At 55.4% G+C, this 57,058-nt stretch carries 52 protein-coding genes, 3 tRNA genes and 3 rRNA genes (1 of these 58 only partly in view); 6 read left to right on the forward strand and 52 right to left on the reverse strand.

Annotated features, from left to right (window positions below; genetic code table 11):
• The 9 genes from ATHL_RS13445 to ATHL_RS13485 all read right to left on the reverse strand — a co-directional run.
• On the reverse strand, positions 1–760 hold a 760-nt coding region (locus tag ATHL_RS13445; protein WP_201797981.1), incomplete at its 3' end, for an MATE family efflux transporter.
• Between the two features lie 6 nt (positions 761–766).
• Positions 767–1,744, reverse strand: coding sequence for a phosphotransferase family protein (locus ATHL_RS13450; RefSeq protein WP_062194822.1), 978 nt, complete (start codon positions 1,742–1,744; stop codon positions 767–769).
• A 192-nt stretch (positions 1,745–1,936) separates the two neighbouring features.
• Positions 1,937–2,950: a LacI family DNA-binding transcriptional regulator gene (locus ATHL_RS13455; RefSeq protein ID WP_062194824.1), complete on the reverse strand. Its 1,014-nt coding sequence runs from the start codon at positions 2,948–2,950 to the stop codon at positions 1,937–1,939.
• 366 nt (positions 2,951–3,316) lie between these two features.
• Positions 3,317–5,863, reverse strand: coding sequence for a GIY-YIG nuclease family protein (locus ATHL_RS13460; protein WP_062194827.1), 2,547 nt, complete (start codon positions 5,861–5,863; stop codon positions 3,317–3,319).
• Positions 5,856–7,367 carry an Eco57I restriction-modification methylase domain-containing protein gene (locus ATHL_RS13465; RefSeq protein WP_062194830.1) on the reverse strand — a complete coding sequence of 504 codons (1,512 nt, stop codon included), beginning with the start codon at positions 7,365–7,367 and terminating at the stop codon, positions 5,856–5,858. Before ATHL_RS13465 ends, ATHL_RS13460 begins: the two co-directional genes overlap by 8 nt.
• Positions 7,351–8,025, reverse strand: a complete 675-nt coding sequence (locus ATHL_RS13470; protein WP_062194833.1) for a DNA methyltransferase — start codon at positions 8,023–8,025, stop codon at positions 7,351–7,353. Before ATHL_RS13470 ends, ATHL_RS13465 begins: the two co-directional genes overlap by 17 nt.
• A 452-nt stretch (positions 8,026–8,477) precedes the next feature.
• Positions 8,478–8,565: transfer RNA gene (locus ATHL_RS13475), tRNA-Ser, on the reverse strand.
• Positions 8,566–8,594: 29 nt separating this feature from the next.
• Positions 8,595–9,989: an MBL fold metallo-hydrolase RNA specificity domain-containing protein gene (locus ATHL_RS13480; protein ID WP_062194836.1), complete on the reverse strand. Its 1,395-nt coding sequence runs from the start codon at positions 9,987–9,989 to the stop codon at positions 8,595–8,597.
• Entirely contained in the window at positions 9,986–11,128 is a 1,143-nt protein-coding gene (locus tag ATHL_RS13485; RefSeq protein ID WP_062194848.1) for a ribonuclease D, read from the reverse strand. Before ATHL_RS13485 ends, ATHL_RS13480 begins: the two co-directional genes overlap by 4 nt.
• 88 nt (positions 11,129–11,216) lie before the next feature.
• On the opposite strand from ATHL_RS13485, the gene ATHL_RS13490 reads away from it, so the two are divergent.
• Together ATHL_RS13490 and ATHL_RS13495 are read left to right on the forward strand one after the other, a co-directional pair.
• On the forward strand, positions 11,217–11,894 hold the full coding sequence (locus tag ATHL_RS13490; protein WP_062194860.1) for a response regulator transcription factor: 678 nt from the start codon (positions 11,217–11,219) through the stop codon (positions 11,892–11,894).
• Positions 11,894–13,285: a sensor histidine kinase gene (locus ATHL_RS13495; protein ID WP_062194863.1), complete on the forward strand. Its 1,392-nt coding sequence runs from the start codon at positions 11,894–11,896 to the stop codon at positions 13,283–13,285. Before ATHL_RS13490 ends, ATHL_RS13495 begins: the two co-directional genes overlap by 1 nt.
• A 56-nt stretch (positions 13,286–13,341) precedes the next feature.
• On the opposite strand, the gene ATHL_RS13500 is transcribed toward ATHL_RS13495, so the two are convergent.
• Positions 13,342–14,154, reverse strand: a complete 813-nt coding sequence (locus ATHL_RS13500; protein ID WP_062194865.1) for a hypothetical protein — start codon at positions 14,152–14,154, stop codon at positions 13,342–13,344.
• Between the two features lie 164 nt (positions 14,155–14,318).
• On the opposite strand from ATHL_RS13500, the gene ATHL_RS13505 reads away from it, so the two are divergent.
• A complete protein-coding gene (locus ATHL_RS13505) occupies positions 14,319–15,707 on the forward strand; it encodes a helix-turn-helix domain-containing protein (protein WP_062194867.1) in 1,389 nt (462 codons plus the stop codon).
• 54 nt (positions 15,708–15,761) lie between these two features.
• On the opposite strand, the gene rrf is transcribed toward ATHL_RS13505, so the two are convergent.
• The 6 genes from rrf to ATHL_RS13535 all read right to left on the reverse strand — a co-directional run bounded on the left by rrf (position 15,762) and on the right by ATHL_RS13535 (position 21,896).
• Positions 15,762–15,878: ribosomal RNA gene (rrf, locus tag ATHL_RS13510) — 5S ribosomal RNA — on the reverse strand.
• A 77-nt stretch (positions 15,879–15,955) separates the two neighbouring features.
• Positions 15,956–18,922 (reverse strand): 23S ribosomal RNA (locus ATHL_RS13515).
• A gap of 301 nt (positions 18,923–19,223) precedes the next feature.
• A tRNA-Ala gene (locus ATHL_RS13520) sits at positions 19,224–19,296 on the reverse strand.
• 37 nt (positions 19,297–19,333) lie between these two features.
• A tRNA-Ile gene (locus ATHL_RS13525) sits at positions 19,334–19,407 on the reverse strand.
• 142 nt (positions 19,408–19,549) lie between these two features.
• Positions 19,550–21,052: ribosomal RNA gene (locus tag ATHL_RS13530) — 16S ribosomal RNA — on the reverse strand.
• Together the 16S, 23S and 5S rRNA genes with 2 tRNA genes alongside form the textbook arrangement of a ribosomal RNA operon.
• Before the next feature lie 412 nt (positions 21,053–21,464).
• Positions 21,465–21,896 (reverse strand): CBS domain-containing protein, encoded by a 432-nt coding sequence (locus ATHL_RS13535; protein ID WP_062194870.1) that lies wholly within the window; start codon positions 21,894–21,896, stop codon positions 21,465–21,467.
• A 200-nt stretch (positions 21,897–22,096) separates the two neighbouring features.
• Here ATHL_RS13535 and ATHL_RS13540 point away from each other — a divergent pair, with 200 nt between their 5' ends.
• Positions 22,097–23,386 carry an MFS transporter gene (locus tag ATHL_RS13540; RefSeq protein WP_062194873.1) on the forward strand — a complete coding sequence of 430 codons (1,290 nt, stop codon included), beginning with the start codon at positions 22,097–22,099 and terminating at the stop codon, positions 23,384–23,386.
• Positions 23,387–23,516: 130 nt separating this feature from the next.
• Positions 23,517–24,086 carry a hypoxanthine phosphoribosyltransferase gene (gene hpt, locus ATHL_RS13545; RefSeq protein ID WP_062194876.1) on the forward strand — a complete coding sequence of 190 codons (570 nt, stop codon included), beginning with the start codon at positions 23,517–23,519 and terminating at the stop codon, positions 24,084–24,086.
• 74 nt (positions 24,087–24,160) lie between these two features.
• On the opposite strand, the gene ATHL_RS13550 is transcribed toward hpt, so the two are convergent.
• The 24 genes from ATHL_RS13550 to ATHL_RS13665 form a co-directional block, all read right to left on the reverse strand.
• Positions 24,161–24,427: an EscU/YscU/HrcU family type III secretion system export apparatus switch protein gene (locus ATHL_RS13550; protein WP_201797984.1), complete on the reverse strand. Its 267-nt coding sequence runs from the start codon at positions 24,425–24,427 to the stop codon at positions 24,161–24,163.
• A gap of 70 nt (positions 24,428–24,497) precedes the next feature.
• Positions 24,498–25,826: a hypothetical protein gene (locus ATHL_RS13555; protein ID WP_062194878.1), complete on the reverse strand. Its 1,329-nt coding sequence runs from the start codon at positions 25,824–25,826 to the stop codon at positions 24,498–24,500.
• An 82-nt stretch (positions 25,827–25,908) separates the two neighbouring features.
• Positions 25,909–27,123, reverse strand: a complete 1,215-nt coding sequence (locus ATHL_RS13560) for a flagellar hook protein FlgE (protein WP_062194883.1) — start codon at positions 27,121–27,123, stop codon at positions 25,909–25,911.
• An 87-nt stretch (positions 27,124–27,210) separates the two neighbouring features.
• Entirely contained in the window at positions 27,211–27,627 is a 417-nt protein-coding gene (locus tag ATHL_RS13565; protein WP_062194885.1) for a TIGR02530 family flagellar biosynthesis protein, read from the reverse strand.
• Positions 27,628–27,629: 2 nt separating this feature from the next.
• The gene (locus tag ATHL_RS13570; RefSeq protein WP_062194887.1) at positions 27,630–28,040 is read right to left on the reverse strand and encodes a flagellar hook assembly protein FlgD; all 411 of its coding nucleotides are present in this window, start codon (positions 28,038–28,040) and stop codon (positions 27,630–27,632) included.
• Positions 28,041–28,057: 17 nt separating this feature from the next.
• Positions 28,058–29,257: a flagellar hook-length control protein FliK gene (locus ATHL_RS13575; protein WP_062194889.1), complete on the reverse strand. Its 1,200-nt coding sequence runs from the start codon at positions 29,255–29,257 to the stop codon at positions 28,058–28,060.
• Between the two features lie 5 nt (positions 29,258–29,262).
• Positions 29,263–29,667 (reverse strand): flagellar basal body rod protein FlgB, encoded by a 405-nt coding sequence (flgB, locus tag ATHL_RS13580; protein WP_062194891.1) that lies wholly within the window; start codon positions 29,665–29,667, stop codon positions 29,263–29,265.
• Between the two features lie 4 nt (positions 29,668–29,671).
• A complete protein-coding gene (locus ATHL_RS13585; protein ID WP_084001445.1) occupies positions 29,672–30,244 on the reverse strand; it encodes a lytic transglycosylase domain-containing protein in 573 nt (190 codons plus the stop codon).
• Positions 30,245–30,697 carry a flagellar FliJ family protein gene (locus tag ATHL_RS13590; RefSeq protein WP_062194893.1) on the reverse strand — a complete coding sequence of 151 codons (453 nt, stop codon included), beginning with the start codon at positions 30,695–30,697 and terminating at the stop codon, positions 30,245–30,247.
• A gap of 23 nt (positions 30,698–30,720) precedes the next feature.
• The gene (locus ATHL_RS13595) at positions 30,721–32,055 is read right to left on the reverse strand and encodes a FliI/YscN family ATPase (protein WP_062194897.1); all 1,335 of its coding nucleotides are present in this window, start codon (positions 32,053–32,055) and stop codon (positions 30,721–30,723) included.
• Positions 32,055–32,990: a FliH/SctL family protein gene (locus ATHL_RS13600; protein WP_084001449.1), complete on the reverse strand. Its 936-nt coding sequence runs from the start codon at positions 32,988–32,990 to the stop codon at positions 32,055–32,057. The genes ATHL_RS13595 and ATHL_RS13600 overlap by 1 nt, the downstream gene beginning before the upstream one ends.
• On the reverse strand, positions 32,974–33,993 hold the full coding sequence (gene fliG, locus ATHL_RS13605; protein ID WP_062194903.1) for a flagellar motor switch protein FliG: 1,020 nt from the start codon (positions 33,991–33,993) through the stop codon (positions 32,974–32,976). The genes ATHL_RS13600 and fliG overlap by 17 nt, the downstream gene beginning before the upstream one ends.
• Positions 33,986–35,698 (reverse strand): flagellar basal-body MS-ring/collar protein FliF, encoded by a 1,713-nt coding sequence (gene fliF, locus ATHL_RS13610; RefSeq protein WP_062194906.1) that lies wholly within the window; start codon positions 35,696–35,698, stop codon positions 33,986–33,988. The genes fliG and fliF overlap by 8 nt, the downstream gene beginning before the upstream one ends.
• 15 nt (positions 35,699–35,713) lie before the next feature.
• Positions 35,714–36,019: a flagellar hook-basal body complex protein FliE gene (gene fliE, locus ATHL_RS13615; RefSeq protein ID WP_062194908.1), complete on the reverse strand. Its 306-nt coding sequence runs from the start codon at positions 36,017–36,019 to the stop codon at positions 35,714–35,716.
• A 6-nt stretch (positions 36,020–36,025) separates the two neighbouring features.
• Positions 36,026–36,472 (reverse strand): flagellar basal body rod protein FlgC, encoded by a 447-nt coding sequence (gene flgC / locus ATHL_RS13620; RefSeq protein ID WP_062194911.1) that lies wholly within the window; start codon positions 36,470–36,472, stop codon positions 36,026–36,028.
• 172 nt (positions 36,473–36,644) lie between these two features.
• Positions 36,645–37,016 (reverse strand): flagellar export chaperone FliS, encoded by a 372-nt coding sequence (locus ATHL_RS13625; protein WP_062194913.1) that lies wholly within the window; start codon positions 37,014–37,016, stop codon positions 36,645–36,647.
• A 110-nt stretch (positions 37,017–37,126) separates the two neighbouring features.
• Positions 37,127–37,456: a flagellar protein FlaG gene (locus tag ATHL_RS13630; protein ID WP_062194922.1), complete on the reverse strand. Its 330-nt coding sequence runs from the start codon at positions 37,454–37,456 to the stop codon at positions 37,127–37,129.
• Between the two features lie 63 nt (positions 37,457–37,519).
• Positions 37,520–38,395 carry a flagellar filament capping protein FliD gene (gene fliD / locus ATHL_RS13635; RefSeq protein WP_084001451.1) on the reverse strand — a complete coding sequence of 292 codons (876 nt, stop codon included), beginning with the start codon at positions 38,393–38,395 and terminating at the stop codon, positions 37,520–37,522.
• The gene (gene fliD / locus ATHL_RS13640; RefSeq protein WP_062194928.1) at positions 38,349–39,764 is read right to left on the reverse strand and encodes a flagellar filament capping protein FliD; all 1,416 of its coding nucleotides are present in this window, start codon (positions 39,762–39,764) and stop codon (positions 38,349–38,351) included. Before fliD (ATHL_RS13640) ends, fliD (ATHL_RS13635) begins: the two co-directional genes overlap by 47 nt.
• Before the next feature lie 104 nt (positions 39,765–39,868).
• On the reverse strand, positions 39,869–40,705 hold the full coding sequence (locus ATHL_RS13645) for a flagellin (protein ID WP_062194931.1): 837 nt from the start codon (positions 40,703–40,705) through the stop codon (positions 39,869–39,871).
• 325 nt (positions 40,706–41,030) lie between these two features.
• Positions 41,031–42,242 carry a glycosyltransferase family 4 protein gene (locus tag ATHL_RS13650; protein WP_062194934.1) on the reverse strand — a complete coding sequence of 404 codons (1,212 nt, stop codon included), beginning with the start codon at positions 42,240–42,242 and terminating at the stop codon, positions 41,031–41,033.
• Between the two features lie 11 nt (positions 42,243–42,253).
• Positions 42,254–43,087: a flagellin gene (locus ATHL_RS13655; protein WP_062194936.1), complete on the reverse strand. Its 834-nt coding sequence runs from the start codon at positions 43,085–43,087 to the stop codon at positions 42,254–42,256.
• Between the two features lie 283 nt (positions 43,088–43,370).
• The gene (locus tag ATHL_RS13660; RefSeq protein WP_062194938.1) at positions 43,371–45,374 is read right to left on the reverse strand and encodes a glycosyltransferase; all 2,004 of its coding nucleotides are present in this window, start codon (positions 45,372–45,374) and stop codon (positions 43,371–43,373) included.
• Positions 45,375–45,391: 17 nt separating this feature from the next.
• Positions 45,392–47,260: a tetratricopeptide repeat protein gene (locus tag ATHL_RS13665; protein ID WP_062194941.1), complete on the reverse strand. Its 1,869-nt coding sequence runs from the start codon at positions 47,258–47,260 to the stop codon at positions 45,392–45,394.
• 187 nt (positions 47,261–47,447) lie between these two features.
• Between ATHL_RS13665 and ATHL_RS13670 the strand changes: the two genes are divergently transcribed.
• On the forward strand, positions 47,448–47,831 hold the full coding sequence (locus ATHL_RS13670) for a hypothetical protein (RefSeq protein WP_062194944.1): 384 nt from the start codon (positions 47,448–47,450) through the stop codon (positions 47,829–47,831).
• 1 nt (position 47,832) lies between these two features.
• Here ATHL_RS13670 and ATHL_RS13675 read toward each other — a convergent pair whose 3' ends face one another.
• From ATHL_RS13675 to csrA, 12 genes are all read right to left on the reverse strand, one after another.
• The gene (locus ATHL_RS13675) at positions 47,833–48,846 is read right to left on the reverse strand and encodes an HD-GYP domain-containing protein (protein ID WP_162787717.1); all 1,014 of its coding nucleotides are present in this window, start codon (positions 48,844–48,846) and stop codon (positions 47,833–47,835) included.
• 23 nt (positions 48,847–48,869) lie between these two features.
• On the reverse strand, positions 48,870–49,316 hold the full coding sequence (locus ATHL_RS13680; RefSeq protein WP_062194947.1) for a chemotaxis protein CheW: 447 nt from the start codon (positions 49,314–49,316) through the stop codon (positions 48,870–48,872).
• Positions 49,317–49,348: 32 nt separating this feature from the next.
• Positions 49,349–49,867 carry a chemotaxis protein CheX gene (locus ATHL_RS13685; RefSeq protein WP_062194951.1) on the reverse strand — a complete coding sequence of 173 codons (519 nt, stop codon included), beginning with the start codon at positions 49,865–49,867 and terminating at the stop codon, positions 49,349–49,351.
• Positions 49,868–49,911: 44 nt separating this feature from the next.
• Positions 49,912–50,430 (reverse strand): chemotaxis protein CheX, encoded by a 519-nt coding sequence (locus ATHL_RS13690; RefSeq protein ID WP_062194954.1) that lies wholly within the window; start codon positions 50,428–50,430, stop codon positions 49,912–49,914.
• Between the two features lie 25 nt (positions 50,431–50,455).
• Positions 50,456–51,310, reverse strand: coding sequence for an HDOD domain-containing protein (locus ATHL_RS13695; protein WP_162787718.1), 855 nt, complete (start codon positions 51,308–51,310; stop codon positions 50,456–50,458).
• Positions 51,311–51,316: 6 nt separating this feature from the next.
• On the reverse strand, positions 51,317–52,123 hold the full coding sequence (locus tag ATHL_RS13700) for a CheR family methyltransferase (RefSeq protein WP_062194960.1): 807 nt from the start codon (positions 52,121–52,123) through the stop codon (positions 51,317–51,319).
• Positions 52,116–53,201 carry a protein-glutamate methylesterase/protein-glutamine glutaminase gene (locus tag ATHL_RS13705; protein ID WP_062194963.1) on the reverse strand — a complete coding sequence of 362 codons (1,086 nt, stop codon included), beginning with the start codon at positions 53,199–53,201 and terminating at the stop codon, positions 52,116–52,118. Before ATHL_RS13705 ends, ATHL_RS13700 begins: the two co-directional genes overlap by 8 nt.
• A 9-nt stretch (positions 53,202–53,210) precedes the next feature.
• Complete coding sequence (locus ATHL_RS13710; protein WP_062194966.1) at positions 53,211–53,567, reverse strand: response regulator; 357 nt, start codon at positions 53,565–53,567, stop codon at positions 53,211–53,213.
• A gap of 19 nt (positions 53,568–53,586) precedes the next feature.
• Positions 53,587–54,072 carry a chemotaxis protein CheD gene (locus ATHL_RS13715; RefSeq protein ID WP_062194970.1) on the reverse strand — a complete coding sequence of 162 codons (486 nt, stop codon included), beginning with the start codon at positions 54,070–54,072 and terminating at the stop codon, positions 53,587–53,589.
• A complete protein-coding gene (locus ATHL_RS13720) occupies positions 54,069–54,686 on the reverse strand; it encodes a chemotaxis protein CheC (protein WP_062194973.1) in 618 nt (205 codons plus the stop codon). The genes ATHL_RS13715 and ATHL_RS13720 overlap by 4 nt, the downstream gene beginning before the upstream one ends.
• A gap of 12 nt (positions 54,687–54,698) precedes the next feature.
• Positions 54,699–56,696: a chemotaxis protein CheA gene (locus ATHL_RS13725; RefSeq protein ID WP_062194976.1), complete on the reverse strand. Its 1,998-nt coding sequence runs from the start codon at positions 56,694–56,696 to the stop codon at positions 54,699–54,701.
• 193 nt (positions 56,697–56,889) lie between these two features.
• On the reverse strand, positions 56,890–57,058 hold the 3' portion of the coding sequence (gene csrA / locus ATHL_RS13730) for a carbon storage regulator CsrA (protein ID WP_084001457.1). 119 nt of this gene lie beyond the right edge of the window; only the last 169 of its 288 coding nucleotides appear in the window; its start codon lies off the right edge, out of view — the gene reads right to left on this strand; the stop codon is at positions 56,890–56,892.

The following is a 57,058-nucleotide window of genomic DNA, read 5'->3' on the forward strand; positions in this document are numbered from 1 at the left end:
TCCTCCGGATTGGGTGGCCGACATGCTTCGGAATCCCTGGCCATCTTGTTTCGGATTCCCTGGCTGCCTTGCCCCGGATTATGCAGATCTGGTAAGAGCGGTTTTTGCGAAAAAAGAAGAAATACATACTCATCGCGGCTGAAAGAGCCTGCCCCCCGATCACCGTTGCCAGGGCCGCACCGGCCACCCCAAGGCGCAGCACCATGATAAACAGCCAGCACAGGAAGGTATTCGTCAAGACCGGGATGATCCACATCGCCGTGGAATAGCGAATATTCCCGTCTGCCCTCACGATGGTCGAAAACCCTGTACTGAAGATCGCACCGAGGAAGATGATCCGGCCATAGGTGATGGCGTACGGCGCAACCGATTCAGTGGCCCCAAACCAGTAGACGATCCGCCTGATGAACAGCGAGCCAAAGAGAGAAATGATCAGCGCCGTTGTCCAGAAGATCAGAAACGTATTGGCCACGGCTTTGGCCGCCCGTTCGGGGTTCTTCTCACCAAGAGCCCGTGAGACCACCGAGGCGCCCCCGGCACCCACGGTAGTGGCTACTCCGCCCAGAGCAATTAACACCGGAGAAATGATCGAAGCCCCCGCTGCAGCCCGCGAGTTAATCCCCACAGAGAGGAAGTACGTATCAGTAACACTGTAAATGGCATAGACCAGCAGCGCCAGAGTCGTCTGAGAAGACATTTCCCAGAGCAGGCTCCCGATCTTTTCTGTGCCCAGCCGTTCGACAGTAGAAATTCTGGCCATCGGAGACTAGTTCTGCTGAAGCCACTGCATGGTCGGGACCAGCATGTTCATTGCCCAGTTAGCCATCTCATCGGTGTCATAGTGGCGGTAATAGCACTCGGTTTTCGCCACCAGCGCCAGATGCAGTGTATACAGGTGGTTTCGCCGCTCCTCTTCATGAGTGAAGGTGGTTTTACCGTATCCCCGCAAATAACCGTTTTCCGGGCCAAAGAGCGGCCGGAATTGCGCTTCCAGCAAAGGGTCTCCCCACAGCACCCGTTCAAAATCGAGCAGGCCGGTCACATGGCCGTCTTTCACAAAGAAGTTCAAATCCCAGGCGTCCCAGTGCACCATTTGCGGAGTGGCAACTTCGTCCAGGGCCGAGGCGTGCTTCATCATGGCCGCGTGGATCTCGTCGATAGAAAACGGACCATAACCGGCGTTCTTCCGCCGGCCATCTTCCAGAACCGCCTCGCAGATTTTTAAGAAGGCTTCCCGCCAGGTACTGGCCTGCAGATCGGGGTTTCCGGGATAACCATAATAGGTGCCGGTAAACCGGTTTATCTCGCGCACAATTGCCCCGATCTCCTCATCGATCTGTGCCTGAACCTCTGGAGCAAGAGAAGCGCGGATGATACCATAATTTTCTCCGCTCAATTTTTCCATAAAGAAATAATCCGACTCACATACCTCGTGCGAGTCATCATAATAATAGATTTCTGGCACAGGGATGGCCGGATTCTGTGAGGCCAGGCGCATGGAGGCCACCTCGGTGGCCATAATATTTTTTTCATAGGTCATGACTTCTGCCGTCGGCGGGGGGGCTATTTTGAGAATGACCTCGCGGCCATCTGAAAGCCAAACCCGGTAAGCGGCGTTGAAAAAGCCCTCTTTTAATTCCTCTATGGCGTCTTCCGTCGGCGCAAGCGTCAGATCAGGAAACGCCCGCTCAACCATCCGCGCAATCTGATTTTTTGTCTTTCTGTTCTTTGTCCTGCTTTCCATAAATTTCCTCGCTTGGTTTCTTATGATATTTATTCACCCGGCCCGGCACACCTGCCCGGCATCCGGTGAGGGTGTTTTCTTCCCTATCACCGGCAGGCATCTCCCTCTGCCAGGCAAATATTCCCCTTCAGGTTGCTTTCATACAATCGGTAGCAAAGACCTCTCGACGATAGCAGAGACCGCCCATCACCGCTAAGCCGTCTCTCGGAGTACCAGAGATACCGGGAGAACGACATTCGTCACCACCCCGGTCTGGATATACTGGATCAAATTCTGCGCAAGAAGCTTCCCCGCCAGGCGCAGGTCTTGCCGTACTGTAGTAAGCGGCAGGCTGTTATACCGCGCGATTGGCAAATCATCATACCCCACCACAGCCACATCCCCGGGAACGCTCCTCCCCCGCCCCTGGATGACCCGGATCGCGGCAATTGCCATCAGATCACTGTTCACAAAGACGGCATCCAGGCCAGGTGACCGGTCAAACAAGCGCTCCATGGCCGCCAGACCAGAGGCGTAAGAATAATCGGTATAGATCACCAGGTTCGGGTCGACTTTAATGCCGGCAGCATGCAGGGCATCTTCATACCCTCTGAGGCGCTGTTGGACGGTCACATTCCCCTCTGGCCCGCCCAGAAATGCAACCCGTTTTCGGCCAATCTGAATCAGACGATCGGTTGCCAGCCTGCCGCCCGCAAAATTATCGCCCGACACCGAACAATAGTGAAGCCCCGGAAACGGCGTTCCCCAGCCAATAAAAGGTACTTCCAGTTCGATCAACTTTTGAATCTGCGCGGGCTTGAGATGAGAAGTAACCAGGACAAACCCATCCACACGTCCGCTGTCCAGATATTCACTTGCCCAGGTGGTATCTCGTGGGGTTACATGAATGATCAATAGATCGTACCCCAGAGCCTGCAGTCCCTTGCCCACTCCGCTCAATAACTCCTGCCCGAAGAGATCCTCCACAGAGAGAAACTCGGGGGAATAGTCCGGCGCAACAAACCCGATGGTATGGCTCTGCCGCATCCGGAGGTTTCGTGCCGGTGCGTTGATGCGGTAGTGGTATTTCCGGGCAATGGCCTGGATGCGCTCTTTAGTCTCCTGGCTGAGAAGAGGGCTGTTATTCAATGCCCGCGAGACCGTTGACTTTGAAACATTTGCCAGCCGGGCAAGATCATCCAGGGTTTGAACGGCCTCTTTTCTCATTTCGCTTCTCTGGGTTTTGCAATCGATTGCATTATATCATTGAACCTCTGGGCGTCAACAAAAAAAGAGCCCGGTCCAGAGGCCTATCCGAACCGGCAGAGTGCTACTGCCCGCTGATCATAAAAATCATCGAGCCATCTGATAATCGACGGAAGTATTCGGTCTCAAGCGCAGGCTATCCCAATCCAGGAAGACCACGCTTAATGCCGTTCACATCAATCCTTTAAAAAGGCGGTACAACTCAGGGCAAGCTCTTCGGTACGGCTTAGCAAACACGTCCGTACCCCAAGCAACACCGAAGGGTGCGTTAAAGCACCAACCACCGCCAGGGCGGGAAGGACAGATACAATCTCTGGTATGCTGGTCTTAGTCTCTTTTCATCTCTTGCCGGACTTCGTAAATCTCCCCCGGCTCATTCACAAACGTTGCTTCGTAATCCTTCCGGCTCAAAACAGTATCAAAGAGACCGATATCTTCACCCTCGTGCTTGTTGATGCCCATATAGACCAGGCTGGGGTCTTCATAGCGCTTGAATTTGTATACTGCGTCGTTCATTAGGGCGCTGTTGAACACACCCAGGCTTACCAAGAGTTCAAAGTCTTTCACTGTCAAACCGGTAACCCGCTTGAATAATCCCGGCTCTAACTGGGTGATGACATCACGCAGGGTACGCTCGCGATAATCGGTAAGATACAGAAAGATTGGAATTCTTGTGGCAAACTTGATGAGTTTTTCTTGAATTTGCTTACGCAGGCTTTTGTACTCTCGTTCTTCTTCGCTGATCTGCTTCTTTTCGGCGGGGGAGAGTTCACGGTCATTGGCTTCGCGCTTGACTTTCTTAACGGCTTCGGATTTATTGATGATGGTCTCAATATCTTGATTCAGGTTGCGGAAACCTTCAATACTCATCAAGGCTTTCATGGCTTGCTCATTTGCCATCAACCGCCGCAGGGTGTCGTTATCCACATTGACCAGAAGCGCGCTCTCCCAGCGGCGAGCCAGCAGGGTGGCAGTGGTGCCGCTCATAGCCATTTCCAACACGCCAGCGGCGTCAATCTGCCGCATGGAACTGCCGTCAAAAGCCAGAACAGGCAGGAAGTGGATGAATTCCTCAACCTTCTTTTCTGGATCGTCTTCACTAACATTGAGACGGCAACTGTATTCGGCAATTTGGCGCAGGGCGCGGTCGGGAGCAAAATCAAAAACGTAGCATTCCGGTTTGAGTATCAATTCTTCGTTTGGCGAAAGCCCATCGGGGTTCTTGAGCGTCCAGGGGCTTTGCACGCGGAAAGCCGCCTGGAAGTAGGTTTCAGGGCTTGAGGAGTTGCGCAGCATGAAAATGCCAGACCAGGGGCGCACGGTAACGCCAGTGGTCAATTTGCCACAGGTCAGGGTAATGGTCTTGGTCTCCAGCGGGTTACCCATTGCCTCCAGTACAGGGGGCAAAGCCGCCGCACCGATACCTGCTGAAGCGCCTGCCGCCACAATCACCTTGTAATCTTGATAGAATTTATTTTGCCGTTTTGCAAGCAGATTGCGCATCGCGTAACAGGAAGCCACGCTGGGCAGAAACCACAGGGTGTGAGAAAGCACCGAGAGCAAACGCACATCCGAATAAGGCAGGGGCGGACGGCGGTCGCGGCCCAGTTTCAGTTCATCAATGCTGGCGGTAAGGTAAGCGCCGCGAATCAAATCCAGCCATTTTTGGACCTCATCCTCATATTTAAAATGTGCATTATCGCCCACTCCCTCAGCAGAGAAGAACTCATTCAAATCGAACTCATTGAACTCACCCTGCAAGGCAACTTGACGAATTTCCTCAGGCAGTTGATAGGTCATCAGTACCATGCGCGGCAGGGCGGCATAGGGGTTATTTGGTCCTTTCCACTCTTCCTTGGCGCGCTGTTCATCGGAATAGGTCCAGTTATAAATCTGCTCTTCGATAAACTCGCCCGTGGCAATGGCGCGGAACGGAGTGCCGGAGAGGTAGAGGTAGTGATTGGCGGTAATGGGCAAAATTTCTTCGTCAAAATAGTCTATGGCTTCCCCTTCCGCGGCTTTGCGTTCCTGTTCATCCTCTGCCTCAAACAGGTCTTTGGCTTTCTCGCGCCAGGCGCCGTAGTGGTATTCGTCGAAGATCACACAGTCCCAATGGGTGGCATGCACCCATTCGTTTTTGGTCTTGATGCCGCCGGTGCTGGGGTTGCGCCCCAGATAGTCCTGAAAGGAACCGAAGCAGACGATGGGTCTGTTTTTGTCCGCCGTCTCCCACGTGACGGCGCCGCCAGGTTTGATGAATTGCCAGCCTTCGAAATCCACATGCGTTCGCAGATCTTCCTCCCAGGCGCTCTGCACGGCGGGCTTGAAGGTAATCACGAGAATCTTCTTCCAGCCCATGCGCTTTGCCAGTTGATAGGCGGCAAAGGTCTTGCCAAAGCGCATTTTGCAGTTCCACAGAAAATGCGGCGGCTTGCCGTTTTCGCGGCGATAATTTTGAAAATAAGCCATTGTCTTTTGAATGGCCGCTTTCTGTTCGGGGCGCAAGCTAAAGTTTTCACTGCGCTGTTCTTCCAGCAGTTGTCCGGAGCGCACGGCATGGATTGCCGCTTTGACCTGCTCCACTGTACAGCGGAACCATTCTCCGCCTTCCTGACGAACGCCGTTGATGCGAAGCATGCGGTGCACATCATGGTCGGTAAAGGTCGTGCCGTCGTTACGGATGGCGGGCTCTTCCAGGACAAGGCGGTAGGGGAGCGAGCCGGGACGCCGGGTGGGGTACTGTTCGGCTACCCGTTCCTGAACACTTTTGGTGGTATAGCCGATCTTAAGCAAACTCTTATACTGTGGGTTCGTGTCCTCGTAGGCATAAATTTTGGGAGCAACTTTGGGGCGTGAGGGGAAGAAGTCACTCATCGGCAAGCTCCATGGGACGAATTCTCGACTCGATGAAGGCAATCTCTTCTTCTGTCAGCCCATAATGTTGATAGAGCTTTTCATCAGTCCACATCACATCCATAGGTAAATTGGGAACAAACACAAAAGAATCTCTCGAGATATTCTGAGTGAAAACAACCGTAGAAACCAAAAAACGACAAAATTTAGTTTTAAGATAAGTAATCATATTTTCTGCTTCATCGCGTGTCTCATACGACCCCACTATTAAGTAACTTTCACTACAGATCCAATTTGGGGGTAAAAGCTCTATTCTTGAAAAGATTCTACGTTTACCTTCTTTGTCTGGTTGTCCTGCATGATCATAAGTTGTTTTTGATATAAGAACTTTCCACTTTGGTATCATATGTTTACCTGTTGGTACACTTATTGATGGGAAAGGACCTTTCCCACCACTCCAGACAAGTGTAAGGTCACCTTTTTGTTGTGGACGTACTTTAGAGTCTAAACCGAATGGCTGTCTCACTGAAACTGTTTCAACCAAATAACTTCTCTCTTTGGCTAAAATCTTCTTGATTATTTTGACTGAAATACCATCTCTCACAAAGGTATCGAACTCGTTTAATTGTCGAATAGTAACATCGCTCCTGCCTCTATTGATATTTTCAATAATACAACTTCCTCTATAATCACGTTCCCAAAGAAAATAACAGACACCTCCAGCAATATCCACACCGGGGAATATTTCTGTTGAATCAATATAATCAACAAGCCGATGTATTCTGTTATCATTCAGCATTTCTTTTCGGAAGTCGTCAAGTCCTTTACCGCCAGAAAACCAGCGGGAAGGAATGATCATTACCAAGAATCTTGGTTGCAATTTTTTGGCTTGTATTACAAATCTGTTATAAATCGGTATCGCACTACTTCCTCTTCCTCCACGATCGCTTAACTGATAGGGTGGATTGCCGATAATGACATCGAATTTCATATTGAAAATCTCCTCGGGGTGGTCGGTATGGATAAACTCATAAGCATGCGTTTCCAATTCCGGGCCGCGACTGTAGTTTTCCTGGTTTGCGCCGCAGTAAACACAGCGTCCATCCTGCCAGGTATGTTCAATGCGCCGGTAGCAGATATTGCCCTCGGGCGTGTCAAAAGCAGTTACTACCGAATATTTGCCGTTCGCAGTTTTGGAGCAGTAGAGTGAGCGGCGGGACATCAGCCCAGTCAGTTCTGTGATGGCAATGCCGAAAACCTGGCGCGTCATGATATGGTTGATGCGCTCCTGGCGGTCGGGAATCCGGCTTTCCAAACCCTTGTCCAGCCGTCTGGCAATTTCGCGTAAAAACACCCCCGATTTACAGCAGGGGTCCAGAAAGCGGGCATTGGGGTCTTGCCACAATTCCTGGGGTAATAAATCGAGCATTTGATTTGCCAGCGCCGGCGGGGTAAAGACCTCGTCGCTGGAAAGGTTTGCCAGGCAGGAAAGCACATCCGGGTTGTAATTAGTCATCGTAGGCATGGGCTATCTCCAGAAAATGCTCAGGCGGGTAATCCTTCACCGGTTCGGGGATAAATACTTTCTCCCCTCTGTCCGAAACAAGCGTCTTGTTTACCTCAAGAAGTGAGTCTGTTTTCTCTTTAACTTGGAGCAATTCATGAAAGGCAAAATCCCGCCGTTTCATCAGGCTTCCATGAACCAAGGACCATTCGGAAAAAACAATCGGCTGGGGATGCTCGCCAACCGTTTTGAGCGAGAGCGCATCGCCATGGATAATGTTGCGTTTCAAGATATAGCGCACCGTCTCACGGCAGGCAGATCTGGTCTTTGCGCCAAAGCGGGCAGTGTAAAATGTATCAAAAGTTTGATAAAGGCGCTGGCGGCATTCGGCGGCGTTATCCTCCAAAATATCAATGCCATACAACGAAGACACCGCCAATACAGCATAACGTTCATAGTCCAGTTGACTTCTGGCGTAGCGTTTTTCAACTATCTTAAGTTTTCGGCGCAACACTTCCACAAGAAAATTCCCCGTGCCGCAGGCAGGTTCAAGGAAACGAGAGTCAATCCGCTCAGTCTCCTGCTTCACGAGGTCAAGCATCGCATCAACAATGTGCGGTGGAGTCAGCACTTCGCCGTAGTCGGCAACGCGCTGTTTGGATTTAATAAGTTCTTTCATCGTTCCTTGTCTATCAGATCAAGGGGTTTACTGGCTTTTATCCGGTTTCCTATTCCATGAATATTTAACATATAGTCTAATCTATGGAAAAGTGCGTTTAACCGCCCCTTCAAAAACTTTACCTGGAAAAACCATTTGCTTTATTATTATATTCACTTTCGCCTTCTTTCCCGTTCAAAATTCCCTCTCCCCCCTATAAACAAAACATCGCCCAGCCTTTGCTGGGCGATATCTTCAGCGGAGAGGGTGGGATTCGAATAACATCCCCCTGCGGGGACCCACGGTGGCACTTCACTTCTAAAAAAAAGGCGGAGAGGGTGGGATTCGAATAACATCCCCCTGCGGGGACCCACGGTGGCACTTCACTTCTAAAAAAAAAGGCGGAGAGGGTGGGATTCGAATAGCATCCCCCCTGTGGGGACCCACGGTGGCACTTCAATTCTAAAAAAAGGCGGAGAGGGTGGGATTCGAACCCACGGTGGCCCAAAGGACCACAACGGTTTTCGAGACCGCCCCGATCGGCCGCTCCGGCACCTCTCCAGTGCGCCCCTCATTATATCAAAGATTGGCTAAATTTCCACCACCTCACCCCGCTGAGGGTAAAAAACGGGCTTAATTTCGGCTTCAGCCAGCTTCTCCATAAAAGCCCCGGCCGCCGGCGGCTCGCCGTGTACCAGAAAGGTCTTTCTGAGCGTTTTCCGACTGCTCAAGGCATAACGAAGGAGCATATCCTGTCCGGCATGCGCCGAAAGCCCCCCAATCGTGGCCACCTCACAGCGCAGTGAATATTCCTCCCCGAAAATCCGCACCTTCTTTTGCCTCTCTGCCAGCCTCCGTCCCAGAGTGTCCGGAGCCTGCCAGGAAACAATCATCACCGTGTTTCGTGGGTCTTCAATATTATTTTTCAGATGGTGCAAAATCCGCCCTGTTTCGGCCATGCCCGACGCAGAAATAATCACCATAGGCCCGGGTCGGTCATTGATCGCCTTTGACTCTTCCACACTGCGGGTATAGACCAGCCCTTTAAATTCGAGCGCCGGGTGGCGCACCTCCCGGATAAATTGCCGGGTCTCTTCATCGAACAGGTCAGCGTGACGGATGAACACTTCAGTGGCATTCAACGCCAGGGGGCTGTCCACGTACACTGGCAGGGCAGGTAAATTCCCCTCCGAGATCATCCGATTGAGCGAGTACACAATTTCCTGCGTCCGCCCCACCGAAAAAGCCGGGATAATGACCTTTCCCCCCCGTTCAACCGTGCGTAGAACCACATCCCGGAACTCTGTATACGCCGCCTCAGGATCGCGATGGGGTTTATCGCCATACGTGCATTCCATGATCAACACCTCAGCCGCTTCCGGCAGGGTTGGATCCTTCAACAAAGGCAGATTATCCCGCCCAATATCACCCGAAAACCACAGCCGGGTAAGCCGTCCGTTTTCCCGCACATCCAGACACACCCCTGCCGAGCCGAGGATATGCCCGGCATCAAAGAACCGCGCCGTCACCCCGGCCACCGGTTCAAAGGCCTCCAGATATCGAACGGGACGGAAGAATTCGCCCACCGCCTCGGCATCCGCAATAGTATAGAGGGGTTCTACAGGGGGTTTCCCTTTCAGCGCATTCTTCCGGTTGATGTATTCCGCATCCGCTTCCTGAATATGCCCCGAGTCGCGCAGCATGACATCCGCAAGGTCTGCCGTAGCCGGGGTAGCGTAGATTGGCCCCCGAAAACCCTGTTTGACCAGATTCGGCAAATTTCCTGAATGGTCGATGTGCGCATGCGAAAGAATGACTGCATCGACCCCTGCCGGTGAAAAAGGGAAATTGCGGTTAATCGTATACGTATCTGCACGCCGCCCCTGAAACATACCGCATTCCAGAAGCAGTCGGCGGCCATTGACCTCCAGCAAATGCTGTGAACCTGTCACCGTCTGAGCGGCACCATCGAAGTGAATTTTCATGATCTGTTTTCCTGAATAATCCGGAGAATTTGTTCCCCAAAATGTTCGAGCCGCCAGGGATAGTCTGCCATCACCCTAGCAAGTTCCCCCGGAGTTCGCGGGTTGGCCTCAACCAGGCGGTTCATGAGATCCCGCGGCAGAATGATATCCGATTCTACCCCCAGTTGCCGGCCTGTGTCTTTACGCCATTTGCGTAGCGCTTCGTGCCGCCGGAGAAAAGCCGCCGTGGGCCTGGGCTGGCGGCGTGGGGGGTAAACCGGTGAGGCCTTCTGGCCGCGCTCGATGGCCTCCATGATTCCCAGACCATAGCGGTCGAAAGCTCGGGCGCTCAAGCCGGGCACTCGCGCCAGGTCTTCCAGCGTCTGTGGAACCGAACGCGCAATTTCAGCCAGCACCGCATTTGGGAGCACCCTGAAAGGCGGCACATTGGCAAAACGCGCCTGCTGGTCACGGAAGTCGCACAGGGCCTGAAGAATGGCTGCCTCAACCGGATGAAGACTCTGCCGGCCAGCCACTCGCCAGCAATTCGGAGGTTCAGCTTCTACAGGGGCGGGAGGAATTTGAGCCAGATGACGAAAATCCTCCACGGCCAGCCCCAGCAGGCCTTTTTCTGCAAGCTGGGTGTATAAATGGTTGCGCAGTGCAATCAGATAATGGCTATCCAGCCGGGCATACGAGCGCATCACCTCCGGAAGGGGCCGCCGGGCCCAGTTTGCGCGCTGGTATTTTTTATCCAGATGAATACCAAAGTCCTCTTCCAGCAGTGCCCCCAGTCCCAGTTGAGGCTTACCCAGAATGCGGGCGGCCAGCATGGTATCGAACAAGTTCTCGAACTGGAAACCAAAATCCCGCTTCAGACAGAGAATATCATACTCCGCCGCATGAAACACTTTCTCAATACCCGGGTCGGCAAAGATGGGAGCAAGTGCAGAAAGATCGTCGAGGGCCAAAGGATCGATCAGATAATCTGCCTCTTCGGTGGAAAACTGAATCAGACACACCTGTTCCTGATAGGCATGCAGCCCATTCGATTCGGTATCCACCGCCACCTGCCGATGATGCAGTAATTCCTGCGCAACCTGCCGCAGTCCGGCTTGAGTTGCCACCCAGATGGGCGGAGGTAAGGGTAAAGCAACCATGACCGAATTATAACGCCTCCAGAGCCTCGAAAGGCCGAAAGATTAAAAACTGCGACAATTCATGGTATATTAAAACGAAGGAGGGCGTATGAAAGAACGCATTCTGATCATAGAAGATGATGAAGGCATAGTCCGGGTATTGAAACGGGCGCTGACCTATGAAGGTTACCAGGTGGATACCGCGCTGGACGGCGAGAATGGCCTGCACCTCGCTCGCGACCACCGCCCCGACCTGGTCATCCTCGACCTGATGCTCCCCGGCATGGATGGCATCGAGGTCTGCCAGCGCCTGCGCAGTGGCGGCAACCTGCCCATTCTCATGCTCACCGCCAAGGATGCCGTTCAAGATCGGGTTCAAGGGCTGGATGCCGGCGCTGATGATTACATGACCAAACCCTTCGAACTGGACGAATTACTCGCGCGCATTCGGGCCCTCCTGCGCCGAACTCAACTCGAACGGGCGCCGGTGCTTTCCTTTGCCGACCTCACCCTGGATACCTCCACCCGTCAGGCCTCTCGCAAGGGGCGCCTCATCTCCCTCACCGCCAAAGAATATGATCTTCTCGAATTATTCCTGCGCCACCCGCGTCAGGTGCTCACCCGTGAAATGATCTTCGACCGCATCTGGGGATACGATTTCGGCGGCGAGAGCAACGTTCTCGACGTGTACATTCGCTACCTCAGACAGAAACTCGAAAGCGGCGGAGAACCCCGCCTCATCCATACCGTGCGCGGGGTGGGCTACGTGTTAAGAGAAAATCCCTGATGTCTTTGCGGCTTCGCCTGACCCTCCTGTACACATCGCTGATCGGAGGGACTCTTTTCCTGTTTGGATCGCTGGTTTACGCTCTCGTCAGTCTGATCCTGATTGACCAGATTGACTCCATTCTTTCCCAACAGGCCGAAGCCCTTGTGCAGGTCCTGCGGGTCAATGCTGAAGGCGACTTCGACACCCGGTTGCTGGATAGCTTTCAGCCTGCAGACAGCACGCTGTTATTCCAGGTATGGGGCATAGACCGTGAGTTAAAATACGCCCGGCCCAGGTTCTGGCGCGACCCTCTCGATCCTCTTGCGGCCCAATTAGGACGTACCATGTTCAATTCAGCCTACAGTCGGGGAACGCATCTCAGGGTCATCAGCATCCCGTTGCTCACCCGCCGCGGCCCCAGTGGGTTGCTTCAGGTGGGGGTAAGCCTGCGCCTGCTGGACACCACCCAGCAAGCCCTGGCTTCCATTCTCATCGCCTTGGCCCTGCTTTCGATGACCCTCGCCGCGGCTTTTGGTTCCTGGATCATCCATCGAGCACTTGCCCCTCTGGCTACCGCCACGCAGATCGCCACCACCATCACCCGCGCAGACGACCTTTCTCGTCGTATTCCCCTGGAAGGCCCGCCGGATACCGAGATCGGCCAGCTCATTGAAGCTTTCAATGAAACCTTCAGCCGCCTTGAAAACCTGTTCCTTGCCCAGCGGCGTTTTGTTGCCGATGTCAGCCACGAATTACGCACCCCACTGACGGTTATAAAAGGGGAAGTGAGCCTGATGCGAAAAATGCGGCAGGTCGACGAAGATTCGCTCAACTCCATTGAAGCCGAAGTTGATCGCCTGACTCGACTGGTGGGGAATTTACTCCTGCTGGCTCATGCAGAATCGGGAAAATTACCCCTGGAATTGAAGCCGGTCGAACTCGATACGGTGCTTCTGGAAGTTTTCCAGCAAATGCGCACCCTGGCAGGTGATAAAGTCACTTTGCAGATCCAGGAAATCGACCAGGTAAGCATCATCGGAGACCGCGATCGTCTCAAACAGGTCTTCTTCAATTTGATCGGAAATGCCATTCAATATACCCCGCAGGGTGGGCTGGTGTGCATCAGGCTTGGCTGGGTGGGCGAGAATGCCCGCGTGATCATCAGTGATAACGGCCCTGGAATCCCGGCAGAAGACTTGCCTCACATTTTTGAACGGTTTTACCGGGGAGAAAAGTCTCGCACGCGTTCTCATGGGAGCGGTTTTGGCCTGGGCTTATCCATTGCCTACTGGATCGTACGCAACCATGGCGGTTCTATCGATGTGCATTCTGTAGAAGGGCAGGGAACAACCTTTAGCGTCTGGCTGCCCAAAACCCCACCTCAACCGTCTGACTCAAAGAGCGAATAAAAAAGGCGGTGAGTAACTTTTTCTCACCGCCCCAACCAGCGACCGGTAAATGACGCTCAGAACTTCCGTGCCTGACCGTTCTGTGAACCCTCCGAAATGTTCCGCGAAGACGGTGTTGCCTGGCGAGCGTTCATGGAAAGGCTGTGATAGGTGGGTTCAGGGTAACTGCGAACCGGCGATTCAGCCGGGGGCTCTGGCCGGTTGACCAGAGTGGCCGCCGGACGAACCGTTCGGTTCTCTGTAGCAGCAGCGGCCCTGGCCAGAGACGGGCGAGGGGTCAACGTGGGGGTGCTCAAGCCGGGGCTGGTCAACGAAGGTTGTTGAGCCGGTGAACGACGCATCCCACTTGTGCGGTGCGCTGCGCCGTGCAGCATTCGATCCATTGCCATGGAGAGCGAACCGATGATCAGAATGCGAATCACCCACACCATGACCGCTACGAATACCGGAACCACCGTGGCGATGGTTTTTGGGTCAACCACCGAAGCACTGCGAATTTGATGGTTGGTGATCGCCATGGACACCCCCCACCAGGTAAGAATCGCATTCATCGTCGCGGCCAGCAGCCATGCCCCGAACAAATACCAGACTTCTTTGGGTTCATCTACTCCTTGTTCAGGGGTAAAGAGGCGAGCGATCCCCGCAAAATCAATACCACAGAATGCCAGCGCCAGTAAGGTTGACCAGCGTATGCCGCCAAACTGGAGGTTTCCAAGTAAATCCTGCAACGCATGATCGGTGGTGCTGTAATTGAAAATTTCAAAGGCGATCAACGCACCGAAAATGAGGATGAGGAAGAATGTCCCAGGGCTGATCGCGCCAAGAAAAGCGCGCATTTTAAGGTCAAACGAACGAGTGGAGGGAGCCATGTGTATCTTCTCCTTTATTATTTGAGGCAAGTGGATGAGATTTGAAACTATTATAGAACAATTATTCTAAAACGTCAATAGGTTTAGATAATTTGTTCTAATTAAAATCTCGCCCTTCTGGCCGCCCCCATAGTTTTATCCCACCCCTGTTATAATGATAAGGTATGGCACAGAGCCAGGAACCCCTCAGTGAACGCGAGACCGAAATTTTACGCCTGGTAGCCACGGGTGCATCCAACAAAGAGATCGCCACCCGGCTGATGATCAGCCCGAACACCGTCAAGGTTCACCTGCGGAATATCTTTGCGAAAATCAACGTCGTATCGCGAACCGAGGCCACCCTGTATGCCCTTCGTCATGGAATAGTCACGCAAGAAATTTCGCCCCCCGGCACGCCCGACGTCACTTCGCCGAGCTCTGGCAGCCCTCTCTCATTAATAGAAACCCATGCTCCTGTCGCAAAACCTGAACCTGCCCGGAAACATGAACCGGCCATCAGGTGGATCATCACCGGTGTTTTTCTGGTGATTGTTCTGGCCGCGGCTTATTTTTTCATGGGGAGCAGCCTGCGTAGCCAATCTCAACCAACGCTCGCCTCTCCCCCGTGGATAATGGCTACTGTGCCCCCACGCTGGCAAAGGCAGCCTGCCCTCCCTGCCAGGTTGAGCGCCATGGCCGCCGTTACATATGAAGGGCGAATTTACCTCATCGGCGGCGCCACCGACAACGGCGTAAGCAGGGAGGTGTGGGTAAGTTCACCCAACACAAACCAGTGGAGTCAGCGCACTCCCAAACCTACCGCTGTCAGTGCCATTCAAGCGGCCATGCTTGGCGAACGGATATTCGTACCCGGCGGTTTAACCACCTCCGGTTCACCCACGCCCCTCCTCGAAATCTATAACCCGCGCGCCGATCGCTGGGACCGGGGGCAACCCCTTCCGCAACCCCTTGCGCGTTATGCTCTGGTAGCCTTTGAAGGAAACCTCTATCTCTTTGGAGGATGGAACGGCACAGCAATCGTTTCCAGTGTTTACCGTTACAATCCAGAAACCGACCAGTGGCAGGAACGCACCCCTCTGCCTGAAGGTCGCATCCTGGCGGGAGCCGTGGTTCAGGAAGGGCGCATTCTCATCATTGGGGGCGAGTCACCTCACGGCCCCTTATCCAGCGTGTTGGCCTATTACCCGAATCGTGAGGACACCGGCGATATCCCCTGGGAAGAAGCCCCCTCGCTTCCTGAAGCACGCCGTGGGATGGCCGCAACATCCATTGCCAGCACCGTTTATGTCGTTGGAGGGGATAACCCCGAAAACCCCACCGCCTCTCTCCCACCGCTTGCGCTCAACCCAAATTCCGATTCCTGGATAACACTGGACAGCGTCGGTTGGGAAGCCGGTACTCAGGCGGCAATATTGCCTGTGGGGAATTATCTCCATATCCTTGGTGGGATGGTACAGGATGTTCCCAGTGACAGGCATGTCACATACCAGGCTCTCTACACCGTGGCCATTCCCCTGCTCTCCAATGATGCGCAGGGTGAGGGGGAGCGGTAAAGGGAGAAGCGGATCCGGTGCCACAAAGGTGGGGGTAGAAGAATCAAAAAAGTCTCTTGGCAATGACCTACTCTTCCAGGGGGTCGCCCCCCAAGTACCATCGGCGCTGACGTCCTTAACGACCGGGTTCGGGATGTGTCCGGGTGTACCAACGTCGCTCCTATCACCAAGAGACTTTCTCTTCACTTTAGAATAGCTGAGCCTTTCGGCGCTCTCTGCCCAGGAAAAGTACAGAGTTCTCCGTACCACGCGCAAAGCCCTCGATCATTAGTACGGCTTAGCTCCATGCATTACTGCACTTCCACATGCCGCCTATCTAGCTGGTCGTCTCCCAGCGATCTTACTCCTTTTCAGGATCCAGGGATCTTATCTTGAGGCGAGTTTCCCACTTAGATGCTTTCAGCGGTTATCTCTGCCAGACTTAGCTACCCAGCGCTGCCGTTGGCACGACAACTGGCACACTAGCGGTCTGTCCACCCCGGTCCTCTCGTACTAGGGGCAGCTCCTCTCAAATCCCTTACGCCCACAGCGGATAGAGACCGACCTGTCTCACGACGGTCTGAACCCAGCTCGCGTACCGCTTTAACGGGCGAACAGCCCGACCCTTGGGACCTTGTCCAGCCCCAGGATGCGATGAGCCGACATCGAGGTGCCGAGCGAAGTCGTCGATGTGAACTCTTGGACTTCACCAGCCTGTTATCCCCGGGGTAGCTTTTGTCCGGTAAGCCACGTCCCTTCCACTCAGAAACGTGGGATCACTAAGCCCGACTTTCGTCTCTGCTCGACGCGTTGGTCTTGCAGTCAAGCTCCCTTCTGCCTTTGCACTCTCCGGCAGGTTTCCATTCTGCCTGAGGGAACCTTTGGGCGCCTCCGTTACCCTTTAGGAGGCGACCGCCCCAGTCAAACTGCCCGCCTGCCACGGTCCCCCTGCCCGCTTCGGGCCAGGGGTTAGGGTCTAAACACGATCAGGGTGGTATTTCACCGGCGGCTCCACCGAAGCTTGCGCTCCAGCTTCTCAGCCTCCCACCTATCCTACACAGACCGTGCCCAAACTCAATGACAGGTTGCAGTAAAGCTCCACGGGGTCTTTTTGTCCTGCTGCGGGTAGGCCGCATCTTCACAGCCATTTCAATTTCGCCGGGCCCTTCGTCGAGACACCGCTCTAGTTGTTACGCCGTTCGTGCGGGTCGGAACTTACCCGACAAGGAATTTCGCTACCTTAGGACCGTTATAGTTACGGCCGCCGTTCACCGGGGCTTCGGTTCAGAGCTTCACCTCCCTCTCGGGCGGCTTACCCCTCCCCTTAACCTTCCGGCACTGGGCAGGCGTCAGCCCCTATACGTCGTCTTTCGACTTCGCAGAGACCTGTGGTTTTGTTAACCAGTCACTAGAGCCGCTTCGCTGCGACCACACCAGGCTCTTTTCATCACCCAGTATGGCACCCCTTCTCCCGAAGTTACGGGGCCATGTTGCCTAGTTCCTTGACGAAGGTTCTCCCGTTCACCTTGGTATTCTCTACCCATCTACCTGTGTCGGTTTGCGGTACAGGCTCCCAACTCTCTTCGCTTAGAGGCTTTTCTCGGCAGCTAGGTTCTGCTCACTTATGCCTCGGGGGCTCGCCACGAGACCTCAGCTCAGCCCAGGGTTTTCCCTCCGGGCCTCTTCGCCTGTCGCCTCATGCACCCGCACCACCATTCGCGGGCTGGCTTCCCTTGCTGCGTCCCCTCTTCACTCCAGTTGGCAGGTACCGGATTGTTGACCGGTTTCCCATCGACTACGCCTTTCGGCCTCGCCTAAGGACCTGACTAACCCGACGCGGATTGACCTGCCGTCGGAAACCTTAGATTTTCGGTGAACACGCTTCTCACGTGTTTTGCGCTACTCATGCCTGCATTCTCACTTCCGCCCGCTCCAGCACTCCTTCCGGTATGCCTTCCCCGCTGGCGGAACGCTCCCCTACCATCCACTACCTCTTCAGTAGCAGATCCATGGCTTCGGTATCAGACTTAGCCCCGTTAAGTTTTCCGCGCAGAATCACTGAACCAGTGAGCTATTACGCACTCTTTCAAGGATGGCTGCTTCTAAGCCAACCTCCTGGTTGTCTCGGTAACTCCACATCGTTTCCCACTTAGTCTGTATTTCGGGACCTTAGCCGATGGTCTGGGCTGTTTCCCTCTCGACCACGAATCTCATCACCCGTAGTCCGACTACCTCCCTCTCCAACTGTGGCATTCGGAGTTTGTTTGAGTTCGGTAAGCTCTAAGCCCCCTCTCTCATTCAGTGCTCTACCTCCACAGTTCAACAGGAGGCGCTAGCCCTATAGCTATTTCGGGGAGAACAAGCTATCTCCAGGTTCGTTTGGCATATCACCTCTACCCACAGCTCATCCCCTAATTTTGCAACATTAGTAGGTCCGGGCCTCCACAGGTCGTTACACCCGCTTCACCCTGGCCATGGGTAGCTCACCTGGTTTCGTGTCTAATCCTTGCAACTCTTCGCCCTCTTCAGACTCGCTTTCGCTACGGCTCCGGGTGTCTCTCCCTTAACCTCGCTACAAGGATTAACTCGCAGGCTCATTCTCCAAGAGGCACGCTGTCAGGCCTGGCGCTGCGCACCTGCATCTCTGCAGAGCACCATCACACCATTAGCCCTCCAACTGCTTGTCAGCTTACGGTTTCAGGTTCTATTTCACTCCCCTCACCGGGGTACTTTTCACCTTTCCCTCACGGTACTTGTCCTCTGTCGGTCGCCAGGTGTATTTAGCCTTGGAGGGTGGACCCCCCAGCTTCCTGCCGGATTAGCGTGCCCGGCAGTACTCAGGGTTCCGGCTCGGAACGCTTCGTTTTCGTGTACGGGGCTCTTACCCTCTCTGGCAGGCTGTCCCACACCTTTCCACTAACTCTACGTCCCTTCTTACCGGCCCTTCAACCCCGGACTGTTCCCAGCCCGGTTTGGGCTCTTTCCCTTTCGCTCGCCACTACTCGGGAAATCCTTTCTTTTCCTCCGGGTACTTAGATGTTTCAGTTCCCCGGGTTCCCTTCTCTCTGCCTATGTGTTCAGCAGAGGATGATGGAGGTTCGCTCCACCGGGTTTCCCCATTCGGATACCTGCGGATCTCCGCCTGTTCACGGCTCCCCGCAGCTTTTCGCAGTGACCCACGTCCTTCTTCGGCACCTGGCACCAAGGCATCCTCCGTAAGCCTTCGTAGCTTTGTCACGTCGTACGGAGATCTCCCGTACTCTTCCTTCCTTACTTCCTTCTCGGCTTGCTTGATGCGCCTTTCTCTCAGCTATTCCTTTGTTAACGTGCAGTGCAGGCCTCCCTTGGCCTCTCCCAGCCCCCTACCTGAGTAGGGTGCAGGAAACACCCAGGGAAACTACCAGCCATTTCTTTTTCAAAAGTTCAAGCGGCCCGGCTCTCCGCCAGACCGCTTGAGCAGTCAGCGCGGATCACCTCTCAAAAAATCAGGCCATTTCGTGTCTATCCAAACCTACGTCCAACTCCTTCTTGGCCAGGTGGAGATGAGGGGACTCGAACCCCTGGCCTCCGCCGTGCAAAGGCGGCGCTCTCCCAACTAAGCTACATCCCCGGTTTTCGGGCGCAGCTCCCCTTCTCTGGAGAGCCAGTGGGCCTTTCAGGGCTCGAACCTGAGACCTTGCCCTTATCAGAGGCACGCTCTAACCAACTGAGCTAAAGGCCCGATTTCCAGCACCTCAACAACTGAAGAGTGATAAGGAAGGGAAGCTGAGGCTCCCTTCGCCCCCGCGACCGCTCACAGGGGTCTTTTTTCGTCTTCCAAGGTTCGAGAGCCAGGCCTCAGCCTCACTCTCCAACCTCCCTAGAAAGGAGGTGATCCAGGCGCACCTTCCGGTACTCCTACCTTGTTACGACTTCGTCCCAGTCACCAGTCCCACCCTCGACGGCTCCCTCCCTCGCGGGTTAGAATACCGGCTTCAGGTGTTACCAGCTCCCATGACGTGACGGGCGGTGTGTACAAGGCCCGGGAACGTATTCACCGCAGTATGGCTGACCTGCGGTTACTAGCAACTCCGTCTTCATGCAGTCGGGTTGCAGACTGCAATCTGAACTGAGACCGGCTTTCTGGATTGGCTCCACCTCGCGGTTTCGCGACCCATTGTACCGGCCATTGTAGCGTGTGTGTAGCCCAGGATATATAGGTCATGCTGACTTGGCGTCATCCACACCTTCCTCCGGCTTAAGACCGGCAGTCCCGTGTGACACTTGTAACACACGGCATGGGTTGCGCTCGTTAGCGGACTTAACCGAACATCTCACGACACGAGCTGACGACAGCCATGCAACACCTGTGCAAGCTCCCCGAAGGGTCGCTCCGCTTTCGCTTCACTACCACTTGCATGTCAAACCCTGGTAAGGTTCTTCGTGTAGCATCGAATTAAACCACACGCTCCGCTGCTTGTGCGGGCCCCCGTCAATTCCTTTGAGTTTTAACCTTGCGGCCGTAGTCCCCAGGTGGTGAACTTATCGCGTTTGCTCCGGCACAGACGGATTTCAACCCGCCTACGCCTAGTTCACATCGTTTACGGCTAGGACTACCGGGGTCTCTAATCCCGTTCGCTCCCCTAGCTTTCGCGTCTGAGCGTCAGTTGCAGCCCAGAGAGCCGCCTTCGCCACTGGTGTTCTTCCGAATATCTATGCATTTTACCGCTACACTCGGAATTCCACTCCCCTCTGCTGCACTCTAGCCAGGCAGTCTTGAACGACCTCTCCCAGTTAAGCCGGGAGCTTTCACATCCAACTTACCTCGCCGCCTACACGCGCTTTACACCCAGTAAATCCGGATAACGCTCGTCTCCTACGTGTTACCGCGGCTGCTGGCACGTAGTTAGCCGAGACTTCTTCCTCAGGTACTGTCCTTCCTCATCCCTGAGAAAAGCGCTTTACAACCCGAAGGCCTTCTTCGCGCACGCGGCGTTGCTGGGTCAGGCTTTCGCCCATTCCCCAATATTCCCTACTGCTGCCACCCGTAGGTGTATGGACCGTGTTTCAGTTCCATTGTGGGGGGTCACCCTCTCAGGCCCCCTACCCGTCATCGCCTTGGTGGGCTTTTACCCCGCCAACTAGCTGATGGGACGCAGGCCCCTCCCAAAGCGCCTTCCGGCCTTTCCTCTCACCCCTCTAACCCGTGAGAGCTCATGCGGTATTAGCAGACCTTTCGATCTGTTATCCCGCTCTTCGGGGCAGGTCACCAACGCGTTACTCACCCGTTCGCCACTAAGACACCATCACTGATGCCTCCGTCCGACTTGCATGTATTAGGCACGCCGCCAGCGTTCATCCTGAGCCAGGATCAAACTCTCCGCATTATCTTTGCGTTTTACCACTCTTTCAAGTGGTTCTTCCTTCCCTATCCAGGACCCTCGCTCCTTCCTTACCACTCTTCAATTGTTAAGGTGCAACTCCCTCGAACCCTTCACCACAGCCGACAAAAATTCCGATGCCTTCTCATCACTGCGTTGACATCGGCTTCCGTCCATGATGCTTTCGGGTCCGAAACCCTTATTCGCTTGTTATCGATCCGCTTTTCGGCAAGACCTCTTTCGTGTTGGGCGTGTTTTATTATACGCGTTTCTCACTGCTTGTCAAGAGGTTTTTGGGGGAATTTTCCCGCCCACTTAATCACAGTGAGGAAACGCTTTTCCTCACACCCTGCTTTCGGCCAAATTATACCTGCCCTCTCAGCCCTGTCAAGGCCTGATCGAAGGCTTCTCCTTTTACTTATTCCTTTGGCTTGGATGCCAGGTTTTTGATCATCTCGCGCTGCCGGTAGATGATATTTTTCACCACATCCCCAATCGAGATCACTCCAAAAACATGCCCCTCAGCCACCACAGGCAGATGGCGCACCCGACGGTTGGTCATGATCTCCATGGCTTCTTCTACGGTCTGATCCGGATGAATCGTAAACACATTGCTGCTCATGATCTCTCGCACCAGCGTATCTCGCGAGGTCTTCCCCACCAGGATCACCTTTCGGGCATAGTCCCGCTCAGAGATAATCCCCACCAGTCGGTCGCCTTCCATCACCAGCAGGGCTCCCACGTCTTTATCAGCCATCATGCGCAGGGCATCATACACAGTTGCATCAGGTGAGATCGACCACACGTCGGGCCCTTTGACCTCCAGAATATGTCGCGCAGTGTTTATCATGGGAGTGCCTCCTTGAGTAAATACCATCGAAAAAGTCCATTTTTAGTATACTCTGCTCCACCTCCAAGGGCAAGCGGGGTGAGCATAGAATCCATTCCGAATCACCCGATCGGATGAGCAGGTTTTTTCTTCACCTTAAAAAAGGGGCTTCGAATTGTGAAACCGATTACAATTGATTTATCCTGTGGTCGGTCACATCTATGAAATTATCCAGCCATCCCCTTATTCTGACACTGAAAAACCTGACCGGCAATGCCCGCGGGGCAGTCTTCACCGAGCCCCTGTGGGGCATTCCTTACAACCTGTACGCCCCTTACATTTCGATTTACATGCAGGCTTTCAACCTCACCGATTCCCAGATCGGTCTCATCGTCAGCATCGGCCTGGTGGGTCAAATCATCTTCTCTCTGCTCAGTGGGGTGATCACCGATAAGCTGGGCCGGAAGCGCACCACCCTGATCTTCGATATCCTCTCCTGGTCGGTTCCCACCTTCATCTGGGCCATCGCCCAGAACTTTACCTACTTTGTCGTGGCCGCCATCATCAATTCTCTCTGGCGTATAACCCACAATTCCTGGAGTTGCGTCCTGGTCGAAGACACCGACCCCGACCTGCTGGTAGACATCTACGCATGGATATACATCGCCGGGCAGATGGCAGTCTTCTTTGCTCCGCTGGCCGGTGTGTTCATCAATAAATTCGGGCTGGTGCCCACCATGCGCGGTTTGTACCTCTTCGCCTGCGTGATGATGACCGCTAAATTCCTCATTATGAATGCTATGGTCACCGAAACCCGCCAGGGCATGATCCGTATGCAAGAGACTCGCGATCAGAGCCTGTGGTCCATGCTGGGGGAGTATCGCAGGGTATTGCGCCAGATCCTCGCCACCCCGCAGACGCTCTACACCCTTGGCATCATGCTGATCATGAGCATCGCTACCACGGTAAACGGCACATTCTGGGCCATCCTGGTGACTGCAAAATTACACATCCCTGCTGATCACATCGCTCTGTACCCCTTTGCCCGCTCAGTGGTCATGCTTATTTTCTTTTTCATCGTCATTCCGCGGGTTCGCTCCATGCACTTCCGCAACCCCATGTTACTGGGTCTGGGAGGGTATATCCTGGCTCAGGCGTTGCTCATCACCATTCCCGAGAAGAATTATCTCCTCCTACTGCTTTCCGTTTTGATCGAAACCTGCAGTTACGCTGTGCTTGGGACGCAAATCGACCGAATGCTTGTTGTGACTGTCGACGCGGAGGAACGCGCCCGGATCCTTGCATTGCTCCTGGTGATTCAGGTGGCACTCACCTCACCCTTCGGCTGGATCGGAGGATTGCTCTCTTCGATTAACCGCGATTTACCCTTCCTGATGAACATCGTTTTTTATCTTGTCGGGATTGCGCTGGTCATCAGGGCTTCCCGCTTGCCCGCCCCAACCGGAAACAAGTTCCTTCAGGCTGAGGCCGTCGAACCTCCTGCCCGCTAGGCTATCACCCTTGAGCTATACCCATCCAGGCCTAAGTGTGATAAAAATACAGCATTCCGGCCGCATTCGCTTTGGAGCGGGCGGGAAGGCTATTCACATCTACATGCAACAGGCGTAAGAGGAGACCGATATGGGGCTGCCTACCAATTTCCGATATGACTTTATCGATAAAGTTCTGATCACCCCTGAACAGATCGAGAGACGCGTCACCCAGCTGGGCATGGAGATCACGGAAGATTATCAGGACTCAGAAAAACTGATGCTCCTCGGCCTGCTCCGGGGGAGCGTCATGTTCATTACCGATCTGATGCGGCGCATCCACCGCCCCCTGACCATGGATTTCATGTCGGTCTCCTCCTACTCAGGGAGTGAGAGCTCCGGTTTCGTGCGCATTGATCACGACCACAAAGCCAGCATCGCCGGCTGGGATGTGATCCTGGTGGATGACATCATCGACACTGGCCTGACCATCCACACCGTGCGTAAGATTCTCCTTGACCGGAATCCGCGCAGTCTGCGGATTTGCGCCCTGCTGGATAAACCCGACCGCCATAAAAAGAACATTCATATCGATTACTGTGGCTTCTCCATCCCCGACGAGTTTGTGGTCGGTTATGGCCTGGATATCGACGAAAAAGGGCGCAACCTGCCATACATTGCCTCGGTCAACCTCCAAAAATACCGCGGCCTCTCATCCTGAAGCCTCGCAAAGCGGGCCACACCGCTCGAAGACCTTGGGACAATGCGTGAAAACGCCCTGGAAACCCGGACTGGTTATAGAGAATCCCGGTCAGGAGAGCGCCCGGCCACACGATAGATATAAGCCAGCACTTCAGCCACCACCTGATACAGCTCCGGGGGGATTTCTTCCCCCACATGTACGGTCGCCAGTGCCGCTGCCAGAAGAGGATCATCATGGATCGGGATATGGTTCTGACGAGCCAGAGCCAGAATTTGCTCGGCCATTTTTCGTTTTCCACTGGCCACTACCCGGGGAGCAGCATCGCGCATCGCATCATACTGCAGGGCTGTTGCAGTCAATGGAGCCGATCTCCCCGCTTTTCTCTCGCCCGTTGCACTTTCCTTAACTTTGAGCCTGCGGTAAACCACCTTACACCTCCAGGTCTACAGCGTGCAGTGGTTTCGAAGCCGGGGTTGGCACAGACAATTGCCCCATTTTCTCAGGGGTTCCCGCCATCACCTGCCCCCCCTGAAAGATATACCCCAGATGCTCCAGCCCGGCCTGAAGTGAGGGCAGTTCCTGCTCTGCCTTTGGTACAAGCTCTGCGCCCGGCACGGTAATCACAGCCCGGATGCTTTTTTCCACCAGCATCAACTCCGCCTGCATCATCCTTCCGGGTTCTACATCCACCTGAATGGTGAGCCCGGTTGAACCGGGGCACCCCGCACCCACCCCCTTACCAGACCGCCGTGTAACACGCAGGCGCGCCTCAAGCCAGCGCTCCGGGGTCTTCTCTCCCCCAGGCAGGTGCAGTAAAAAGGTCAGAGTTTCTCCCTGGCGTGCATTTTCGGCCGAGTTTAGCAACTGGAGCGGCCGCAGATCATCCAGGAAAGCCTTAATCGCCCCGGCAACCTCTTCAAAACCATTCTCGACCAGGAGTGCCTGTAAACGCCCCAGGGTGATCAGGCTCTTTTCTGGCCAGAGGGGAGAACCAGAACTCACCTGAGCTTCAAGATGATGCTCCATGGAAGACCCAAGGAGTTGCACTGCCCGTCCAAGGCGCGCCGCCAGCTCAGCCGGAGCCGCATCCCACTGAACGATGACCTCCTCAAAAAACTCCAGTGATGAAAGCAGCATCTCCCTGAGCGGCCCGGCGATCTGTTTCTCCTGAAGCAGTTGCCTTAACAGCGTCACCAGTTCCGGCACCTCTTCAGCCAGTGAACGTTGCTGATGGAGCAGCAATGCCAAGCTTTCAGCGGTAATCGGAAGCCCTACCGCGCTCATCGCAGCCGCCAGACCAGCCTCTGGTTCTCCCCACTCCCCGAGTCCATCCAGAGCCGCCCGCAGACCGCGGAAAAGATCGGCGGAAACCTGCAGCCCCTGATTTAAAATCGCCCGTGCCAGCATCAGGTTAGCGGGGTCTTCCGGTAAACCAAACTGACCGAGCAAATGGGCCGCCAGTTCCTGTCCGGCCGGGTCTACCGCCAGGGGAGCACTGGAGACCAGCTTCAGAGTGACCTCCTGAGGAGACACCTGCGATACAATGAACCGGGCAGTTTTCTGGCCGCGCAAAGCGGCCGCCTGTTCTGGAGAGGTAAGCTGGGCTACCATCGGGTACCCATCGACTGAAAGCACGGCCTGCACATCACTCACATGGAGAATCTCAGCCGTCACCCGCGTGAATGGTTTGAACGCCAGGTCGTATCGCTGCGCCGGGTCAAGCGGGGTAACTGCCAGGGGAGGAGAGGGTATCACCATACCAGCGTTTTTAGAAGCCCCTTAAGCAATACAGGGCGGGCAGGGGAGGTGCGCGAACACCCTGCCCGCCCATGCATCAGAATTACCGTTTCAGGTTGACCAGTTCCTGAATAATTTCATCCGAGGTCGTGATCACCCGTGACGAAGCCTGAAAGCCCCGCTGAGCGAGGATCATGTTGGTAAATTCCTGGGCCATATCTACATTGGAACCTTCCAGGTAACCAGCGGCAATCGCCCCACGCCCGGCGGAATTGGCCGCTCCGATCTGTGGATCGCCTGAATTTAGCCCCTGCTGGAACATGGTATGGCCGGTGTGGATCAGTCCGGCGGGGTTGGTAAATCGCGCCACCGCAATCTGGCCCACCTGTTCTCTCATCCCGTTGGAATACACCAGGAAGATGGCCCCGTCATTGGGGGTAATATAAACATCCGTGATATCGCCGGCGGCCAGGCCATCCTGGCTGGTGACCGCCGTACTGGTAGGGGCAGAGAGCATGGTCAGGCTGGTCAGGTCAAGCGTTGCATTGATCGGGTTCGCCCCGGCACTCCCCGGCACAGTCAATACCGATCCCGTACTGGAAGCGTAATGGCCATTGGCATCAAATGTAATGGTGCCATTTCCCGCTGCTCCTGCCGGCGCGGTAGCTGACCACGACCAGGTGCTGTCGCCTGTGCGGGTGAAGGTCACCGTCGCAGTATGAAGCTGGCCCAGCGAGTCATAAATACCCATAGTCGTATCCACCGTATCACCCACCTGAGCATCTGCGCTGAGGTTGCCGCCAAAGATAGCATTCTGTGTGGCACGGGCAATGGTACGGTTCTGGGGAATTTGAATATTATTGGGCGGAAGGTTGGTATCTACCACGCCCGAGGCATTCACCATCCACCCCTGCACGCGTAAACCGGTGCTGGCATTGACCAGAATGCCTGCCGAGTCGAGGGTAAGCGATCCCTCACGGGAATACCGGCGCTGGGCACCCTGATCATACACAAAGAACCCGTCTCCCTGAATGGCCAGATCAAGGTTCCTCCCCGTAGCCTGAAGTGCTCCCTGGGTAAAAATGGGAGAAATATACCCCGTCTTTACGCCCAGCCCAACCTGCGTAGGATTGGTTCCCCCCAGGTTGGCAGCCGGGCCAGACCCCGGGTTGAGCATCTGATAAAACTGATCCTGGAAAAGCACCCGGCTGGTTTTATAACCAATGGTATTGGCATTCGCAAGGTTATTGGCCACCACATCCAGATAACTCTGGTGCAGGTTGAGCGAGCTGATAGCAGTAAACATAGAGCGTAACATGATTGAATCTCCTTTCGGTTTTGCACAGGCTTCCTCCAGGAGGGCCGGCCTGTGATATGAATGATTTTGAAAAACAGACTCCGATCTCTATCCTTTGAGGTCGACACCCGAACGCGACTGCAAAGGATCGGCAAACACAACACTGTCAATCTGGGTGAACACACCCTCGCCGCGCTGGCTGGCATCTAAAGCGGTCACCACCAGACGATCACGTACATTCACGATGAACGCCAGATCATCCACCAGCACCAGCGAAGACTTGCCGCCGCGTTTTTCGGCTTTATCAATTGCCTCCGCCAGGCGCGAGACGTTCTCCTCGCTGAGTTGCAGATGACGTTTTTCCAGCCGTTGTTGCGCATGGTTGGAGAACCGCACCTGCTGGGTCTGTGAAAGCACTTTCGCAAAGGTCGGAGAATTGCCCGCCTGATGCCCTCCCGATGCCCGCTGAGATTGCGGTTCACGCTGATTCACCCGTTCAAGCTGAACATGAAAAGGTTCGCCCATACTTATTTCCCTTTGATCTCTACTACCTGATCCAGGGGAGCTTTCTCACTTCCTATCTGCACGTACACCTTGTTCTTTTCCACGGCCACGCCAGTGACCACTCCTTCCAGTAGCGTCCCATCCTCACGGTTGAGCCTTACGGTCTTCCCAATCAAGCTGGCAGCGTACCCTACGCGGTTCGCTGAGACCATCTGATCGAGCAATGTACGCATCGACTGCAATTCCTGCGCCGAACTGAGCTGGGTGAACTGCGACATCATTTCCGCATCCTTCAACGGCTCAAGCGGGTTTTGGTGGGTCAGCTGGGCCATCAGCATTTTCATGAACACATCGCCGTCCAGCACAGCCCGGTTTCCCTGGAGAGGCTGCGCATTCCTCGAAGAAGACGCACCCGTAACAGATTGCACCTGCATCCAGACCTCCTTTTCTGTTAAACCTGATAGTCCACCCGATGTCCCAGACCAGCCGATGGAGAAACTGCCGGGATCACCCCCGAAATCTCCGCATCACGCATGGATTCACCGCGTGCATAAAAAAACCGGCGCGGCGTCTGAGCGAAGTTTTGTTGCTGGCCTGGTTGAGCCTGCGCGTGAACATCGAGATGAGCAAGCTGCACCCCTGCATCGGCAAGGGTCTGACGTAACTGGTCAATCTGCATTTCAAGCAGCCGTCCGGTGCTGGCCTGATCCGCAAAGACCGTGACACTCACCCCCTGCGCTGTGCTCACCAGGCGCACATCAAGCCCGCCGAGTTCATGAGGGTGAAGCTGTAAACGAATGAAATTCTTCCCACTCTGGATAGAGGCCTCCACAGCCCGCGCCACCTGGTGCACACTTTCAACCAGCGAGGGTTGAACAGGGCTGGATTCAAATCTGGCAGAATGGCCTTCAGTCACAGGTTTTCCGGGCACCTGCGCCATGGTTGCCCCATCGATGGTCGGGGCTTCTTCTCTGAGGCGCTCTTCGGGTTTTACGGACCGGGAGGGGGTCACAGCCTGGGTTGAGGCCTTTACCACTGGCCCGGCCCCTTCGACAGTTCCCTTCCCTGCCTCACCTGTGCCCGACGCCATCCCCGCCAGACCCCCGGAGGGCTGACCACCATCGGCATCCAGCATTTCAATCGCCCGAGAAAACTGATCCGCCACCTGCACCGCCGGTTTTTCCGTCGCGACTGGTTCGGCCTCACCTGCGGCCTCCCCCTCAAGAGGGGCCGCATCCACAGGCTGATCTGGCAAAGGGGAAACTCCCCCGTCAGGCGGGGTTTCGCTCTCCAGACCACCACTCCCCATTATTGAGGAATCTCTTGCTGGCAGGTCATCCACAGCCACCATTGGGGCAGTAGCCGGAAAAACCACCCTCTGCCCCACCGCAATGCCAGCATCTCCAGAAGGATCTACCACCACGGGCGGCATCTCCCCCGGTGGGGAATCCTGTGGCAGAAACGGCGGCTGGACAATGCCCGGGATAGAAACCGCCTCAGCCTCGGCCTGTTCCTTCTCTTTGGCCTTCAACACCTCCTCAAAGCTTCCCCCCTCTCCTGTCTCCTCGCTGCGATTTGCCGATCGAGCACTGGAGAGAGGTGAGGCTGAAGCCGGAGAGGCGCGAGCCGGAATGCAAAAGACTTCGACCATATATATCACCTCGAATTCGCAATCGTCTTAAGCAATTGCAGTTTTTTGCTGACCGACTGGGTAATCGCCTGGTAAGCAATCCCCGCCTCCGACATTTCGGTCAGTTCTACATCAATATCCACATTGTTCTGATCGGCCCGAAAACTGCCTCCCGGACGTGCAGACACCTGGTAACCGATCGAGGATGTGGGAGAGGCCAGATGAGTATGGCTGGTGGTGGTCAGGGGCAGGCTTTTCGTCTTGTTCAAAGCCCGTTTCAGAGCGCTCTCGAAATCAACCTGTTGCGCCTGATAGCCAGGAGTATCCACATTGGCCAGGTTGCGGCTGATGACCTGCTGACGTAAACTGAGGCCATCCAGAGCCCGCCTGGCCACATCCAGCGCCTGATCAACCAGAAAAGAAGTGCCCATGCTTTCACCTCTGCCATTCGTTATAGGATTCGTACAAACCCAGAACCCGTTGCACGTACACCTGAGTTTCCCGATATGGCGGAACCCCCTGATACCGGTCAACTGCCCCCGGCCCCGCATTATAGGCCGCCAGTGCCAGACGAACATCACCCTGATAACGCCTGAGCAAACCGCTCAGAAAGCGCACTCCGCCATCGATGTTCTGAGCCGGGTCGTACGGATCAGCAACGCCCAATCCGCGCGCGGTTCCCGGCATGAGCTGCATCAGCCCCATCGCCCCGGCAGATGAGGTTGCCCTTGGGTTGAAGTTCGATTCCGCCTTAATCACCGCCTGAACCAGCACCGGATTCACGCCATATTTCTCTGCCGCCTGCTGGATCAGGCTGGCAAAATCGCCGCTGGCCTGAGGCGTTCTGGTGGAAGAGCTGTCGCCAGAGGCCCTGGCCTTTGCAAGTGCAGATGGACGATTTTCTTCACCCTGCGACACCTTTTCCAGCAGGCGTTGCATCAGCTCAAAGGTGAGCCGGGTAATCACCGCGTTAAATTGACCTGTAAAAATAGCATCGTTTATGGGCATTTAAATCTCCTGATAACGCTGACGGAACGCCTGCGCGATATAAAGATCATCCTGGAAGGCCATTTCCACCCTGGCCTGTTCAGCCTGGTAAGCCTCCAGGCGTTTTCTCCGAAGAATCTGCAAGGTTTCTTCCTCCTGCCGGGCAGCCACCAGATCTCTACGCTTTTTTTCGATCTGCATTTCCAGCCGGGATAATTCCTCCTTGACCGTTTCCATGCGCTCTCCCACAACGCGAAGATCGTCGTGCAAGACTCGAATCTTGAAAAGGTCTATCTCCCCTTGCTGGGCCTCAACCAGCTGGTTCATTAGCCCCTTTTGCGTTTCACACAGTCCGGCAAGCAGGTTTTGAGCGTTCAACTGCATGGCAAGCAATCGCCCCAGCTCAATTTCCAGAGCCTCTACCCGGTTATGTCTGACATCCAGCACACTTTGTAAACTGAAAGCAGGAGGCATAGACATCTCTCCTTATCCAAATTTCACCCTTCGGCTCCATCCACCCCGTTCGCGAAGCGCAGAAAATCCAGGGTTTCTTCCATAGAACTGACCTCATCTCGACCCTGCTGTAAGAATGCGGTCAGATTGGGCATCACCTGAATGGCCAGATCAATATTCGGGTCTGTACCGGTTACATAGGCACCAATATTGATCAGGTCACGTGCCTTTTCGTAGGTGGCCAGGTGTTTCCGCGCATTGGCCGCCAGCCCCAGGTGTTCTTTGCTGACCAGAGCCGGCATCACACGGCTGACGCTGTTTAGCACATCGATCGCCGGGTAGTGATTGCGCGCCGCCAGGGTGCGGCTGAGGATGATGTGCCCATCCAGAATGCCACGTACAGCATCACAGATAGGTTCATTGAAGTCATCTCCTTCAACCAGCACGGTAAAGAAGCCGGTAATCGAGCCTCGTTCACTGCGCCCGGCGCGTTCAAGCAGGCGCGGCAGCATGGCGAAGACCGAAGGGGTATACCCCTTGCTGGCAGGCGGTTCACCAATGGACAGGCCAATTTCGCGTTGAGCCATGGCATAACGGGTCACCGAGTCCATCATAAACGTCACATCCATGCCGCAATCCCGGAAGTATTCGGCAATGGTCATCGCCACCGAGGCCGCTTTGAGCCGAACCAGAGCAGGCTGGTCGGATGTAGAGACCACCACCACCGAGTTTCTCAGGCCCTCTTCACCCAGGTCGCGCTCCAGGAATTCACGAACCTCCCGCCCGCGTTCCCCGATCAACGCAATCACCGACACATCACTGCGAGCATTCCGGGCAATCGACCCAAGCAGGGTGGACTTTCCAACCCCAGACCCGGCAAAAATCCCCATACGTTGACCCTTACCACAGGTCAGCATCCCATCGATCACGCGCACACCCGTCACCAGTGGATCGACCACAGGCGGCCGGCGAAACGGATGAGGTGCAGGACGATTTGTGGAGGCCCACTCCACAGCTTCCAGAGGGCCACCGCCATCTATCGGCTGACCGAGCCCATCGAGCACACGCCCCAGCAGAGAATGCCCCACAGGCGCCTTGAAAGCTTTAGAAACCGGGATAACCGTACTGTCTGGCTTAATCCCCTCCAGTCCACCCAGAGGCATCAACAGCAGCCGATCATTGCGAAACCCGATCACCTCAGCCAGCAAAGGGCGGGCCTCTCCGGTGTGAATTTCGCAAACCTCACCGATCTGACAGTTCAAGCCAATGACCTCCACCGTCAGGCCAATCACCTGTACCACTCGCCCGGAGACAACCACCGGGTTCAGATGTGCCAGACGCGTCATAAAGCGTGTCAGATCAGGGAGTTGTGTATCCATTAATGGCCTTCCTCTACCGGTTCGTCCTGCTCATCAAAGACCTTCAGCACAGCATCGAGCTGGGTTTCTATCCGGGCATCCACGCTCCCCATGGCACCCTGGATGTAACAACCGCCCGGTTTAATTCCGGCTGAGGGGATAATCTGAATCCGGTTTCCGGTGCGTAATTCCTGGTTTTCACGCCAGGCCGCTTCCAGCTTCTCTGAGTCTGCCGGGTTAAGGTACAGGGTCAGATCTCCCAGTGAACGGGCATTTTCCATCGCCCGTTCCAGGTTGGCCTGTAAAAGATGGCTATCCAGTTCTAAGCCGTTTCCAAACATGGAACGGGCAATCTGACGCACCAGTTCAACCACCAGAGGCTCGCTTTGCGCCAGCATTCGGACACGCCATTCATTCACCTCCTCTACCGTCGCTCTGGCCGATTCAATGGCTGAGCGTGCCTCAGCCATTGCCTGTTCCTGTCCCCTGCGGTATCCTTCCTCCACCGCCTGTTGAATCTCTGCCTGAGCCTGTGCCATCCGTTCGTCTGCCAATCGCTCTGCCTGGAGGATGATTTCTTCAGCCCGCGCACGTGCCTGGCCAAGCATCTCCAGAATTTCATTCTGGGCATCCGCCTCACTGGTAAGCGACAGGGGTGATCTTTCTTCCAGATCGGGGCGGCCAGCTTCTTCCGTGTCTGGCTCCCAATCCATCACCTCAAAAGGCAAAGTCTGGACCAGTTCCTCGGGGGTCCAAACGCTCACCTGCGGCTCCAGCGACGCCGGGTAGAGCACACCCCCGGCGGTCTGTACACGCCGCGGCCCACAAAAGAGGGCGAGAATCTCCTCCACCTGCACTTCCTGTTCAGAACCCGAAGGCCCGTTCAGGTCCAATGGCTCCCAGGCCTGCATTTCATCTCCTGCCGCCCTGCGAATCACCCTACTGGATGATCTCATATTCTCCTCCGCCGCCGATTACAATCTCCCCCGCCTCTTCCAGAGCGCGTACCGCATCCACAATCTTGCGCTGGGCGGCATACACGTTTTTCGCCAGCTGCGGCCCGAGGATTTCGATCTCTTCCTTCAGGTTTTCGCGCGCCCGTTCGGAAAGGTTGCTGTAAATTTTCTCCTTAAGCCGTTCAGGCGCCGCTTTAAGGGCCATCGCCAGGTCGGCCTTGTTGATATCTCGCAATACACGCTGGATAGCGCGATCATCCAGCTTGGCCAGATCGTCAAACGTGAACATATTGGCGCGGATCTCTTCCACCAGTTTGGGATTGGTCGTTTCCAGCGCTTCAAAAATCGTCTTCTGCACCCCCCGGTCTACCTGGTTGAGCATCTTGACCAGAAAAGAAACCCCACCCGTGGCACGAAAATCAGCTTCGCTGATCACCCGTGAAAGCTTGTTTTTCAAGTTGCGTTCCACCACCTGCACCACCTGCGGTGAAACCCGGTCCATCATTGCCAGACGCAGGGTGACCTCGATTTGCAGTTCTTTGGGCATGTTGGTAAGGATATCAGCCGCTACCTTTGCCTCAAGGTAAGAGAGTACCAGGGCAATCGTCTGAGGCATCTCATCCTGCAGTAAGGCGGCCACTTCCTGCGGATTGGCGTTGCGCAACATTTCAAAGGACGACATCTGCTGGTGCACCGAGATGCGCTCGAGGATCTCGGCCCCGCGCCTTGGCCCTACCGCCCGCGCCAGAAGTTGCCGGCTGTACTCCACCCCGCCCCCACGCAGGGTGTTATCGGCTGCACTGAACTCGCAGGCTTCTTCAAGGGCCGCCGACCGCACTTCGGGAGGAATGGGGCCTGTGCGCCCCAAAGCCAGCAGCACGCGTTCAATTTCAGCCTCGGTCAGATATTGCAGCACCTTGGAGGATAAATCGACCCCCAGACCGAGCAACACTGCACAGGCCTTATCAATGCCACTCACCGGCCCATTCATCGAATCAGCCATTGCGCTTCTCGTCCTCACTCAACCAGATTTGAATGATCTCTGCCACCGTCGCCGGATTCTCCTCGGCCAGTTTCGAGATGACTTTGGCGCGTTCCTCATCCTCGGGATTGGTGGTATGCCGGGCGCGCGGTTTCGAAATTTCTACCAGCACATCCTGTTCAGCCTGCGTAACCTGCCGGGGCTGTCCTGCAGGAAGTCCACCCATGCCCTGAGATTGCGACAGGCCAGCTTCGATTTGCGCCATAGGCGAGGCAGCTCCCGCCCCGATCGCGGCGGTACCGGGCTGTGCCAGCGCCGCTACTTCACTCACCGGCCTGAGGATGGGCTGCCAGGCCGCACGAGAAGCAAGGCGCAGATTGCGCATCAGCCGTGAGAAATACCACAGCAATCCGATCAATACGATCACCCCAAGTGCAATACTGCCGATGCGGAAGTACCATTCCGTTTGCGCCGCCTTCGAATATTCAGCATTTTGTTGTTCAGCGTAGGTGTGATCAAAAGCCATGGACTCCACCACCACCTGATCACCCCGCGCCTCATCGATGCCTGCCGCCGCCGCCACAGCTGCTTTGATGGTTGCCAGTTGTCCGGCATCGGTGACGTTATCCACCATTACCGAGACGCTCACCCGTGAAATCCGGCCCGGGGTGATGATTTCTTTCGACTGCACCTGGCTGATTTCATAGTTAATCGTTTCTTCACTGCGCGAATAAATCACACCGGGCTGGGGAGTCCCCGTTAGCTGAGGCACCGGCGTGGGCAGGTTCGAAGCCGCCCCGGGAACACCTCCGCTCACTGCGCTATCGGTGTTGTAGCTTTCATTGATCTTTTGAGAACTGCGTACTGCCACCGGCGTCGGATCAAATGTATTTGACGTCACTTCACGGTGCGACCAATCCATAGCCACTGCCGCCTGAACTGTAGAGCGGTTGGGGCCAAGGATTTTATCCAGCATCGACTGTACCCGTCTGCGCACTTCAGCGGCGGCCTGGGCTTCAGCGGCACGCTGGCTATCACTCTGGGCGGCGGCATTGGCCAGGTCGTCGTTCCCCCCGCTGGAAAGCATATTGCCCTCGGTATCCACCACCACCACATTCTCGGGCTGCAGGCCTTCTACACTGCTGGCCACCAGGTGGGTGATGGCCCGCACCTGAGCCATCTCGATATTGCGCCCCGGTTTGACCTTGAGCGTCACCGAGGCCGTGGTGGGCGCCTGGTCGCTGACCAGGAGCGACTTCTCCGGGGTTACCACATGCACCCGCACGCTTTCAATCGACTCAATACTGCCAATGGTGCGCTCCAGTTCCCCTTCCAGTGCACGCTGATAATTAACCCGCTGGGTAAATTCGGTCATTCCAAGAGTGTTCTGACTGAAAAGCTCATAACCCACCGTGCTCGACTTGGGTAGACCCTCCCGCGCCATGCGCAACCGCACATCGTAAACCTTATCCGAGCGAACCAGGATCGTCCCGCTATCTCTGAGCCGATAATCAATGCCATTTTCTTCAAGCTTCTGGACGATTTGCCCGGCATCCGCCTCGCTGAGGCCGCTGAAGGCCACCGAGTAGGTGGGTGTATTTGCCCACTGGATTAATGTAGGGATGAGAATCGCGGCAGCCAGCAAAAGGGTAATCGTCACAATCCGCTGGGATTTGGATGTCTTTTTCCAGTAATTCAAGAATTGTGTTTGCAGTGACGCGAACATCCCGGCTTACCCCTCTTAAATTTGCATACGCATGATTTCACGATAGGCTTCTACGAGCCTGTCCCGGATCGCCAGCGCCACCCTGAAATTGACGTCATTTTCTTCCAGCCCGATCATCACCTGGTGCAAATCAACATTCTCTCCCAGCGAAAGTTTTTCCACCAGCGTGTCAGCATTTTGTTGTGATTGATCGAGAGCCGAGAGAACCTGTTCAAAAGATAAGGGCTCTTTCGCGGCAGAAACCGGTGTAGCAGTCCTGGCTACTGCACCCGCCTCTTGCACCGATGTCAGGTTGATGGGAGGAATCGGAGAGATAGTCATACCACGTTACCTCGCAATATCCAGAGCTTTCAAGGCCATGCGTTTCGCCGCCTCGATCACCATCAGATTGGCTTCGTACGAACGGGTTGCCGAAAGCATATTGGTCATCTCAACAACCGGATTGACATTGGGATAAGTCACATACCCACTGGCATCCGCATCGGGGTGAGTCGGATCATAAATTCGCTCACCCGGCTGGGTATCGGTGGTGATCTGTGCCACACGTACCCCGCCCTGCACGGTTTGCGGGTCTCCGCGTCTGGCCGCAAGAAAGGCTGGCAGGAAAGAAGGACGGCCCTCGGCGGCAAACACCACATCCTGACGTTGATAGGGACCGCCCTCAGCCGTGCGGGTGGTCTGTGCATTGGCAATATTGTTCGCAATCACATCCAGCCGCAACCGCTGAGCCAGCAATCCCGAAGCACCGATTCGTAAAGAGTCCCAAAAGCTCATAACGTCACTCCTGTACCTGCAGGGATAGTATCATGTTCAAAAAAGGGGGGCTGTAAAGACGAGATGAACTTCCAATAAAAATCGCGTAAGAATCTTAATGCGCCGGTGCATAATGCACCGGCGCATGCGTCGGTAAAAGCTACCACTAAAATCGATTTATACCATCATCCGTTCAGGCGGCAGCACCTGCCGATTGATAGCTCATGGAGGTTACCGTCACTGCCGGGCGGCTGGATAGTTGAGCCTCCGCGGTCTTCCAGGCGTCACGGAGTTCGCGCAGGGTGTGCGCCGCCGACTGATAATCACCACTGCGGATGCAATCCAGGCACCACTGATAGAGGCGAAACAGTCCAGTGGCAACTTCCGGGTAGTCAAAATTGAGTGCGTCGCGCAATACGCCGATCGTCTTGACGGCCCTGGCAAAATCCTGCTGTTCACAGGCGCGTATGGCCAGGTCATAGGCCATGACCACCAGCCGGATGGGGCTGGCCCCCATCACATCCTGTTGACGGTATTCCTGGTTCCGGTAAGGTGTCTGGTACATCGAAATTCTCCTCTCGAACCGTGCAGTGTTTCGTTGATCGCTCTTGATATGGCTATTCTCGGTCGTTAACCGTACATCTTGAGGCAGGCGGCGTAAAAATCATCTTAATTTCAGGCCAGCAGTTCGAGCAGATCGCCAGCCTGTAATTTGCTCATTTCCTCCGGTGGAATCGTACGCAGGACCCGCCGGGAAGTACGATCGACCACATAGACGGTCACCTCGTTGGTCTCTTTGTTAACCTGGAATTTCAAAAAAACCTCACCGGTCGTCGAGAGAGGGAGAGAAACCTCCTTCTTCGAGTTCGCCGGTTGTTCGCTACGACCGGTCACATGCTCCGGCTGGCGGGCTACATCTCCTGCTCCGGGCCGCACCGTCTGAAGGGCCCCGGCGCCGGTATCCGATTCCGTTCGGACAATGGGGGTGATGGTATATTCGTTCATCCGTTTTCCCCTGCCTCCTTACATGGGAGTCTTGCGTTTCTTCACCGAAACCACAACCTGAACCTATTTATACACATTGTAATTCCCGTACATGGCGAGAAATTGCTGTTGCATGTACGTCATGGTCAAAAGCTGGGCCTGGATCTCACCATATTGCTGGTATAACTGCTCCTCACGGGTAGCCAGACGAGAATTCATGGCGTCAATTTGCTGTTTTGCACTCTCCAGCTGCCTGTCCAGCGCAGAAGAAACGCTCGCCATATAGCCTGAAGCCCCCGTGAACCGCCCAATGGTGGTGGTAAGGTTTGTGGAGAGCTGATCGAACAACGCAGTTACATCACTGCGCTTCGACAGAAGGAGCGACTCCAGTTTGGCCGCATCACTGATCGAGGCCTTAAAGGAGTCATCCAGACTGATCCCGACCTCTCCAAGCATTCCGAATGCCCCCGAATTGGTCACCGCAGCCCCAAACTGGCGCGCCAGCTCCATTCGCAGGGTCACAATGCTGTAATCACCGGCCAGAGCCCCGCGCTTGTACGTACCATCGGTTTGCTTCAGATTGGTTACTTTGGCGCTCAGGTAATCCATCAGCTTGTTGTACTTTCCAAGCATGTCTTCAATGGCCTTCCGAGCCGCCGAGACATCCGAAGTCACTTCCAGGGTTGCGCTCTTTCCCTCAGCATCGGGGGCCAGATCAATCGTCAGCCCATGAATGATGTCGCTCAGGCCTCTGTTCCCTGAACGGGTGACCAGGAGACCGTTGACCTTCATCGAAGCGTCTGTGGGCATCTGTTGATTGAGGAAATTTCCCGTGCCATCCACCAGCCCCAGGCTCTGTAAAATTCCTCCGTTCGAATCGCTCGCCTGGAGGAGATAATTCTGGCCGGATCGCTCATTGGTCAATACAAGCATCACTGATCGAGGCCTTAAAGGAGTCATCCAGACTGATCCCGACCTCTCCAAGCATTCCGAATGCCCCCGAATTGGTCACCGCAGCCCCAAACTGGCGCGCCAGCTCCATTCGCAGGGTCACAATGCTGTAATCACCGGCCAGAGCCCCGCGCTTGTACGTACCATCGGTTTGCTTCAGATTGGTTACTTTGGCGCTCAGGTAATCCATCAGCTTGTTGTACTTTCCAAGCATGTCTTCAATGGCCTTCCGAGCCGCCGAGACATCCGAAGTCACTTCCAGGGTTGCGCTCTTTCCCTCAGCATCGGGGGCCAGATCAATCGTCAGCCCATGAATGATGTCGCTCAGGCCTCTGTTCCCTGAACGGGTGACCAGGAGACCGTTGACCTTCATCGAAGCGTCTGTGGGCATCTGTTGATTGAGGAAATTTCCCGTGCCATCCACCAGCCCCAGGCTCTGTAAAATTCCTCCGTTCGAATCGCTCGCCTGGAGGAGATAATTCTGGCCGGATCGCTCATTGGTCAATACAAGCTGTCGATCAATGATCGATGCACTCACCCGGTTCCCCTCAGCATAAGCCGCACGGTTGATCCTGGTTACCACATCGATCAGGGTATCTCCTGCGTTGACCTCGATCAACGCCCCCCTGGCGGTATAATTCGCCAGGGCCGCCCCGCCTGACCGGCTGGCTTCGGTATACATCTGGGGATCTGAACCAAAAGTGATGGTCAATCCACGTCCGGTGTCAAACACCCCGCCCACCGGGATAGACTGCCACTCGCTGGTGGTTCCGCTTCCATCGGTCTTCTTCACCGTTACGGCCTCTCCAGCCCGATTAACCACACGGAACTGCCAGCCGCCCAGCCCATCCTGCCGTGTTTCTACCGCATAACTATCCGTCCCCAGCTCAGTGAGCCCGCTCTCTACAGCCGATGTGCCAAACGCGGTTACCGCCCCCCCGGTTGCTCCACTCACGGAAGCAGTCGCCGCCCCGCCCAGATAAAAGCTCCCCGTAAGATTGAGCGCCTGATTGGTGTATTCCTGCCGGGATGAGAAAACACGATGCTGCCTGGCCAGAGTGATATCAGAAATTTCGTACGTTCCCGGTGCAGCGCTTGCCCCGGCAGAGGCTGTGAGTACCGTAGCATTGCCGGTGGTGTTGCTTACTTTTACTGCACGTCCTTCGGTCATGGCATACAGGGGATAACTGCTGTTCAGCCCTTTCACCGCATTCTGAAAATCTTCCAGCAGGTTCCGCAGATCGTTATAAACGGCCTTTTGAACCTGGATCTCATCGCGCCGTTGCGTCAACCGCTGGAGGGGCTGGCGCTCCAACGTCATCAGATCGTTGATCAGGTTGACGAATACGGTGTCTAACTGCCGGATAGTGTTAGCCATATAACCCCTGTGCCTTTCCCGTTCCTTACACCTCATGCCTTATGGGAGGCGCTCCTGATAAGCGCCTCCCACAGAAAACCGTTCGGCGGACGGACGAAAGAAGCCTATCGGAAGAGGGAGAGCAAGAACTGCGGAGCAGCGTTGGCCTGCGCCAGCATCGCCGTCGCCGTCTGCTGCAGAATTTGATACTTGCTCGCGTTCACCTGCTCTTCCGCCATGTTCGCATTCATGATCCGGTTGTACGCCGCTTCTACATTGATCTGCGCCGCCGCTACCTGATCTTCCTTGAAGCTCAACCGACCCGTCAACGCCCCTACCTTCGCCAGCTCAGCGTTGACCTTGCTCATGGCGGTTTCAATGGCCGCCATGAACGTGCGGAACGAAGCGCTGGAGCTTGTGTCGAGCGAAGAAGCGCTCAGCGAGAGACCGGTGGAGTTCAGGTTAGCGATGGCGGTCATCGTCACACTGTCGCCCGAGTCTGCCCCGGTCTGGAAGACCAGGTCTGAACTACCACCAATCAAAGCCGTGCCATTCCACTTGGTCTGCGAAACCAGGTCATCGATCTGCGCTAGGTACGCCGTCACCTGATCGCTGATAGCCTGCCGTTCCTCAGCACCCATGGTATCTGAACCACCGGCCTGCACCTTGTTGCGCATCTGCACCAGAATGTCGTTGATGCGCCCCATACCCGACTCGGCGACCGCCAGCAGGTTCTTCGCATCGGCAATGTTCGCCAGCGCCGTCTTCAACCCCTCCGACCGCGACTGCATCTTCGTCGCAATCGTCAGCCCTGCCGGATCGTCTGCCGCTGAGTTGATCCGCTTCCCCGTCGCCAGCCGCGTCTGGTGCACCGCCAGTTGCTTGTTGATGTAGTTCAACGAATTCAGCGCGTTCATCGCGCCAATGTTCCCCGCAATCCGGGTTACGTCTATCTCTGCCATTTCAAACCTCCTTGTTTGTCTTCTCCGGGGTTCCTTCCCCTTCGTCTATCTTGCTGTACCTTTTTCACTTCCTCTTTCCACGAGCTCTTTCTCCGTCCGGGTACCGCCCCGAGCTCCAGGTCAGTACCGCCGCCGAGGGCTTTGGGTTTCTGTCCGCGTCTGTTGTCGGGTGAACCTCCATCTCCTTTGAACTGTTCTGATAAAGTTATCGGCTGAAATACCCCCGGCTTGAGAGGAAATCCGTAAAAAGAGCATAAAAAGAATCGGGTAGTCTTTCTCTACCCGATTGCCAGAAGAAGATCCCCCAGGCGCAGTCATCAAAGAGTTACCCCTCCGCTTCCCTCACCAGATCCAAATAAAATTGCTTCATCCACCGCCCGGCTATGAAATCCCAGTCGTAATTTTCGGAGATGACCAGATTACGCGCCGCAATCGTTGTATAGTAATCGGTATCGGTCAACAGCCGTACCACCTCACTCGCCCAGACGGCCAGCCATGCATCCCCCGTGGGTGGAATCAACGGGTTGAGCCATGCAGTTTCAGGCAAGGCTCCCAGTGCCGTTCCCGCCACCACACATCCCGCCGCCATGGCTTCCATGGCGGCAATACAACTCGTTTCCGGAAAGATATTCGGATACGCCAGCACCCGGCACTGCTGGGCTGCCTCACGGAGTTCCTTCTGGCCCACAGAGCCATGGTAAATCACCCCCGGCATCTGCCGCAGTTCTTCATATAACTGGAGGTACTCGGCCTGTTCCTGCTGACGATACACCTTCATCGAGCTGAACACGTGCAATTCAGCCCCGGCAACCAGGTCATGGATCACCGGCCAGGTTCGGGCAAGCAGTGACAGCCCGCGGTATGGCGTAGAGGCATAATAGGCACGCGGCAGGCGAGAGGACAAATCCTCTTTGGACGCGGTAAAAAGGCGGCGGGGGATTCCGTTTGTCGTACGGAAAATCCTGTCTACCGGCAAATGCAATCGTTCCATCCACTGACGTTCCTGATAGTGCGAAAGCATCACCACCCGCGTACAGGCCGCGTAGACCCTTTCAGCCAGCGCACGGTCTTCAAGGGGGGTCACATTGGGCTGATCGGCGTCGTCCTGGCACCACAGATAATTGATCTTCCCCGGACGCAATCCTTCCCCAAACCAGTGCCAGTTCCGCAGGCTGATGAACACATCACAGCGGTGGGAGGGTATTTGCTCCGCTTCGGTGAGAATTTGAACCCGTGCTCCCCGTTTCTTCAATGCCCTGCCAAGCCGCAGAGCGGCCGTTTCACTCCCTCCCAGGGGTACTCTCTCACAAACATCCCAATCCTTGAAGAGATCAGGCTGATGAAATGCCACAAAAATAGTCACATCCAGCGCCATCTCAAACCTCGCCCATAGGATACGCCGGGCGCCAAACCGCACAGCGGCCTTATTATCCCCATCTTCCTCATCAGCGGCTGTAAATGTGGCATGAATCTGCCGTGAACGGCAGATTAAATCAAACAGGGGAAGCCCTGAAAAGCTTCCCCTGCTGGGTTTCAAACACCAGAAGTTTACCGGAAGAGGGAGAGCAAGAACTGCGGAGCAGCGTTGGCCTGCGCCAGCATCGCCGTCGCTGTCTGCTGCAGAATTTGATACTTGCTCGCGTTCACCTGCTCTTCCGCCATGTTCGCATTCATGATCCGGTTGTACGCCGCTTCTACATTGATCTGCGCCGCCGCTACCTGATCTTCCTTGAAGCTCAACCGACCCGTCAACGCCCCTACCTTCGCCAGCTCAGCGTTGACCAGCGACATCGCCGACTCAATAGAAGCCATGAAGGTGCGGAAAGTGGCACTATCGGTGGTGTTGAGCGAAGAGGCGCTCAAGGTCAGCCCGGCCGAATTGACTGTGGCAATTGCCGACATGGTTACCACATCAGAAGAATCGGCACCCGTCTGGAAGACCAGGGCGCTGCCGCCGATAAGGGTGGTGCCATTCCACTTGGTCTGTGAAACCAGGTCATCGATCTGCGCTAGGTACGCCGTCACCTGATCGCTAATGGCTTTGCGCTCTTCTGAGCCCATGGTGTCTGAGCCACCGGCCTGCACCTTGTTGCGCATCTGCACCAGAATGTCGTTGATGCGCCCCAGCCCCGATTCGGCGACCGCCAGCAGGTTCTTCGCATCGGCAATGTTCGCCAGCGCCGTCTTCAACCCCTCCGACCGCGACTGCATCTTCGTCGCAATCGTCAGCCCTGCCGGATCGTCTGCCGCTGAGTTGATCCGTTTCCCCGTCGCCAGCCGCGTCTGGTGCACCGCCAGTTGCTTGTTGATGTAGTTCAACGAATTCAGCGCGTTCATCGCGCCAATGTTCCCCGCAATCCGGGTTACGTCTATCTCTGCCATTTCAAACCTCCTTGTTTGTCTTCTCCGGGGTTCCTTCCCCTTCGTCTATCTTGCTGTACCTTTTTCACTTCCTCTTTCCACGAGCTCTTTCTCCGTCCGGGTACCGCCCCGAGCTCCAGGTCAGTACCGCCGCCGAGGGCTTTGGGTTTCTTCACCCGTAAACTGGTTTGACACACCTCCATCTGCTTGGTTCTGTTTTTAACGTTCTTGATAGCATCATCGGATAAAAACCGGAAATCTTGAGTTCTTTTAATGCAACCGGTATAAAAAAGGCGTAAAGGTTTTATGCCAGAGAACGCAGCATGGTATGAAGCTGAACCGCCTGTTGATCCATCGGATTACAGGCAACCACCTGCTCCCAGGCGAGGTAAGCCAGCCGATACTCGCGGTCTCGTGTCCAGATCAATGCCTGTTTTCGAACCGCCTCGGTGGATGTCATTCCAATCTCTGAAGCTGCCTTTTCAAGATTTTTCTGCGCAAGCGTATCCTGGGGATGAACCACCACGGCATGGACAAACCAGCGGAAAGCCTCTCCCACATCTTTGAGCTGCCAGGCAGCTGCACCCGCCTGGGCCAGCAAATCGGGATGATCAGGGTGAACTTCCAATCCCAGCTGGCAGGCTCGTAAACAGCAGGCCGGAGAACCGCTCTTGAATTCGCAGATGGCCAGGTCTTTCCAGCTCACCTGATCAGGCGCACTCAGAACGGCTGCCATCGCCAGGTAAGCCGCCGCATCCCCCCATTGTTGTGTTCCCATCGCCGCCTGCCCCGCCAGTTTGAGAGCATCGGGATCGAGGGGCACCGGGCTGAGTAGATTGAGCACCTCGTGATACTTCCCATCCGCCAGCAGGGCCTGCATCTTCTCACGCCAACCGGCAGAGAAACGCCGCCCACTTTTCCAGCCATGAACAAGAAGTTCCCGTGCCCGGTCAACCTGCCCGGCATACAGGGCAGCTCGCGCCCGTAAACGGAGGAGCAGTGCAGCGAGGTCTTTCGTCCCCAGGTTTTCCAGGTCTTCTTCCTCACAGGGTAGTCGCTCTGCATGGCCGAAAAATTCCAGCGCCACCTCGGGTCTGCCCAACCCGTTGAGGTACATCGACCCCGCTCCCACCCAAACACTGACCGAATCGGGAAAATCGGCCACCATCTGTCGGAGAAGGTGATCCAGTTTGGCAAACTCAAGCTTTCGAATATAGGCGTTCGCCACAATGACATACGCCTGCCGGAGGTGAATATCAGGAACATAATGGTCAGGCAGGTTAAGCAGGATAGGCTCCAGCGTGGCAAACGCTTCTTCGTGTTGCTCCAGTTCGTCCAGAGCCGTTCCAACCAGAACCTGATATTCCAGGTTATCCGGAGCTTTTTCAAGCGCTTTGCGAAGCACATTCAAATTCCGCTCGCGCTTTTGCCGCAGTTTTGTAGCGTCCAGAATAAACTTTATGTGCTGAATTTTGATCTCTGTCAGAGCAATCGTCAAACCGAGTTGCCTGGCCGAGGGAAGAATATTTTCGTGTAAGGCACTCTGGTAATACAACCCGGGGAGGTTACGGAACAGACGCGCCTGCGGACTGCCGCGGTAGGTTGTCTCAGTGTTCCAGTCCAGCTGTTTGCACAGGTACACATCCGCTTTGCCGCTTGCCGCCGCCCAGAGAAGCTGGTTTTTATCCTCAGGTTCCAGCCAGTTATCGGCATCCATCATTAACAACCACTCTCCGGTAGCATGTTTCAGCGATTCATTACGCGCGGCTGCAAAGTCATCGCACCAATCAAAATGATAGACCTTCGCCCCGTACGCACGGGCAATTTCCACCGTCCGGTCAGTAGAACCGGTATCAACAATGATCATTTCACTGACCATGTCTTTGACCGAGTCCAGGCAACGCTCCAGGTGCGCTTCTTCATTTTTGACAATCATCACCAGCGAAATAGACGGCCAGCGTTTTGGAGGAATTTTTCGATTAAACTCCAACCGAATCCCCCTGACCAGACGGGCAAGGTGCATCTCATAGAGGAAGTTTAACGCCCGTCCGTTTTGTGGGTCGTTGACCAGTTCGTTGATACAGCCAATCATCGCCTTGCGGCGCTCTCCGAGCCTGAAGTAAGCCTTGGCCGCCGCAAGATTCACCTCCGGCAGATCGGGGAAAGACTCCAGGATTTGATCGAACAGAACCACGGCTTCTGAAAAAGCCCCCTGTTCCATCAAGCCATTCGCGCGTTGAACCAGTTCAATGGCTCGATCAATCTCTGCCAGCTGAGCATGGGTCGTTTTCGAAAGAACAGGCAACATGACTTTCTCCATATTCTTCAGTTCGCCGGAGGGGCAGCCGTCCCCAGCATCTGAACCATTTGCAACGCCACCGGGTTATCTGGAGCCAGAGCCAGGGCGCGTTCCGCATAACCCTGTGCCTGTTCCGGGTCACCCGCCTGAAGATACATTCCCGCCATCATTAAGAGGACTTCCAGATCACCGGGGTTCTCCATCAACGCCTCATAAAAATTCTGTACGGCTTTCTCGTAGCGGCCTGTCTGTAAATAGATATGCCCCAGAGCCTTGACCGCTTCTGGCATTCCGGGTGCCCAGATCAAAACCTGCTCCAGCAGGGTTTCCGCTTCGTCCAGGGCGCCCCTGCCGAAGCAGGCCGATGCTCCACTCAGCAGACGTTTCACTTCGGCAAAAGCCGGATCAGGCAGCCCTGTCTCTCCACCGGCAAGGGTCGCGTTCAAAAGCAGGCCCGAAGATCCGCATACCAGCCCCGGCAACGCCGGCCAGTGCTCCGACAGCCGTTCCCATACTGCCGCAAAGATTTCCGGCCGGGAATGATGAAACACCAGCGCCCCTCCCGGGGCAAGATAGGGAACAATGGCGCTCAGCGTGGTAACGATTGAAGCAAGGTCATTCGTCTCTGGCTGAAGAATTGCCAGGTCCACAGGCAACTCTGTTTTAAAACACTCGCTGATTCCCTCCTGCGGGGGAGCATCTATAAAACGGGTGTGCCCCTGGTGACCGCAGGCATCCAGTACCCCTGCCAGGTGCGCCGGAGTGAGCAGGCTTCCCCTTCTTCCAGCAGCTTTCCAATCTTGGACCACTACCAGCTTCACCGGGCGGCACGCCGAGGCCACCTGGGTAAGCGGTTCGGCACATCGCTCACTCCAGACCAGACAGGATAGCGGGAAAAATCCGGCGCTATACCAGCGGACCGCGGTCAGCCAGTCCCAGTAACGGGGCATTTCCTGGTCTACAACCCGCTGGTAAAATGCGATAACCGGTTCAAACATCTCAGAAAGACTCTTCCGGTGCTGTGCCGCACCCTGAAAGGCCACAAGCACTTCTTCCCGCAGGGTCTGCGCCGAAAGCTCCGCCTCAATTTGGGACAGTGTCAACCCCATCAAGCGCTGTTGACGCCACGTGGTACTGTCTCGCACCATCGAAGCAGGCAAGCGTTCTGCCGGAAGAGAAGGGGTGGATTCCAGAACCCACCCCTGAATGCCCAGACCCGAAAGGTCGAACCAGGGCACGCGCAGTGCCGCTCGAGCCAGGGTTGCTTCTCCTTCTGTGGCCCGGATGTGCTCGTAGAGGGCTCTGCTGAAGATCATTCCTCCCGCCGGAAACGCCAGGCCCGGGTGAAGGCGTTCCCCCGCAGTGCTTCCTCGCTGGCAGGCCAGAAAAGATTCCACTTCTGCCGGGCTGGCACCACAGGCCAGAAATTCATGCGGAAGCCATCGCCGACTCAGCACCATCCAGCTCTCTGCAGGCGAGAACACAGCCGGCCGCCTGCCTTCCAGAAGAGCGAAGAGCCTCTCAAGGTCTTCTTCAGGAAGATAACTGCCGCCCTCCAGCAAAGCCACAAACGCACCTGTGGCAGCTTCCATGCCCGCCTCCCAGGCAGCCGCCAGCGGGAATAACTCCCGCAAAGGGTGCCCGACCAGGCTTTGCCGATCAACGGTAACCCGCTGGAATGCCTCTACCCAGCCCGGGGGTAAATCCTCGCCCCCCGTCGGCGATGGATCTCCGTTTTCATCGAACACCGCCACAACCTTCACCTGATCCATCCTGCCCAGTCGCACCAAACAGTTGCTCAGGGCGCGCAGGGTGAACCCTGTGCGGCGGGCCTCTCCGGCCACGACCCAGGTGAGTAACGGGGCAGATTCATTCCATAATTGCCGAAAACTCATGCCTTCCCCTTCGCCGGTGTTTACCCGGCCTGCATCAAATTACCCGCAGAAAACATCATCCAGGTGGGAGTATAGCAGGCCCCCCTTTTCCATCCAGAAAACCTGCGTAAAAAACGGGTATAGAATTCATTAAATCCTGGGGCTATAATGAAATGGAACCGGTATTCCTCACAAAAAGGGAAAATTCATGCGCGAGCGAATCAAAATCTTGCTCCAGATTCTCGTTCTCGTTGTGATCTGCGGTGGCGTGGTTGCCGTTCTTCTCTTAAGCGGCGTTATGGCTCCCCCTTCTGAAAAACGCACCCTCACCTTTCGCGTCGAAGCCATGGGCGGTTACGCCAACATCACCCTGGATGCCGGCACTGAAAAGATCTCTCAAACCACCACTGTAACGACCCCCTGGCAGAAAACGCTCCAGGTAGAGCGAGGGGTTGAAGTATACCTGACCGCATCCAACCCCAGCCAGACCGGTCAATTATCCTGCACCATCTTGCTGGATCGCCAGCTCTGGAAGCAGGACAAAACTGAGGCCCCTAAAGATGGGGTAGCCTGCGCCGGGATTGTTCCCTGATTCAAAACATATCCGCAAAAACCTGCACTACTTCCGGGTCAAATTGTGACCCGGCGTTTTCCTGAAGGTAACCGAGCACCCGGTCAACCGACCAGGCTTCAGGTCGGTACACCCGTGGATGCGAAAGTGCGTCCCACACATCCACCACTGCAAAGAGGCGCGCCGCAAGTGGGATTTTTTCTCCAGAAAGCTGGCACGGATATCCCTTCCCATCCCAGCGTTCATGATGCCCGTAGGGGATGGAGAGAGCCGGGCGCAGATATTCGATATCCCGCAGCAGTTGATAGGCATAAACGGGATGCATCTTCATCAGCGCCCACTCTTCTTCGGTTAATTTTGCCGGTTTGAGCAGAATGCTATCCGGAATGGCCATTTTCCCGATATCGTGTAACAACGCCCCGTGCCGGATATGAGGAATATGATCCAGGCCGAATCCCAACTTCAGTGCAAGGTCTACCGCCATCGCCGTAACCCGGCGCGAATGCCCTTCGGTCTCCAGATCACGCAGTTCCAGTGCCCTTGCCCAGCCCTGCAGCGTGGCCGAATACGATTGTTCCAGGCTCAGGTGCGCTTCTGCCAGTTCATCACGAATCGTATGCCATTCGACCAGGCTTTCTACCGAAAGGTATGTCAGAACCCGCCCCCTGCAAATCACCCGCTCAGGCATGAACCGCACCGGCAAACGTATTCCATCCGCCGCTTGAAGCTCCAGGTCCACAGGTTCGACTGCCCCTTCGGTATAATCCAGCAGCTCGATCAACGCGCTGAAGTGATCGCGGATATCCTCCGGAATGAACTTTCCAACCTCACTCCCCTTCATATCATCAGGGGTGGCCATGCCCAGCATCCGGGTAAATGCCCGGTTGGCCTCCACAATTTTCCCTTCCCTGTCCAGGATGACAACCCCATCACGGGTCAGATCAAAAACGGTTCTGTACCCGGGCAGTGGGAGCCCCTCACAGCGGGGAATTTTGCGCCTCCGGTAGATGCGTTTTTGAAACTGGCGCTGGAGCATGACCCCTGACTTTCTGAAAAGCCTCAGACGGCTTCCAACAACTCTTTTTCTTCTGCCGAAAGCACTTTATCCAGATCGAGCAGGATCACCAGCCGTTTTTCCAGTTTGGCTACACTCTTAATAAAGGCCGAATTGACCGTCATGGTCAACTGCGGAGGCGGCTCAATGGCATCCTGGGGAACACGGATGACCTGGCTTACCGCATCCACAATCAGCCCAACCTGCGTGCCATTCATGTTTGCAATGACAATGCGTGTATCGCGGGTAGGTTCCTGCGGCGGAAGGCCAAAGCGCTTGCGTAAATCAATCACCGGCACCACTGCCCCGCGTAAATTGGTAATCCCTTCCATAAAATGTGGAGCCCGGGGCAGGCGGGTTATTTCCTGCATCTTGATAATGCCTTCGACTACTGCAATATCCACGCCGTAGGCCTCATTTTCCAGTTCAAATACAACCAGTTGGCTTTCCATGTTATCCAGACCTCCATCAAACAAGGTTAAAATTATGGCACCTGAAATGCCTTTGGAATGGACAGTTGAGCGGCGCGCAGCCCGTTGGCGCTCCCCTGACGCAGGGCAAGATGAATCAGCACCGGGCCGGCCACCGTCATCAGGGGCACGATCAAACGCGGCACATCCAGCGTCGAAATGGATGCGCCCTTTCCCAGCAAAAGTGTGGGCGGGGAGATCGTCGTTTCAAACCCGGCTTCAGAGAGCTTCATGCTGGCGCGACCTGTGATCACATTTCCGATCTCGGCGACCCCACTCTGGGCCAGCCCCTGCACAGCATCAAACTTTTCACCCATAAGAATCGTGGCCAGCTTCGCACCGGTAGCCGCAGACATACTGTAAAAAACCGTCCCCTCAACAGCCCCTACCAGCGAGAGAATCACCGTCAGATCATCCGTGAGGTAAGTCCCATTTTCCAGTTTGAGATCTCCCCGGGTAACTTCCTGGCGGGTCTCTGCGGTCAATACCTCATAAGCCGCCTCGACAAAAGGATTGAGAAATTTCACATTCATGACTGGTTCATTCCTTTCCGTTCCGAGCAGAACATCCTGCCAACTCAAGCTCTGGAAACAGCCAGTTTGACGAATTCTTCCGGGGCGGAATTGCTTCCGGGAGCCGCTTCTTTGAGCGCCAGATGGACCATCAGGTTACCATAAGCGGTCTCCAGGGGCACCACGATGCGCGGGAAATCCAGGGTTGAGACCTGAACATTCTTCCCGATGATCACCATCGGGGGAGAAATGTTCGATTGATACCCCGCCTGAGAGAACTTGACCGTTGCAGCTCCGCTGATCACGTTCCCAAGTTCCGCCACCCCGCTCTGGGCCAGCGAATCAAATTCTGTAAACTCCTGCCCCAGGATACGTGAAACAAAATTCAGGCTGGTCTCAATGGGCATTCCGTACATTACCACGCCGTATACTTGGCCGACCAGATGGATTAAAACCGTCACATCATCGGTGGTCAGGGCTGACTTTTGCAGTGTCAGTTCTCCCCGCGTGGGTTCTGCACCGATTTCCTTCTTGAGAACCTCGCTGGCTGCCAGCAAAAAAGGGTTAAGAAACTGTACATTCATTCGATGTTCACTCCTTCCTGGTTTGCTACCATCCCGGGGCCCGATCGCTGAGGAAGAGCTCAGCCAAATAGATTTGATCAGTGACCTGCCTGATCAGTTCCTCCATTTCACTTTCCTCAAAACCCAGCAAATCCAGGGCTTCCCCTTCTAACCTGTATCGTAAACCATCCACTCCTACACCCACCCCCAGCATCATCATGGCAGCATCTGCCACGTGCACTGCGGCCACCATCTCCCGATATTGCGAAGCCGTGGCTGGCTGATGATGATGAGCAATGGCTGTGATCAATTCGTCCGGCAGGTGCCAGCGGCGGCCAATCTCTGCTCCCAGCAAAGCGTGATCAATGCCAAAATACTGTCGTTCCATCTCCAGGAAAGAACCATGCAGCCACTCGCCAGCCTCGGCCTGAACACCGCGCAATAATTTTTCGAAGGGTAATTTGCCGATGTCACAGAGTAAGCCCGCGTAATACACCTCATCGGTGCCCTTCCACCGGCGTTTCTCAAAGATCCAGCGCGCCCCAATCGCCACCCCAAGCGCGTGCCGCCACAGGGCGCCTCCGGGCAGAGCATAACCCGGCAGAGGACGGCTGAGGTACCCGGCAACGGTCGAAGCCAGAAGCATATCGCGCACAGCATTACTGCCCAGCACCATTACGGCCTGATGAACCGTCACCACACGCCCCGGAAGCCCGTAGAAAGCAGAATTGGCCATTCGCAACACCAGACCACTCAACACCTGATCAACCGCCAGAACCGCCGCCACTTCGCCCATGTTAACCTCGGGATCGCGGATCAGTTGCAGGGCTTTCTGGGCAGCCTGCGGCATGGGAGGGAGCTCACCTGCGGCGCGGATTAACTGCTCTAGGGTTACCTTCATGGCCATTTACCCACCGATCTTTCTGTAAAAAGAAATCCCAAAGTTCTGCAGGCCCACTTCTGCCGGATGAGGGATGATCTCGGTACCACCCAGAAAAAGGACCCCTCCCGGGCGCAGAGCCGCCTGGAACTTCCGGTAGAGCATATTCTTCGCCTCGTTGGTGAAGTAGATCACAACATTCCGGCACACGATCAGGTCAAAACCCGTTTCGAAGCGATCCGTAAAAAGATCCTGTTCTCTGAAGGTGACCCGCTGCACCAGTTCGGCTCTAACGTAGTTTTGCGCCTTCGAATCGATGTACCGGGTTCGTTGTTGGGGGGTGAGGTTACGAATTTCATCGGTCGTATACGGGCCGCCAGCGCGGGCTTTCTGGAGCGCTCCCCGGTCGATATCCGTCGCCAGAATCCAGTGTTTCCGGTGCGGCGCCACCTCGTCGAGAAGGATTGCCAGGGTATAGGCCTCGACGCCGGTTGAACAACCCGCACTCCAGACGCGCAGGCCCACCGGAGATTGCTCCAGCAAAGCGGGCAGCACTTCGCGTTTCAACGTAGCCCAGCGCTCCGGGTCTCGAAAGAACTCGGTGACGTTAATGGTCAAATAATCACGCAGGCGCTGTTGCTCTTCGGGGTTGGAAGCCACATAATGAAAGTAATCTCGCCATGAAGAGCGTTGAGACCGCACCAGCCAGGAATCAAGACGGCGTTTCATTTGCTCGTCTTTGTAATAATCCAGGTCAATGGCGAGCAACTTCTTGATCGACGACTTAACCAGAGCGTACGTGTCTGATTCCATTCCCACCAATCCCCTATCCATTCCGAGATTCCTGGACCAGCTGTTCGATTCGTGAGGCCACTTCGGGCAAGGGCAGGATAAAATCAGCCGCACCGGCTTCTACCACACTGCGCGGCATTCCCCAGACCACACTCGTCGATTCATGTTCTGCAATGACTCGCCCGCCCATACTGTGCAACAGGGTTGCCCCATTCGTCCCATCACTGCCCATGCCGGTCAGAATAACTGCAATCACCGAGCGCCCCAGACGTTGAATCAATGAGATCAGTGTCACGTCCACTGCCGGGCGAACACCGTGCACGGTGGGGTTCTGGTTGAGCGTCACCTGCAGGTTCTCATCGAAAAGCATGTGAAACCCTCCCGGCGCGAGCAGTGCCTGACCAACCAGCAAAGAGTCACCGGGCTGGGCTTCTTTCACCTTGAGCTTTGAGAGCGAATCCAGGCGCTCGGCCAGTGAATGTGTGAACCCTGCCGGCATGTGCTGCACAATCACCACTGCCGCTGGCAGATCGGCGGGCAACGCAGGCACCACTTCATGAAGCGCCCGCGGCCCACCTGTGGACGTCCCGATCAATACCACCGGCTCATGATGCTTCAGGGGGCGCCCGCCGCCTTTTGGCGCCGCTTCAACGACCGGGGCAGGGGGTTTTCTCGCCAGTAAAGACACCGGCCGGATGTGCGCTGAAGCCGCCCGTAAAATCTTCTGCGCGGCCTCATCCAGCACAGAGCGAATATTCACGTTGCTGGTCGGTTTGGTTACAAAATCTACCGCGCCCAGTGTAAGGGCCTGAATGGTCTCTGCGGCTCCTTCCCGGGTCATACTGCTGAGCATCACCACTGGCCGTGGGAACCTCTGCATAATCTCCCGCAGGGTAGAAAGACCATCCAAACGGGGCATTTCCACGTCCAGCGTAACCACGTCGGGATCCAAACGCGGAATCAGATCGAGGGCTTCCCTCCCATCCCGGGCGGCTCCCACCACCTGGAGATCAGGCCGTTCGTTGAGGTACTGGCTGATCGAGTAGCGCATGAACGCCGAATCATCCACTACCAGAACCCGGACAGGCCGGGGAAGAGAAGGCTGGACAGGAACTGCCATACGATGCCTTTACCCGACCAGCTTCTGAATGGCACTCATTACCCGTTCGCGTTCAAAGGGTTTGACGATAAAATCGCGTGCCCCCGATTTGACCGCTTCCAGAACCACCGATTCTTGCCCCAGCGCAGTCAACATGACCACACGCGCCTGTGGATCAAACTTACGAATTTCCTTGAGCGCCGTCAGACCGTCCATTTCTGGCATGGTCACATCCATCAGCACCACGTCGGGTTTCACCTCTTTGTAGGTGTTCAACGCCTTCAGCCCATTTTCGGCCTCGAAGACTTCAAAACCATCCCCACTTAACATTTTGGTGATGCGCACCCTCAGAAATTCTGCATCATCCACGATCAAAATTTTAGCCATTACCCATCCTCCTGGAGACTTAAAGTTCCTGTTCCTTTCCATTCAAAATACGCACCGTCATCCGCCCATCAGCTACATACAGACGTACAGTTCGCCCAAGGTTACCGCCCACATCTTTGGCCTTGAGGACAATGCCCAGCCGCTGAAAGGTACGCAGCGCCGCTTCGACATTGCGGTTGCCAATATCAAAGGTGTGCGATACTCCCGAAGCCAGGAGCATGTTCGCCCCTCCAGCCATCCGAAAGATGGAGCGCCGGGGGTCGGCGCCCCTGCGTTCCATCTCATGAATAAGTCCTTCGATCCCGCTATCCACGAATCGCGCCGAATCGGGCTCAGCGCCATTCATACGCTGGGGTAAAACCGCGTGAATCATCCCGCAAAGCCGGCGCACCGGGTCGTACATGCTGATCCCTAAACAGGAGCCCAGCCCGTAAGCCACAAGAACGTCCGCCGGATCTGCGCTGATCACGCGTTCACCGAGCCCAACATTGATCGGGTCATTCATGATTCCGCAGACACCCCGTTCCTGAATGTTTTTAAAGTCGTCGGGTCAGGGATAACCCAGAAATTCGTTTCCACCGAGCGCTCCCCATCGATAAACTCAGCCTGCATCAGAATGACACTTTCGGTCACACCTCCGGTCGTCGCAATGATGACATCCAGAATGGCGCCTACCATATCCACAATAACCGCTGGCGGTGTAGGCCGCACGGAAGTTCCGGTAAGGTTAGCCACTGCATTGAGGAAAAACGTGCCGGTTAAGTTGCCCACTTCTCCGAGTGCTGAACGCTCCAGAGAACCCAGCTGTGTCGTCGTACCGGCAGGGACGTCCATCAATAAATCCACCAGCTCCAGCCCCTTGTGAAAGGGGATGATCAACATGATCTGCCCGGCTATATCTCCTTCGGCGCGCAGATAAATGCCGATGGCTTCGCTTTCAGGGCCACCCACGTAACGCGGGATTTCCAGAATGGGTACCACCCGCACCACCGGGTTCAGAACCTGAATCTGATGTCCCAGCAGGCTGGAGAACCCACGTGCCGCGTTGTGGATGCCTGCTCCGGCAACTGCATGAAGGGTCTTGAGAAGGTCTTCGTCAAAATGGGTCGAATCGAGCATACTTACTCCCTGCTAATGAATCCCGAAAAACCGCAACAGGCCAGGCACATCCACAATGAGCGCCACCTTGCCATCTCCCAGAATCGCCGCGCTCGAGATACCCGGGATCTCCCCCACCACCGCGCCAAGCGATTTCACCACCACTTCTTCTTCTCCGATCAGGGTGTCTACCACCAGGCCCACGCGCTGTTTGCCCGAATGCACCACCACCGCATAGGTATACTTCTCGGAAAGGGGACGTTTTTCCTGAACGCCAAACAGGGCCTTGAGGTCGATCAGTGCCAGCACACTCCCGCGCAACATGGTGACCGGCTGACCTCGAATGGTGCGAATCTCTTCCCGCGAGAGGCGAAGCGTCTCGGTGATCATCACCAGAGGAATGGCAAAAACCACCCCGTTCACCCGCACCAGCAGCGTGGGAACAATCGCCAGGGTGAGGGGTAAAGAAATCTGGAAGGTCGTTCCCTCTCCCTTTTTCGTCTCAACCTGGATCGATCCATTTACATGCTGGATGTTGGTATGAACGATATCCATTCCCACCCCACGCCCGGAAATATCGGTAACCTTTTCGGCCGTGGAGAAGCCGGGCATGAAGATCAGATCAACCGCCTGATCATCGCTCAATGCGGCAACTTCTTCTGCACTCAACAAACCTTTTTGGACTGCCGCTTTGCGCAGTTTGTCAGGGTCTATACCGCGTCCATCATCGCTCACGGTCAGCAGAATCCGCCCCTGTTCATGCCGCGCTGTGAGGGTAATCGTCCCCCGTGGGGGCTTTCCGGCAGCAATGCGCTCTTCAGGCATTTCAATCCCATGATCCACCGAATTACGCACCAGATGGATCAACGGGTCATTGATTTCTTCCAGCATGGAACGATCCAGCTCAGTATCTTCTCCATAAATCACAAGATCAATCTGTTTGCCTGTTTTTTGCGCCATATCGCGCACCATGCGCGGAAATTTATGGAACACACTCCCCACAGGCAACATGCGGATACTCATCACCTCTTCCTGAAGCTGATCGGTGATCCGCCCGAGATGGGTTACCGTTTCAGCCAGCCGATCCACAGTGCTGTTCCCGCGCTTTTCCTGTTCGAAGTAAGCGCGGAGCTGATACAGGTGATTGCGGTCAGTGATCAGTTCACCCACCAGGTTCATCAATTTATCGAGGCGTTCCACGCTGGTACGCACGGTCATTTCGGCCGTATTTTTATGACCATTTCCACGCCCCCCTGCGCCCGTGTCAGGCCGGGCTTCCCGAGCCATTGAAGGCTTCTGGCCGTTATGCCCTTCGACCTGACCATTAATTTGGATGTTGAACACCTCTGAAATTTGAGCCACACGCCGGGCAACTTCCGCCGGTTCTACGCGGGTGGCCAGCCGCGCCCGAAAGACCTGAACCGGAGCCGCCGTTTCAATCTGATCGAGGGTGGGCGACATTTCAAGAATTTCCCCAACCTCCTGCAGAGTCATCATCACCTGGAACGCACGCGCTGCCGAGGCCACACTGGACGGGTCGATGTGCACCTCAACACTCAAAGAATCATTGTCAGAGCTTGCCACACCTTCTACGGAGTGGGCCGGAGGTGGGTCTTCCTGGCCGGTGGTTTCTCCGATTTTCCCGTTCACCCTCTCAAATTCCTCCACCAGCCGTTCCACATCCACATCGCAGGCCTCTCCCGTAATCACCTCGTCACGCAAAAGACGCAATCCGTCCACGGCGTCAAGGCAAAGGTCAACCAGTGGAGTGGTAATGTGGCACATCCCCTTACGCACCGAATCGAAAACCGTCTCCAGGGCATGGGTCAGATCGGTCATCCGGTGGTGGCCGATAATCCCGGCCATGCCCTTGAGGGTATGCGCCGCCCGAAACGCCGACTGGAGCAGTTCCGGACGTTCTTCAGCCTGTTCAAGCTGAACCAGAATTTCATCCAGCGTTTGCAAGTGTTCATCTACCTCGGCCAGGAAGATGGGTAATTCATCCTGACTGATATCGAAGGCAAGCTCCATAGGTTCCCTTCCTCTTTTCCAGGCCTCTCTCTCGCCCGCAATCGTTGCCTGATTTGGCCTCGCTAAAGATAGCACAGCCAGAAGGGTATCTCAGTAAACAAACCGTAAAATCAAGCCAAAGAACCCATGAAAAAAAACAAACCCCCATCCATGTTCAGGATGGGGGAAGTGCTCGCGTTAAAAAAACAACCAGTTACGGAGTGGCGGCTGGCTCTTCACCGGGCTTTCCTTGCTCATTGCCGTCACTGGCGAGTAAACGGCGCAACTCCTCAAAAGTTTCCGGCTCAGGCGAATGGGCCAGGTGTTCCTGCAATTTGCGCTGTTCCTCGATAGCCTGGGCTACTTCCTGCCTGAGAATGGGA

Source organism: Anaerolinea thermolimosa (assembly GCF_001050195.2).
Lineage (GTDB): Bacteria > Chloroflexota > Anaerolineae > Anaerolineales > Anaerolineaceae > Anaerolinea > Anaerolinea thermolimosa.

Excerpts from the sequence above, each read along its gene's own strand:
- ATHL_RS13495 (WP_062194863.1), top strand. The coding sequence starts at position 11,894 with ATGTCTTTGCGGCTTCGCCTGACCCTCCTGTACACATCGCTGATCGGA.
- ATHL_RS13630 (WP_062194922.1), bottom strand. The coding sequence starts at position 37,456 with ATGAACGAATATACCATCACCCCCATTGTCCGAACGGAATCGGATACC.
- ATHL_RS13505 (WP_062194867.1), top strand. The coding sequence starts at position 14,319 with ATGGCACAGAGCCAGGAACCCCTCAGTGAACGCGAGACCGAAATTTTA.
- flgB (WP_062194891.1), bottom strand. The coding sequence starts at position 29,667 with ATGGGCACTTCTTTTCTGGTTGATCAGGCGCTGGATGTGGCCAGGCGG.
- ATHL_RS13625 (WP_062194913.1), bottom strand. The coding sequence starts at position 37,016 with ATGTACCAGACACCTTACCGGAACCAGGAATACCGTCAACAGGATGTG.
- fliE (WP_062194908.1), bottom strand. The coding sequence starts at position 36,019 with ATGACTATCTCTCCGATTCCTCCCATCAACCTGACATCGGTGCAAGAG.
- ATHL_RS13460 (WP_062194827.1), bottom strand. The coding sequence starts at position 5,863 with ATGAGTGACTTCTTCCCCTCACGCCCCAAAGTTGCTCCCAAAATTTAT.
- ATHL_RS13720 (WP_062194973.1), bottom strand. The coding sequence starts at position 54,686 with ATGCTCGATTCGACCCATTTTGACGAAGACCTTCTCAAGACCCTTCAT.
- ATHL_RS13600 (WP_084001449.1), bottom strand. The coding sequence starts at position 32,990 with ATGAGATCATCCAGTAGGGTGATTCGCAGGGCGGCAGGAGATGAAATG.
- hpt (WP_062194876.1), top strand. The coding sequence starts at position 23,517 with ATGGGGCTGCCTACCAATTTCCGATATGACTTTATCGATAAAGTTCTG.
- ATHL_RS13685 (WP_062194951.1), bottom strand. The coding sequence starts at position 49,867 with ATGAATGTGAAATTTCTCAATCCTTTTGTCGAGGCGGCTTATGAGGTA.
- ATHL_RS13690 (WP_062194954.1), bottom strand. The coding sequence starts at position 50,430 with ATGAATGTACAGTTTCTTAACCCTTTTTTGCTGGCAGCCAGCGAGGTT.
- ATHL_RS13590 (WP_062194893.1), bottom strand. The coding sequence starts at position 30,697 with ATGCCTCCTGCTTTCAGTTTACAAAGTGTGCTGGATGTCAGACATAAC.
- ATHL_RS13570 (WP_062194887.1), bottom strand. The coding sequence starts at position 28,040 with ATGCAGGTGCAATCTGTTACGGGTGCGTCTTCTTCGAGGAATGCGCAG.
- ATHL_RS13455 (WP_062194824.1), bottom strand. The coding sequence starts at position 2,950 with ATGAGAAAAGAGGCCGTTCAAACCCTGGATGATCTTGCCCGGCTGGCA.
- ATHL_RS13480 (WP_062194836.1), bottom strand. The coding sequence starts at position 9,989 with ATGAAAATTCACTTCGATGGTGCCGCTCAGACGGTGACAGGTTCACAG.
- ATHL_RS13485 (WP_062194848.1), bottom strand. The coding sequence starts at position 11,128 with ATGGTTGCTTTACCCTTACCTCCGCCCATCTGGGTGGCAACTCAAGCC.
- ATHL_RS13555 (WP_062194878.1), bottom strand. The coding sequence starts at position 25,826 with ATGGTGATACCCTCTCCTCCCCTGGCAGTTACCCCGCTTGACCCGGCG.
- ATHL_RS13660 (WP_062194938.1), bottom strand. The coding sequence starts at position 45,374 with ATGTTGCCTGTTCTTTCGAAAACGACCCATGCTCAGCTGGCAGAGATT.
- ATHL_RS13450 (WP_062194822.1), bottom strand. The coding sequence starts at position 1,744 with ATGGAAAGCAGGACAAAGAACAGAAAGACAAAAAATCAGATTGCGCGG.
- ATHL_RS13595 (WP_062194897.1), bottom strand. The coding sequence starts at position 32,055 with ATGGATACACAACTCCCTGATCTGACACGCTTTATGACGCGTCTGGCA.
- ATHL_RS13670 (WP_062194944.1), top strand. The coding sequence starts at position 47,448 with ATGCGCGAGCGAATCAAAATCTTGCTCCAGATTCTCGTTCTCGTTGTG.
- ATHL_RS13470 (WP_062194833.1), bottom strand. The coding sequence starts at position 8,025 with ATGAAAGAACTTATTAAATCCAAACAGCGCGTTGCCGACTACGGCGAA.
- fliF (WP_062194906.1), bottom strand. The coding sequence starts at position 35,698 with ATGTTCGCGTCACTGCAAACACAATTCTTGAATTACTGGAAAAAGACA.
- ATHL_RS13540 (WP_062194873.1), top strand. The coding sequence starts at position 22,097 with ATGAAATTATCCAGCCATCCCCTTATTCTGACACTGAAAAACCTGACC.
- ATHL_RS13705 (WP_062194963.1), bottom strand. The coding sequence starts at position 53,201 with ATGGCAGTTCCTGTCCAGCCTTCTCTTCCCCGGCCTGTCCGGGTTCTG.
- ATHL_RS13700 (WP_062194960.1), bottom strand. The coding sequence starts at position 52,123 with ATGGATAGGGGATTGGTGGGAATGGAATCAGACACGTACGCTCTGGTT.
- ATHL_RS13585 (WP_084001445.1), bottom strand. The coding sequence starts at position 30,244 with ATGCCCATAAACGATGCTATTTTTACAGGTCAATTTAACGCGGTGATT.
- ATHL_RS13695 (WP_162787718.1), bottom strand. The coding sequence starts at position 51,310 with ATGAAGGTAACCCTAGAGCAGTTAATCCGCGCCGCAGGTGAGCTCCCT.
- ATHL_RS13465 (WP_062194830.1), bottom strand. The coding sequence starts at position 7,367 with ATGCCTACGATGACTAATTACAACCCGGATGTGCTTTCCTGCCTGGCA.
- ATHL_RS13675 (WP_162787717.1), bottom strand. The coding sequence starts at position 48,846 with ATGCTCCAGCGCCAGTTTCAAAAACGCATCTACCGGAGGCGCAAAATT.
- ATHL_RS13655 (WP_062194936.1), bottom strand. The coding sequence starts at position 43,087 with ATGGCAGAGATAGACGTAACCCGGATTGCGGGGAACATTGGCGCGATG.
- fliG (WP_062194903.1), bottom strand. The coding sequence starts at position 33,993 with ATGGCTGATTCGATGAATGGGCCGGTGAGTGGCATTGATAAGGCCTGT.
- ATHL_RS13575 (WP_062194889.1), bottom strand. The coding sequence starts at position 29,257 with ATGGTCGAAGTCTTTTGCATTCCGGCTCGCGCCTCTCCGGCTTCAGCC.
- ATHL_RS13725 (WP_062194976.1), bottom strand. The coding sequence starts at position 56,696 with ATGGAGCTTGCCTTCGATATCAGTCAGGATGAATTACCCATCTTCCTG.
- ATHL_RS13710 (WP_062194966.1), bottom strand. The coding sequence starts at position 53,567 with ATGGCTAAAATTTTGATCGTGGATGATGCAGAATTTCTGAGGGTGCGC.
- ATHL_RS13500 (WP_062194865.1), bottom strand. The coding sequence starts at position 14,154 with ATGGCTCCCTCCACTCGTTCGTTTGACCTTAAAATGCGCGCTTTTCTT.
- flgC (WP_062194911.1), bottom strand. The coding sequence starts at position 36,472 with ATGAGCTTTTGGGACTCTTTACGAATCGGTGCTTCGGGATTGCTGGCT.
- ATHL_RS13680 (WP_062194947.1), bottom strand. The coding sequence starts at position 49,316 with ATGGAAAGCCAACTGGTTGTATTTGAACTGGAAAATGAGGCCTACGGC.
- ATHL_RS13665 (WP_062194941.1), bottom strand. The coding sequence starts at position 47,260 with ATGAGTTTTCGGCAATTATGGAATGAATCTGCCCCGTTACTCACCTGG.
- ATHL_RS13535 (WP_062194870.1), bottom strand. The coding sequence starts at position 21,896 with ATGATAAACACTGCGCGACATATTCTGGAGGTCAAAGGGCCCGACGTG.
- ATHL_RS13490 (WP_062194860.1), top strand. The coding sequence starts at position 11,217 with ATGAAAGAACGCATTCTGATCATAGAAGATGATGAAGGCATAGTCCGG.
- fliD (WP_084001451.1), bottom strand. The coding sequence starts at position 38,395 with ATGACTCCTTTAAGGCCTCGATCAGTGATGCTTGTATTGACCAATGAG.
- ATHL_RS13565 (WP_062194885.1), bottom strand. The coding sequence starts at position 27,627 with ATGGGCGAACCTTTTCATGTTCAGCTTGAACGGGTGAATCAGCGTGAA.
- ATHL_RS13715 (WP_062194970.1), bottom strand. The coding sequence starts at position 54,072 with ATGAATGACCCGATCAATGTTGGGCTCGGTGAACGCGTGATCAGCGCA.
- ATHL_RS13645 (WP_062194931.1), bottom strand. The coding sequence starts at position 40,705 with ATGGCAGAGATAGACGTAACCCGGATTGCGGGGAACATTGGCGCGATG.
- fliD (WP_062194928.1), bottom strand. The coding sequence starts at position 39,764 with ATGGCTAACACTATCCGGCAGTTAGACACCGTATTCGTCAACCTGATC.
- ATHL_RS13560 (WP_062194883.1), bottom strand. The coding sequence starts at position 27,123 with ATGTTACGCTCTATGTTTACTGCTATCAGCTCGCTCAACCTGCACCAG.